50 protein-coding genes (1 of these 50 running past the window's edge) are annotated in these 57671 nt (G+C 58.8%); 23 read left to right on the top strand and 27 right to left on the bottom strand.

What is annotated here, in order from left to right; genetic code table 11:
• The 3 genes in view from U1140_RS05555 to U1140_RS05545 are tightly spaced (at most 10 nt apart) and all read right to left on the bottom strand, a layout consistent with a single transcriptional unit that may run on beyond the window.
• Positions 1-1163, bottom strand: the 5' portion of a protein-coding gene (locus U1140_RS05555; protein ID WP_369846548.1) for a glutamate--cysteine ligase. 13 nt of this gene lie to the left of the window's left edge; only the first 1163 of its 1176 coding nucleotides appear in the window; it begins with the start codon at positions 1161-1163; its stop codon lies beyond the left edge, outside the window.
• Positions 1163-1966: a LytR C-terminal domain-containing protein gene (locus U1140_RS05550; protein WP_369846547.1), complete on the bottom strand. Its 804-nt coding sequence runs from the start codon at positions 1964-1966 to the stop codon at positions 1163-1165. The genes U1140_RS05555 and U1140_RS05550 overlap by 1 nt, the downstream gene beginning before the upstream one ends.
• Before the next feature lie 10 nt (positions 1967-1976).
• A complete protein-coding gene (locus U1140_RS05545) occupies positions 1977-2231 on the bottom strand; it encodes a DUF3263 domain-containing protein (RefSeq protein WP_369846546.1) in 255 nt (84 codons plus the stop codon).
• Positions 2232-2247: 16 nt separating this feature from the next.
• Between U1140_RS05545 and U1140_RS05540 the strand changes: the two genes are divergently transcribed.
• From U1140_RS05540 to U1140_RS05525, 4 genes are all read left to right on the top strand, one after another.
• On the top strand, positions 2248-2865 hold the full coding sequence (locus tag U1140_RS05540; RefSeq protein WP_369846545.1) for a peptide deformylase: 618 nt from the start codon (positions 2248-2250) through the stop codon (positions 2863-2865).
• A gap of 73 nt (positions 2866-2938) precedes the next feature.
• Complete coding sequence (locus U1140_RS05535) at positions 2939-3994, top strand: N-acetylglutamate synthase, CG3035 family (RefSeq protein ID WP_369846544.1); 1056 nt, start codon at positions 2939-2941, stop codon at positions 3992-3994.
• A gap of 60 nt (positions 3995-4054) precedes the next feature.
• A complete protein-coding gene (locus U1140_RS05530) occupies positions 4055-4879 on the top strand; it encodes an exodeoxyribonuclease III (protein ID WP_369846543.1) in 825 nt (274 codons plus the stop codon).
• A 3-nt stretch (positions 4880-4882) separates the two neighbouring features.
• On the top strand, positions 4883-6424 hold the full coding sequence (locus U1140_RS05525) for a phospholipase D-like domain-containing protein (protein WP_369846542.1): 1542 nt from the start codon (positions 4883-4885) through the stop codon (positions 6422-6424).
• Positions 6425-6483: 59 nt separating this feature from the next.
• On the opposite strand, the gene U1140_RS05520 is transcribed toward U1140_RS05525, so the two are convergent.
• Entirely contained in the window at positions 6484-7008 is a 525-nt protein-coding gene (locus U1140_RS05520; protein ID WP_369846541.1) for an NUDIX domain-containing protein, read from the bottom strand.
• 50 nt (positions 7009-7058) lie between these two features.
• On the opposite strand from U1140_RS05520, the gene U1140_RS05515 reads away from it, so the two are divergent.
• The 3 genes from U1140_RS05515 to U1140_RS05505 are packed head-to-tail and all read left to right on the top strand — an operon-like array spanning position 7059 to position 12350.
• Positions 7059-8687: a hypothetical protein gene (locus tag U1140_RS05515; RefSeq protein ID WP_369846540.1), complete on the top strand. Its 1629-nt coding sequence runs from the start codon at positions 7059-7061 to the stop codon at positions 8685-8687.
• A complete protein-coding gene (locus U1140_RS05510) occupies positions 8684-9745 on the top strand; it encodes a glutamate ABC transporter substrate-binding protein (RefSeq protein WP_369846539.1) in 1062 nt (353 codons plus the stop codon). The genes U1140_RS05515 and U1140_RS05510 overlap by 4 nt, the downstream gene beginning before the upstream one ends.
• Entirely contained in the window at positions 9735-12350 is a 2616-nt protein-coding gene (locus U1140_RS05505) for a tetratricopeptide repeat protein (protein ID WP_369846603.1), read from the top strand. Before U1140_RS05510 ends, U1140_RS05505 begins: the two co-directional genes overlap by 11 nt.
• Here U1140_RS05505 and purT read toward each other — a convergent pair.
• Together purT and U1140_RS05495 are read right to left on the bottom strand one after the other, a co-directional pair.
• Positions 12337-13875 carry a formate-dependent phosphoribosylglycinamide formyltransferase gene (gene purT / locus U1140_RS05500; RefSeq protein ID WP_369846538.1) on the bottom strand — a complete coding sequence of 513 codons (1539 nt, stop codon included), beginning with the start codon at positions 13873-13875 and terminating at the stop codon, positions 12337-12339. The genes U1140_RS05505 and purT overlap by 14 nt on opposite strands.
• Positions 13876-13881: 6 nt before the next feature.
• On the bottom strand, positions 13882-15174 hold the full coding sequence (locus U1140_RS05495) for an adenylosuccinate synthase (protein WP_369846537.1): 1293 nt from the start codon (positions 15172-15174) through the stop codon (positions 13882-13884).
• A gap of 116 nt (positions 15175-15290) precedes the next feature.
• On the opposite strand from U1140_RS05495, the gene U1140_RS05490 reads away from it, so the two are divergent.
• Positions 15291-16295: a hypothetical protein gene (locus tag U1140_RS05490; RefSeq protein ID WP_369846536.1), complete on the top strand. Its 1005-nt coding sequence runs from the start codon at positions 15291-15293 to the stop codon at positions 16293-16295.
• Here U1140_RS05490 and U1140_RS05485 read toward each other — a convergent pair.
• The 10 genes from U1140_RS05485 to U1140_RS05440 form a co-directional block, all read right to left on the bottom strand.
• Positions 16275-17519 (bottom strand): FUSC family protein, encoded by a 1245-nt coding sequence (locus tag U1140_RS05485; RefSeq protein WP_369846535.1) that lies wholly within the window; start codon positions 17517-17519, stop codon positions 16275-16277. The two genes, U1140_RS05490 and U1140_RS05485, sit on opposite strands and share 21 nt — an antisense overlap.
• A 5-nt stretch (positions 17520-17524) precedes the next feature.
• A complete protein-coding gene (gene fbaA, locus U1140_RS05480; RefSeq protein ID WP_369846534.1) occupies positions 17525-18559 on the bottom strand; it encodes a class II fructose-bisphosphate aldolase in 1035 nt (344 codons plus the stop codon).
• Positions 18560-18617: 58 nt separating this feature from the next.
• The gene (locus tag U1140_RS05475; RefSeq protein ID WP_369846533.1) at positions 18618-19823 is read right to left on the bottom strand and encodes a glycoside hydrolase family 76 protein; all 1206 of its coding nucleotides are present in this window, start codon (positions 19821-19823) and stop codon (positions 18618-18620) included.
• A gap of 175 nt (positions 19824-19998) precedes the next feature.
• A complete protein-coding gene (locus U1140_RS05470; protein WP_369846532.1) occupies positions 19999-20739 on the bottom strand; it encodes a TrmH family RNA methyltransferase in 741 nt (246 codons plus the stop codon).
• On the bottom strand, positions 20739-21296 hold the full coding sequence (gene pyrE / locus U1140_RS05465; RefSeq protein ID WP_369846531.1) for an orotate phosphoribosyltransferase: 558 nt from the start codon (positions 21294-21296) through the stop codon (positions 20739-20741). The genes U1140_RS05470 and pyrE overlap by 1 nt, the downstream gene beginning before the upstream one ends.
• A gap of 17 nt (positions 21297-21313) precedes the next feature.
• Positions 21314-22936, bottom strand: a complete 1623-nt coding sequence (locus U1140_RS05460; protein WP_369846530.1) for a hypothetical protein — start codon at positions 22934-22936, stop codon at positions 21314-21316.
• A gap of 9 nt (positions 22937-22945) precedes the next feature.
• On the bottom strand, positions 22946-23776 hold the full coding sequence (locus U1140_RS05455) for a sulfurtransferase (protein ID WP_369846529.1): 831 nt from the start codon (positions 23774-23776) through the stop codon (positions 22946-22948).
• Between the two features lie 97 nt (positions 23777-23873).
• Positions 23874-24662, bottom strand: a complete 789-nt coding sequence (locus tag U1140_RS05450) for a putative hydro-lyase (protein WP_369846527.1) — start codon at positions 24660-24662, stop codon at positions 23874-23876.
• A 62-nt stretch (positions 24663-24724) separates the two neighbouring features.
• Complete coding sequence (gene clpB, locus U1140_RS05445; protein ID WP_369846526.1) at positions 24725-27283, bottom strand: ATP-dependent chaperone ClpB; 2559 nt, start codon at positions 27281-27283, stop codon at positions 24725-24727.
• Positions 27284-27510: 227 nt separating this feature from the next.
• Positions 27511-28908, bottom strand: coding sequence for a sodium/glutamate symporter (locus U1140_RS05440; protein ID WP_369846525.1), 1398 nt, complete (start codon positions 28906-28908; stop codon positions 27511-27513).
• A gap of 246 nt (positions 28909-29154) precedes the next feature.
• On the opposite strand from U1140_RS05440, the gene U1140_RS05435 reads away from it, so the two are divergent.
• Entirely contained in the window at positions 29155-30390 is a 1236-nt protein-coding gene (locus U1140_RS05435; protein WP_369846524.1) for a hypothetical protein, read from the top strand.
• On the opposite strand, the gene U1140_RS05430 is transcribed toward U1140_RS05435, so the two are convergent.
• Positions 30387-30653, bottom strand: coding sequence for a hypothetical protein (locus U1140_RS05430; protein ID WP_021351984.1), 267 nt, complete (start codon positions 30651-30653; stop codon positions 30387-30389). The two genes, U1140_RS05435 and U1140_RS05430, sit on opposite strands and share 4 nt — an antisense overlap.
• 297 nt (positions 30654-30950) lie before the next feature.
• Here U1140_RS05430 and U1140_RS05425 point away from each other — a divergent pair, with 297 nt between their 5' ends.
• The 3 genes from U1140_RS05425 (at position 30951) to U1140_RS05415 (ending at position 33700) form a co-directional block, all read left to right on the top strand.
• The gene (locus U1140_RS05425) at positions 30951-32084 is read left to right on the top strand and encodes a hypothetical protein (protein ID WP_369846523.1); all 1134 of its coding nucleotides are present in this window, start codon (positions 30951-30953) and stop codon (positions 32082-32084) included.
• A gap of 153 nt (positions 32085-32237) precedes the next feature.
• On the top strand, positions 32238-32987 hold the full coding sequence (locus U1140_RS05420; protein ID WP_369846522.1) for a hypothetical protein: 750 nt from the start codon (positions 32238-32240) through the stop codon (positions 32985-32987).
• 68 nt (positions 32988-33055) lie between these two features.
• A complete protein-coding gene (locus U1140_RS05415) occupies positions 33056-33700 on the top strand; it encodes an ABC transporter ATP-binding protein (protein WP_369846521.1) in 645 nt (214 codons plus the stop codon).
• Here U1140_RS05415 and U1140_RS05410 read toward each other — a convergent pair.
• Positions 33695-34522, bottom strand: a complete 828-nt coding sequence (locus U1140_RS05410; RefSeq protein ID WP_369846520.1) for a nitrilase-related carbon-nitrogen hydrolase — start codon at positions 34520-34522, stop codon at positions 33695-33697. The genes U1140_RS05415 and U1140_RS05410 overlap by 6 nt on opposite strands.
• A 112-nt stretch (positions 34523-34634) precedes the next feature.
• Between U1140_RS05410 and U1140_RS05405 the strand changes: the two genes are divergently transcribed.
• Both U1140_RS05405 and U1140_RS05400 read left to right on the top strand, forming a co-directional pair.
• Complete coding sequence (locus U1140_RS05405) at positions 34635-34967, top strand: hypothetical protein (protein ID WP_369846519.1); 333 nt, start codon at positions 34635-34637, stop codon at positions 34965-34967.
• A gap of 40 nt (positions 34968-35007) precedes the next feature.
• Positions 35008-36243 carry an alpha/beta hydrolase gene (locus U1140_RS05400; RefSeq protein ID WP_369846518.1) on the top strand — a complete coding sequence of 412 codons (1236 nt, stop codon included), beginning with the start codon at positions 35008-35010 and terminating at the stop codon, positions 36241-36243.
• 20 nt (positions 36244-36263) lie between these two features.
• Here U1140_RS05400 and exaC read toward each other — a convergent pair whose 3' ends face one another.
• From exaC to U1140_RS05370, 6 genes are all read right to left on the bottom strand, one after another.
• On the bottom strand, positions 36264-37778 hold the full coding sequence (gene exaC / locus U1140_RS05395; RefSeq protein ID WP_369846517.1) for an acetaldehyde dehydrogenase ExaC: 1515 nt from the start codon (positions 37776-37778) through the stop codon (positions 36264-36266).
• Between the two features lie 244 nt (positions 37779-38022).
• Positions 38023-38484 (bottom strand): heat shock protein transcriptional repressor HspR, encoded by a 462-nt coding sequence (locus U1140_RS05390; protein ID WP_369846516.1) that lies wholly within the window; start codon positions 38482-38484, stop codon positions 38023-38025.
• Positions 38485-38514: 30 nt separating this feature from the next.
• Positions 38515-39705, bottom strand: coding sequence for a molecular chaperone DnaJ (gene dnaJ / locus U1140_RS05385; RefSeq protein ID WP_369846515.1), 1191 nt, complete (start codon positions 39703-39705; stop codon positions 38515-38517).
• A 25-nt stretch (positions 39706-39730) separates the two neighbouring features.
• Positions 39731-40516, bottom strand: coding sequence for a nucleotide exchange factor GrpE (gene grpE, locus U1140_RS05380; RefSeq protein ID WP_369846514.1), 786 nt, complete (start codon positions 40514-40516; stop codon positions 39731-39733).
• A complete protein-coding gene (gene dnaK, locus U1140_RS05375) occupies positions 40517-42376 on the bottom strand; it encodes a molecular chaperone DnaK (RefSeq protein ID WP_369846513.1) in 1860 nt (619 codons plus the stop codon). It lies immediately after the preceding gene.
• A gap of 353 nt (positions 42377-42729) precedes the next feature.
• Complete coding sequence (locus tag U1140_RS05370; RefSeq protein WP_369846512.1) at positions 42730-42990, bottom strand: hypothetical protein; 261 nt, start codon at positions 42988-42990, stop codon at positions 42730-42732.
• 192 nt (positions 42991-43182) lie between these two features.
• On the opposite strand from U1140_RS05370, the gene U1140_RS05365 reads away from it, so the two are divergent.
• The 9 genes from U1140_RS05365 to U1140_RS05325 all read left to right on the top strand — a co-directional run bounded on the left by U1140_RS05365 (position 43183) and on the right by U1140_RS05325 (position 54799).
• On the top strand, positions 43183-46638 hold the full coding sequence (locus U1140_RS05365) for a proline dehydrogenase family protein (protein ID WP_369846511.1): 3456 nt from the start codon (positions 43183-43185) through the stop codon (positions 46636-46638).
• A gap of 153 nt (positions 46639-46791) precedes the next feature.
• A complete protein-coding gene (locus tag U1140_RS05360) occupies positions 46792-48198 on the top strand; it encodes an AI-2E family transporter (RefSeq protein WP_369846510.1) in 1407 nt (468 codons plus the stop codon).
• A 61-nt stretch (positions 48199-48259) separates the two neighbouring features.
• Positions 48260-49339 carry a nucleoside hydrolase gene (locus tag U1140_RS05355; RefSeq protein WP_369846509.1) on the top strand — a complete coding sequence of 360 codons (1080 nt, stop codon included), beginning with the start codon at positions 48260-48262 and terminating at the stop codon, positions 49337-49339.
• Between the two features lie 10 nt (positions 49340-49349).
• Positions 49350-49853 carry a TM2 domain-containing protein gene (locus U1140_RS05350; protein WP_369846508.1) on the top strand — a complete coding sequence of 168 codons (504 nt, stop codon included), beginning with the start codon at positions 49350-49352 and terminating at the stop codon, positions 49851-49853.
• A 178-nt stretch (positions 49854-50031) separates the two neighbouring features.
• A complete protein-coding gene (locus U1140_RS05345; protein WP_369846507.1) occupies positions 50032-50844 on the top strand; it encodes an ECF transporter S component in 813 nt (270 codons plus the stop codon).
• Positions 50845-50850: 6 nt separating this feature from the next.
• On the top strand, positions 50851-51543 hold the full coding sequence (locus U1140_RS05340) for an energy-coupling factor transporter transmembrane component T (RefSeq protein WP_369846506.1): 693 nt from the start codon (positions 50851-50853) through the stop codon (positions 51541-51543).
• Positions 51534-52808, top strand: coding sequence for an ATP-binding cassette domain-containing protein (locus tag U1140_RS05335; RefSeq protein ID WP_369846505.1), 1275 nt, complete (start codon positions 51534-51536; stop codon positions 52806-52808). The genes U1140_RS05340 and U1140_RS05335 overlap by 10 nt, the downstream gene beginning before the upstream one ends.
• 35 nt (positions 52809-52843) lie before the next feature.
• The gene (locus tag U1140_RS05330; RefSeq protein WP_369846504.1) at positions 52844-53542 is read left to right on the top strand and encodes a DUF1707 SHOCT-like domain-containing protein; all 699 of its coding nucleotides are present in this window, start codon (positions 52844-52846) and stop codon (positions 53540-53542) included.
• 21 nt (positions 53543-53563) lie between these two features.
• Positions 53564-54799, top strand: a complete 1236-nt coding sequence (locus tag U1140_RS05325) for a pyridoxal phosphate-dependent aminotransferase (RefSeq protein WP_369846503.1) — start codon at positions 53564-53566, stop codon at positions 54797-54799.
• On the opposite strand, the gene U1140_RS05320 is transcribed toward U1140_RS05325, so the two are convergent.
• The 3 genes from U1140_RS05320 to U1140_RS05310 form a co-directional block, all read right to left on the bottom strand.
• Positions 54783-55334 carry a hypothetical protein gene (locus U1140_RS05320; RefSeq protein ID WP_369846502.1) on the bottom strand — a complete coding sequence of 184 codons (552 nt, stop codon included), beginning with the start codon at positions 55332-55334 and terminating at the stop codon, positions 54783-54785. The genes U1140_RS05325 and U1140_RS05320 overlap by 17 nt on opposite strands.
• Positions 55335-55440: 106 nt before the next feature.
• A complete protein-coding gene (locus U1140_RS05315; RefSeq protein WP_369846501.1) occupies positions 55441-56055 on the bottom strand; it encodes a hypothetical protein in 615 nt (204 codons plus the stop codon).
• Positions 56056-56363: 308 nt separating this feature from the next.
• Positions 56364-57671 (bottom strand): MFS transporter (locus U1140_RS05310; protein ID WP_369846500.1); only part of this gene is annotated, 1308 nt, incomplete at its 5' end.

Genomic DNA, 57671 nt, shown 5'->3' with positions numbered 1-57671 from the left:
GGCCGCCACGTAGTCATCTCGTTGGCCGTGGCTTCCACAACCTTCTTCCAGTCTCCCCCAGCTTGCGCGAAGCGCTGCCGCTGGCGTTGGTAACCAGCGCCCTTGTCGACGATCTCACTGACCAGCTGCAGCTCGCGGGCACATCCCAATTCTTCCGCGATCGGGGCTAGTTCTTCTACCAAATCCGCGAGTTCGTCTTTGACCCAGCGCTCGTGCGTATCCCGGGAGGTAATCACCAGCGCATCCAACCCGTAGCGGGCAGCGCGCCATTTGTTTTCCGCGATATGCCACGGTTGCAGGCTCGGCAGCTGGTTATTTGTGTCGCCGTCGGCAAGCTGCTCATCCAACATGCGGTCGTAGTAGACCACCAAGCAGTGCGTCAGCGCGGTGATCGCCGAAAGCTCGCGCAGGTTCGACGAGGCATCAGAAACCCGCACCTCAATCGTGCCCCACTTGGAGGCCGGGCGGATATCCAGATGCATCGAGCCGGTGTGGCTGATCACCCCGGAGGCCGCCTGGTCGTGCATATAACCTTGCCATTCTTCCCAGGTGTTAATCGCCGGTGGCAAGCCCGCGGTCGGCAACTGTTGATACAGCATGGTGCGGTTCGACGCGTAGCCGGTATCGATGCCGTCCCATCCCGGCGAGGATGCCGAAAGCGCGAGCAGGTGCGCGAACTTCGTCATCATGGCGTTGATGATCGGCCACACGCGGTCTTCGTGCCGGATGCCGACGTGCACGTGGGTGCCCCAGATCAGCATTTGGCTGCCCCAGTATTGGGTGCGTTCGATGATCTCGGCGTAGGTCATCTTCGCGCTCACCGGGTTGGTGCGGAAATCCGAAAACGGGTGGCCACCGGAAGCCCACAGGATGAGCCCATGCTGCTTCGCGGCTTGGCGGATGACGGCGAGGTCACGGTCGAGTTCAGCCACGGCCTGCGGGATGGTCTCGCAGATGCCGGTGACTAGCTCGATGGTGTTTTGCAGGAATTCTTTTTCCAGGTGAATGCCCGGCTGGATCTGCCGGGCAGTGTCGATGACGGCCTCTGCTTGGTGCGCCAGATCCCAGGTTGTTGGGTCGATGAGCGCGACTTCCCACTCGATGCCGACGGTGGGTTTTTCCGAGCGTTTGAAGACCTCGGGAGATGTTCCCGGCGCCGCCATTACAGGTTGACCTCTCCGACCAGAACCATGGTCAAGCCGTCGTTATCGGTGGCTTCGCGCGGCAAGTAATCCATGTTTTCGCGGGCGATTCCGCCGACGCGGTCGGCAAGTTCGCGGGCGCGCTGTTCAGCAGCGGCGTTACCGGCTGGGAAAAAGACGGTGTTTTCTGGCAAGACTTTATCGCCACCCGGCAAGTTTCCGGATTCACGGGTGTGAAGACCCTCGCGCTCCAGGGTTTGCGTCACGCGGTGTGCCAGGCCGGAGACGGTGGAGTTATTCAGCACCGTCACATCGAAGTTTTGCGGTGCGCCAGCGCCTGCACCGGCTCCAGCACCTGCACGGCCGGCTGGGCGCTCACCGCCCGGCGCGGGTGCACCCTCGGGGCGGGCGCCATCGTGTGCGGCATCGTCGCCTGGTGCACCATGGTGGTGCTCGTCGTGGTGGCCTTCGTGCTCGCCTTCGTGTGGGTGGCCGTCGGCGGGCGCGCCTGCACCTGCGTTGCCGTTGTTATCGCCGTTGGCACCGTGCGCGCCGTCGGCGCCGTGACCGCCGGTCTGGTTCGCGTTCTGGCTATTCTCGGCCGTATTCGTCGCGGTGGTCTCGTCCGAGCTGGTCAGGGCGAAAATCCCCCACAAACCGAGCAGAATAGCAACGGAGATCAGCACCATCGCCAGCCCGCGTAGCGGCAAGCGGCTACCCGCACCGGCTGCTCCAGCGCCTGCTGCAGACCCCGCGCCAGCACCGGCGTCGTACGCGTCAGAATTGTTCATATTCGCCTCATCACCCTGGTTTACATTCGTCACATTAGCCACTCTAATATTCCGCATCATCAGAACTGGTCACGGCACGCCGATTGCGCACCCGCCGCAAGCGCTTTACTAACAACGGATATTCTTGCATCGCCGGCGCATAATCCAACAAAATATTCAGCCGCCGGTAATAGCGCACCGGGCTCATCCCCAATTCTTTGCGGATGGCTTCTTCCTTCGCCCCGGCCGCCCGCGGTGCGCGTTGTGTGAAGTCCAAAAGCTCCCTATCGCGGTCTGTGAGCGATTGGTTTCCAGTCATAGTTAAACTGTAGGGCATGACTGTGCGCCCCATTGTTATCCACGGCGACCCCGTGCTTCATAACCCCACAACCGTGGTCGATACCCCAGTGGATACCCCAGAACTTCAGCAACTGATCAAAGACATGTACGAGACCATGGACGCTGCCCGCGGTGTCGGCTTGGCCGCCAACCAGGTGGGCATCGGCCTGCGGCTTTTCGTTTATGGTTGCCCCGATGTCGACGGCCCCAACGGCACGGACAAGCCCGACGGCGGCATGCGCCGCGGATGTGTGATCAACCCGAAGCTGGAGACCTCAGAGATCCCGAAGACCATGCCTGCCGACGATGGCAGCGACGACGAAGGCTGCCTTTCCGTACCCGGCGAAGGTTTTCCCACCGGCCGCGCGGACTGGGCGCGGGTGACCGGCCTGGATGAAAACGGCGAAGAAATCTCCATCGAAGGCTACGGCTTTTTCGCCCGTTGCCTGCAGCACGAGGTCGGCCACCTCGACGGCTACCTCTACACCGACGTGCTCACCGGCCGCTATAAGCGCGCCGCCAAAAAGGCCATCAAGGCAAACGGATGGACCGAACCAGGCCTGACCTGGATGCCGGGCGAAGACCGCGATCCTTTCGGCCACGACGAGCGCTAACACAACGAGCGCTAAACCGCACCGGCGGCCGCACGCCTCGACCGATCTCCACGAAGGCACCTCAAGGCACCACATGACCCACCCTTTTGCCCCGCGCCACACGAAATCCCGCATTTTCCGCAGCGACGACGTCTCCCCCGGCGACCGTGTGGTGGTGCGCCGCGCGCTGGGCAACCCGAGTGCACCGGTGTATTCCGATGTCACCGGGCATGTTCTGGGCACGAGTCCGCTGGTGGTGCGCCCGCAAGAAATCGGCGGTTTCCCCTCAGACAAAGAGTCGGTGACCATTGCCGACGAGGAGATCTATGTGCTCAAGCGGCTCTCACCGCGCCGGATCCGCAACTCGGATATCCGCGCCGTCGAAGAAGCCACCGCCGCGGCGTTCCCCGGCATTCACCACCAGGTCTCGTCCGACGGGCAGTGGCTGCTGCGTGCCGGTGATGGGATCACGGAACGCTCCAATTCCGCGGTTCCGCTCGGCCGTTCGGCTGGGTTTGTACCGGTTCCAATCAGCGAGATCTTCGAGTTTTACCGCTCGCACAACCTGCCGCCACGCCTGCTGATTCCCGAGCGCATCGGCGCCCCCGCCGAGCGATTACTGCGCAGCGCGCCAGAAGGGCAGTGGGATTTGGGCCCGGAGATTCTGGTGATGACAAAAGCGCTTGACGACGTCGACAAGCAGCCCACACCCAGCCCATCCGACGAGCTGATTTTCCGCGTCGATAGCGCCCCGGACCAAGAATGGTTCGACCTGTATACCTTCCGCGGCACGGCACTTCCGCAACACGCGCTGCAATTATTGGCGAACCGCATCGATGGCGAGATGGGCTTTGCCCGCTTGCTGGAACCAGATACCGGCGCCACCGTAGCGATTACCCGCGCCACGCTGACGGAATCCGAGAATGGCCAGAAGTGGTTGGGCTATTCCGCGGTGCAAGTCGCAGAAGATTGGCGTCGTCGTGGTTTGGCCACCCGACTGGGCGCGGACATGCTGGCCTGGGGCAAGCAACACGGTGCACAGACCGCATATTTGCAGGTGATTTCGACAAACACCCCGGCGTTCGCGTTGTATCACAAGCTCGGTTTCATCGAGCACCACCGCCACCGCTGCGCTACCTGGCAGAGCTAGCACGCACCCGGCATACCCTGGCACTCGGCCCAGTGGAAACCCGGCGTAAGATTGAACGCCATGCGGATCGCTAACTGGAATGTGAACTCTATTCGCACGCGCACCGGCCGTGTGCTGGATTTTTTGCAGCGCCACAAAATCGATGTGCTTGCGGTGCAAGAAACCAAATGCGCCGACGAGAAGTTTCCGTACCAAGAATTTGCAGACGCCGGCTACCACGTCGCCCACTGCGGGTTTCACCAATGGAACGGCGTGGCTTTGATCTCCCGCCACGAACTCCACGATATCCGCCGCGAGTTTCCTGGCCAGCCGGGCTTTCACAAGGACCCCGACGAACCGCAAGACATTGAGGCCCGTGCGATCGGCGCCCGCATCGGCGATACTGGCACCGAGGTCTGGTCCCTGTACGTGCCCAACGGCCGCGAAATTACCGACCGCCACTATGAGTACAAGCTGTTTTGGCTCTACGCGCTGCGCAATTATGTGCGGGACAGTCTTGCCGACGACCCGCAGAAAAAGCTGCTGCTCACCGGCGATTTCAATATCGCCCCGCGCAACGAAGACGTGTGGGATCTCGCCGTGTTCGACGGCAAAACTCACGTGACCGAACCCGAGCGCGCCGCATTCCAGATGTTGGAAGAAGCGGGCACGAAAGAAATCACCCGCGCACTGACTGATGCGCGCTACACCTATTGGGACTACACGGCAATGCGTTTTGCCAAGGGCGAAGGCATGCGGATCGATTTTCAGCTGGCGTCGCCACAACTGGCGAAGCAAGCGCGCTCTGGATTCGTCGATGTCGAAGAACGCAGCGGCAAAGGCGCCTCTGACCACGCACCGGTGGTGGTGGATTTCCAGGCAAGTGATTTTGACGAGGTTCGCTAACTCGTGGAACCGGCGCTGTCTATCGACGTGACGTGGTGGCAGGCCGCGTTTTTTATCCTGGATTACACCATCAAGATCCTGGCGGTCGGCTTCGTGCCGGAAGGCCGTCGCCCGTCGTCGTCCACGGCCTGGCTGTTGGCGATTCTGCTGATCCCGTTTCTGGGCCTGCCGCTGTTTTTCCTGATGGGCTCGCCGTATATCAACCGGCGGCGTCACGAAGTATATAAACGCGCGAATGAGCAGCTTAACGACGCGCAAAGCCACCTGCCGGATATGCCGCCGCACCTGTGCAAATCCCGCGAGGTCGCCTCGATTCTGGCGCTCAACCGCAGGCTCACCGGGTTTCCTGCGGTCACCGGCGATCAGCATGGCCTGCTCGCCGACTACGACAAGGCCATCGAGCGCATGGCAGAAGTCATCGATAGCGCCACCGACTACGTGCACGTGCAGGTGTATATCCAATCCTGGGATGAGACCACCGACGTGTTTTACCAGGCGCTTGCCGACGCAGTCGCCCGCGGCGTGAAAGTGCGGTTGTTGTTTGACCAGATCGGCAGCGTGAAATATCCGGGGTACCGCAAACTGGGCAAACGACTGGATGCGATCGGCGTCGACTGGCATTTGATGATGCCGCTGCAACCGTGGAAGTGGCGTTTTCGTCGGCCGGATCTGCGCAACCACCGCAAGATCGTCGTCGTCGATGGCCGGATCGGTTTCATGGGTTCGCTGAACCTGATTGACCGCAGCTACCGGATCCGAAGAAATCGTCGTGCGGGCAGGCAATGGATCGATTATATGGTCGAGCTGTCGGGCCCGATCGTGACGTCGATGGAATCCGTGTTCGCGATCGACTGGTATTTGGAATCCGATGAGTTGCTCGACCCAGAGTCGAGCGGCGCGGCCCTGCAGCAGCGTGCTCACACGAGCATTCCGACCGGCGCTCGCGCCACCACCCCGGTGGCTGCGACTAACGTCGTACAGATGATCCCGTCTGGGCCCGGCTATAGTTCCGAGCCCAACCTGCGCATGTTTAACCAGCTGGTCCACCACGCGAAAAACCGCCTGGTGCTGTGCTCCCCGTATTTCATTCCCGACGAATCCCTGCTCGAGGCCGTGACCAGCGCGGCGTTTCGTGGCGTGCGCGTGGAGCTGTACGTCTCGGAACGCGCAGACCAGTTCACAGTGCACCACGCGCAATCTTCGTACTACCAGGCACTATTGGAAGCCGGGGTGCACATCTACCAGTTCCCCAGCCCCTATGTGCTGCACTCCAAGTTTGCTTTGGCCGACCCGCAAGATAACCACTGCGACGGTGTCCATGCCGTCGGCATGCTGGGTTCTTCGAACATGGATATGCGCTCGTTTGGTTTGAACTACGAGTCGACGTTATTCGTGGTTTCGGGCTCTCTGATCGATGATCTCAATGATCTCGCTTCCACCTACCGCAACGTCAGCACGCAACTGACCTTAGAAGAATGGGAGCGCCGCGGCTTTGTCCGCCGCTATATCGACAACGTCATGCGCCTGACTTCGGCGCTGCAATAGCTGGCGCTCCAATAGCTGGGCTGGGGCGGCTGCCGGAAAACTCCGCTAGCCCAGCCCGGTTAGCCCAGCTCCGCGAGAGCCGCACGCACCTGCGGCAAGGAAGCTGCAAAAGGTGCCAACAAATCCAGCTGCTCCAGCTGCCCCACCGGCACCCACCGCAGCTCGTCAGATTCGGCATTGGCTACGGTATCTAACTCGCTGCCATCAGCGGTTTTCGCCAACACCGTCGTGTACGTCCACTCACCCGCAAGCTCAGGGCGGGCGGGATCTGCTGGCAATGGACCGGAAGTCACGATCTCCTGCAACACGGTCACATCGGTTTCTGCGATACCGCATTCTTCAAAAGTTTCGCGCACCGCAGCCTGGCTGGCAGACTCATGCCCATCTCGCGCACCACCGGGAATCCCCCACGTACCACCCTGCGAGGTCCACGGTGCACGCAGTTGCATCAACACCGTCGCGTCGTCGGAAAGCAAGAACAGGCCGGCGGCGCCAAAACGGCCCCACAACTTGCTGCCATTCGGGCCGGCAGCCCAACCGTCGCCGCTGCCCCGCTGGATAGTTCCCCGGTGTGTATCTGACATGCTGCCTATTTTAGTAGCCCAGCGCACATCACGTGCGTTAGTCTAGGGTAATGAACGGTCACAGGCCCGCGACGAGCCTCGATCGCCCCGTCGATTCAGAGGATGAGGTCTCGGCACACTTCGCTCGCCCCTCCACGGGGCCATCGCTGCGCGTCGAATCTGTGCCCGCGCATGCCCAGGACCACTGGCTGGACGAAGCAGAAACCACCGACGCACCGGGAATGTCGTTTATTCGGCGGTTTTTCCGTTCCTCGTTTTCTGGTTCCACCCAAGTCATTACCCGCGTTTTCGGTTTTTTCACCACCACGCCCGGCAAAATGGTCGTCGGCATGATCGTTCTCACTGCCGCCCTGCTGGCGGCGGGATTATCCATGGCGAATTCGGTCTCCAACCGGCAATCCGAGCTCAACCATTTGTTGACCTCCACGGAGCCGATGAGTAACTCCGCGCACAAGCTCTACATGTCGCTCTCGCTGGCAGATACCATCGCCACCACCGGTTTTGTCCAGGCGGGGGTGGAGCCTTCGGAGACCCGCGAGCAATACCTACGCGCAATTGATTCCGCTGCCACAGAGGCCACGGCTGCCGTGCTGGATTCTGACGACGACGATGAATATATCCGGCAGCTGGCGGTACAAATCCAGCGCCAATTGCCGGTCTATTCCGGGCTGGTGGAAGCCGCCCGGACCAATAACCGCGCCGGTAACGCCGTCGGTGCTGCCTATATGTCGAATGCTTCGGCGATGATGCGCAATGACATCCTGCCTGCTGCGGCCTCGTTATTCCGCCTTTCCAGCGGGAATGTCTCCGAACAGCAGGATCGCCTGACGCGCCCGCAGTGGGTTCCGCTGTCTGGCCTGGTGGCTGCGCTGCTGTTTTTAGCCTTCGCGCAGTATTGGCTGTGGCGAATTAGCCAGCGTCGTTTCAACCGGGGATTCGTGGCGGCGACGTTGATGATGGCACTGGCGATGCTCTGGGTCTCGGGCACGAACGTCTACACCTGGCATCTAGGCAGCCGCGGTTTCACTGAGGCGTCTACCCCGTGGGATTCGCTGACCCAGGCCCGCATCGATGCCCAGCGCACCCGCACCGAAGAGATCCTAGCTTTGGTGCAGCGGCGGACGAATTACAACCCATCGTTGGAGTTCTCCTCGACGAATGAGCGGATTTCTGCTGCGCTTGATGATTACCGGGATTCTTCGGCACTCAACACCGAGGCGGCGCGCGCCGGGTCGGCTAGCACCGGGTCGGCTAGCACCGGGTCGGCTCAGGCTGGGGCAGAATCTACCGAGCCTGCCGAGGGCTCCATGATCGAGCAGGCCCGGATTGCTCTGCAGGAATGGGATGAAGCCAAAGCGCACCTGTTGCGCGCGTTGGATTCTGGTAACTACGAAAAAGCCCTGGCCTTGGCGACGGATTCCACAGTCGGCACGGATGCTGCCGGTCCTGCGCCAGACGGCTCCGGCGCTAATCAAACCATGAGTTCGGCGGCCGCCTTTGAGAAGCTCGACGCTGCCTTGGCGGATCTGATTGCCAATGCCCGCGATTCCATGCGCTCGTATCTCAGCGAAAGCCTGGCCGCCCTGAACCTGGTGGCGGCCGCCGTCAGCCTGCTTTCGGTGCTGTCGGTTCTGGCGATCTGGTTGGGTATCCGCCCGCGGATGGTGGAATACCTATGATCCGCCACCACGTAGCCACCGCTAGCCGGGGCAAACAGAGACTGCGCACCCTCGGCGTCGCCACGATGGCCGCCCTGGCGTTGGGCTTGAGTGCCTGCACGACCCCAGATTTCGGCACCGGCCACGGCGCGCTATCACTTCCCCGAGACACCGGCACGGGCATCCCGCTTCCCGCCGGAGCGAGCATAGAAAACCCGGGTACTCGTCGCGGCATCGAAGTAGACGAGCAACCTTTGCTGGGTTCACTCAAACCAGATGGGCGCACCGCCGCCGAGCGCGTCCCGTCGATTGTGCAGCGCGGCTACCTGATCGTCGGCATCCAGCAATCGCAAAACTTATTGTCGTTCCGAGACCCCACCACCGGGCAACTGTCCGGATTTGAGGTCGACCTCGCCCACGAGATCGCGCAAGATATATTCGGCGACCGCAATGCCGTGGATTTCCGCTTCGTCGAATCGCAGCATCGTGTGCACACCCTGCAAACCGGCAAGGTCGACTTTTTGCTTTCCACTCTCACGATCACGCCCGAGCGCCAACAGGACGTCGCCTTTTCCACGCCGTACTTGTCGACGAACACCCGTCTGCTGGTCAACCGCAATTCCGAAATTGGCCGCCTGGAAGATCTCGCCGACCGCACCGTGTGCGTCACCGACAACTCCACAGGTATCAACCTCGCCCGCCTGCACTCCCCGAGTGCGAGCATTTTGAAGGTCGTCACCTGGGCCGATTGCCTGTACGCGATGCAGCACAACCAAGCGGATGCGATTTTGGTCGATGATGTCATTTTGTCCGGGCTGGAAATCCAGGATCCGTACACCGAGATCGTGGGGCCGTCCATCGATTTCGATATCTACGGCGTGGGTATGCCCAAACCGGCCCGCAGCGCAGACGCAGATGAAGTCGCCGAGGCCGAGGGGCTGGTGCGGCAGGTCAATTCCACACTGGAACGCATCCGCGACGATGGCACCTGGTGGCGGCTTTTCCATCATTGGTTCGATGGGCGCTTGTGGACGACCGGCCCACCACCGTTGCACTACCGTGACTACGATGCTGCTTGACGACGCTCAAAGTAAAAAAACGGGAAGGTACCGGGAACGTGATGGTGAAAGTGACGGTGACACAGTGACAGCGCAGAATGAGCCCCGCTCTCACGAGCAGGATTCGGGCAAGCCCGACCCAGACCCAGCTGCACAACCCACTGGGCGGGCCAACGCTGAGCCCGACGTCAGCACAGAGACCGGCTCCAGCACAGAGGCGCCTACGCAAGCTAGCTACGTGCCCGAAGCCGAACCAGCCACCTCCGCGGTGCCCTACGACCCGTTCGCTGACGACGATGACGACGATGACGACGAGGATGACTTCGACATCAGCGGCGACGGCGAAGCCACCTCCGCTGTCGAAGTGAATCTCGACGAAGATAATATCGCCTCGCTGCTCGAAGACCTGCAAAAGATCCGCGACGAAAAAGCCCGGCAAGCGCGACAAAAACAACCGCTGGAAGACACCTCGACGCGTGCTCGTCGGCAAGCACTATCCACCTTCCGTAAACGCCGCCGCGCCCAGCGCACGGCTCGCGCGGTGGCAGATCGCATGGTGCGGCTTCCGTTCGTGGTGCCGACGGACCCGGAAGAAGCGCTGATTGACCCGCAAGAGGCGATCGAGAAAAAACAAATCCCCGCGCCGCAGCTGTCGCCGGGTGATATCGTCGCCCAGCAGTACGAGATCCTCGGGGTGATCGCCCACGGCGGCATGGGCTGGATTTATTTGGCCAACGACCACTTTGTCTCCGGGCGCATCGTGGTGCTCAAGGGCATGCAATCGCAAAAATCCGCCGAGGAGACCGCAGCCGCCGAAGCCGAGCGCGAATTCTTGGCGGATATCACCCACCCGGGCATCGTGAAGATTTTCAATTTCATTGACGACGAGCGCGTGCCCGGCGGGTTCATCGTCATGGAATACGTCGGTGGCCCCTCGCTGCGCCACCGGCGCAACTCGCAGCCGAATCACGTCGTCGCCATTGATATCGCGATCGCCTATATCCTGGAAATTCTGCCTGCGCTGGAATATCTGCATGCCCGCGGGGTGGTCTACAACGACCTGAAGCCGGATAACATCATCATCAGCGAAGACCAGGTGAAAATCATCGACCTGGGCGCGGTCTCGGGGATCGGGGCCTATGGCTATATCTACGGCACGAAGGGTTTCCAGGCCCCCGAGGTTGCGACGAAGGGTCCGTCGATCGCCAGCGATATCTACAGCATCGGGCGCACCCTGGCGGCGCTGACGTTGAACCTGCCCTCCGAGGACGGCATCTATCTGCCTGGTCTGCCGGGCCCGTCAGAGGAGCCGACGATGCGGCGCTACCTGTCGTTTTATCGCCTGCTGCAGCGCGCCACGCACGAGGACCCAGACCAGCGTTTTTCTTCCATCGAAGAGTTGCGCACCCAGCTGTACGGGGTGTTGCGTGAGGTCATCGCCATTCGCGATGGCATCCAGCACCCGGCGCAGCACTCGTTGTTTTCCCCGCAGCGTACGACGTTTGGCACCAAGCACGCGGTGTTTCGCACCGATCAGCTCATCGACGGCATCGAGCGTTCCGTGCACATCACCGCCGCAGAGGTGGTCTCTGCCCTGCCGGTGCCGCTGATTGATCGCAGCGATCCGGGCGCGTCGATGCTGTCGGGTTCGTCGTACACCGAGCCACAGGAAGCGCTGGAAACGCTGCGCCAGGCCATGCACACCAACGAGTATGTGGGTTCGAGGGAGATCCCGCTGGGCGTGGTGCGGGCGATGCTGGACTTGGGTCTGACTACCCAGGCCCGCGAGTGGTTGCACACTTTGGAAGATGACATGGCTCGCAACTGGCGTTTCCGCTGGTATTCCGGGGTCACCGCGACGTTGCTGGATGATTACCGCGATGCGCAGGATCATTTTTCTGCGGTGATGTTTTTATTGCCTGGCGAGGGCGCCCCAAAGCTGGCGTTGGCGGCGGTCGATGAATTGCTGCTGGAAGAACAGGGCCACAACCACTTGAGCTTGATCCCGCCGGAGCTATCGCGGGCAACCACGGGCATTCCTACCTCGTTGTCGAATATCCCCAACGAGTTTTTCTTGGAACAGCCCGATATTTGGGAACACCGCACCGAAGACCCGGTTGCGCTGCGTTTTCATTCCTTAAGGTTGTATTCCATCGTGTGGGAAACAAACCCGGCGACGGTGTCATCCGCGTTTGGTTTGGCGCGCCAGCTGATGGCCGAAAACCAGGTCGAATTGGCAGTGCGCGTGTTGGATCGGGTCTCTCCCGCCTCGCGCCATCACCGGATGGCAGTCTTGACGACGATTTTGCAGCTATTATCCAGCCCTTTGAATGAGCCGTATATTCGGCGTGCGGCGCGGCGGTTGGAATCAATCCCGACGAATGAACCACGCTATTTGCAGGTCAAAACGGCGGTGCTGACCTCTGCGTTGAATTTCTTGCGCTCTGCTGACCTGGAGTTTTCGGCATCTCCGCACGAGTTATTCGATCACACGTTCAGCCAGCACGGTCTGCGCCTGGGGTTATATGACACGCTGCGCGCTCAAGCGCGCAACGCACCGTTCCCGCGGCACCGCTACGCGTTGGTGGATCTGGCGAATATGATCCGGCCGGTTAGCTGGTTTTAGGTTCGCCGTGCTCGTCGGCACTGGTGCCACCGTTGCTGGTGCCACCGTTGCCGGCGTCGTCGGCAGCACCCGCGGCGAGCGTGCTGGAATTGCCGCCAGTGTCTGAGGAGGTGTCCCCGGAGCGATCCTCGCCGGCCGTGTCGGCGTCCGCGTCGGCGCCCGCGTCTGCGTTACCGACTGCGTCCGCGTCGGTGTTGCCGTCCACGCCCGCAGGGGCTTGCGATTTCGCAGCATCCGCAGCAGCAGAGGCCGCAATCGAGATCTGCATGCTGGCTTCCCGCGCCGCCAGATGCGCGGCATCGGTGTTATCGGCGGTCGATAACACCACACCCATGCGTCGTCCGGGATAGCTTCCGGCTTTTCCGAACAGCACCACGGTGGTCTCTGGATGCGCTAACGCGCCTTCCAATCCGCTGTAACTCAAAAAATCGCCGTTCACATCAGCCCGCAGCATCCGCGCGGCACCAGGCGAGGTCAGGGTCACATCAATCGGCATGCCCAAAATCGCCCGCGCGTGCAAGTCGAACTGCGAGAAGCGTTGCGTCGCCATAGTGACCATGCCCGTATCTGTCGGTCGCGGCGAGACCGACGAGAAATACACATCGTCGCCAGCCACGAACAGCTCCACGCCGTAAACGCCGCGCCCGCCCAATTCATTCGAAATACGGGCGGCAATCGATCGTGCATTTTCCCAGGCAACCTGGCTTAATTGCAGCGGCTGCCAGGAATCGATCAACCCGCCATTGCGGTGATCGTGCCCAATGGGCTCGGCAAACCAGGTCGCCATCTCGCCGGTGGCTGGGTCAATCGAGCGCACCGCAAGCTGCGTGACTTCAAAATCAAAGTCAACAAAGCGCTCTACAATCACCCGGCCGTCGAAATGCGGTTCCGTAGACGCGGTCTCCCAGGCTTCTTGCACATCATCGCCGTAGCGCACCACCATGTGCCCGCGCCCGTTCGAGGTCACCGCAGGTTTCACGATGCTGGGATAGCCCATGTCTTCCAGGATCGTCGCCAGCTCTTCCGGGCTGGACGCAAAATCATAGGCCGTCGTCGGCAAGCCCAGCTGTTCCGAGGCGGTACGACGAATGGCCTCGCGTTCCATGGTCAGCTCGCACGCACGCGCACCCGGCACAACGATCGCAGAGCTGCCTTCTTCAATTTCGCGCAGAGCTTCGACCGCAACAATCTCGATTTCTGGCACCACGTAATGCGGCTCAATGCGCCGCGCCAGCTCCAGCACGGCCTGCGCATCGGTGACATCCGCGACGTAGGAATACTGCGCGACCTGGTGCCCCGGCGCGCCATTACGCTTGTCGACGGCGTGTACTTCCAGGCCCAGCCGCTGGAAACTAATAGCTAGTTCGCGGCCAATCTCACCAGCGCCGAGTAGCAGCACGCGCGTCGCGTTAGGGCTCAACGGGGTGCCGATGACCTCGCCGCTGCCGTTGAGCTCGGTAATACCAAAGCTGCCAGCCCCGCCAGCGTTGCCGGCATTCCCGGTGGTGGTTGCGTCGTCAGTCATGACTGCCTATTTTCCCGCCAACACGTCGTGGCGCACGATGGTTTGCTCCCGTGACGGGCCGACTCCGATATACGACATGCGCGTGCCGGACAGCTCCTCTAGCCGCAGGACGTAATCCTGCGCACGCTGCGGCAACTCGTCGAAGGTGGAGCAGCCGCTGATGTCTTCGTCCCAGGCAGGCATCTTTTCAAAGATCGGCTTGGCGTGGTGCACCTCGGATTGCGAGATCGGCATCTCGTCGTGCCGCACGCCGTCGACGTCGTAGGCAACGCAGATCGGAATCTCGCCGATGCCGGTGAGCACGTCCAGTTTGGTGAGGAAGTAATCGGTAAAACCGTTAACGCGGCTGGCGTAGCGCGCGATCACCGAGTCATACCAACCGCAACGGCGGCGACGCCCGGTATTCACGCCCACTTCACCACCAGTTTCTTGCAGGTAGTCGCCCCATTCGTCGAAAAGCTCCGTCGGAAACGGGCCCGCACCCACGCGGGTGGTATACGCCTTGATGATGCCCAGGGAGGTATCGATGCGGGTCGGGCCAATACCGGAGCCCACGCACGCGCCGCCGGCCGTCGGGTTCGACGAGGTCACGAACGGGTAGGTGCCGTGGTCGACGTCCAGCATGGTGGCCTGGCCGCCTTCCATCAGGATGTGCTTGCCGGCCGACAGCGCCTCGTTGAGCTCGCGTTCGGAATCAATGACCATCGGGCGTAGGCGCTCGGCGTAGGACAAGAAGTAGTCCACCACCTCGTCGGCCGGGATGGCTTTGCGGTTATACATCTTCACCAGCATCTGGTTTTTCACATCCAGCGCCGATTCCACCTTCTGCCGCAGAATGGATTCGTCGAAAATGTCCTGCACGCGGATGCCCACGCGGGCAACTTTGTCCTGGTAGGTCGGGCCGATACCGCGACCAGTGGTGCCGATGGCGCGCTTGCCCAAAAAGCGTTCCTGCACCCGGTCCAGCGTCTGGTGGTACGGCGCAACCAAGTGCGCGTTGGCGGAAATCTTCAACCGCGAGGCATTCGCGCCGCGCGCCTCCAGGGCGTCGACCTCCTCGAACAACGCCTCCAGGTTGATAACAACGCCGTTCCCCAGCACGGGCACCGCGTTTTCAGACAAAATGCCCGCCGGCAACAGCTTGAGCTCGTATTTTTCGCCGCCAACGACGACGGTATGGCCAGCGTTGTTGCCGCCATTAGGCTTGACGACGTAATCCACCTGGCTTCCCAGGATGTCTGTGGCTTTACCTTTGCCTTCATCGCCCCATTGGGCGCCGACGATGACGATCGCTGCCATACCTACCTCATCACTTCCCTGCGGTCAGTAGTTTGATCAGCCTCATAGCCTACTAGGTATTACGCCACCTGGATAATTTTTAGGCAGTGCCACGATGCTTGGTTACGATGCATATCATGCGCGTGCTGATTCTGCGCTGTGGCGAGACCGCGGCGAAGCTGGATTTACCTGCCACCTTGCACCATTCTGCGGGCGTGGAGATTTATGATCTGCCTGCGGTCCCTGGCCGCGGCGATCTGAAATTTTTATCGGCCCAGGCCCAGCAATTGTTGCCGGAAGATCCCACTCCGTCGTTGGATGAGATTCAAGCGCAGCCTCGCGTTGAGCACCAGGCAGCCCCGCAGTTGGCACCACAAAAGCCGGCGATGCCGTTGCGCATCATCGTCATCGGCTCGGATGCTGCATTGTCTGCGGTGCTCACACGGATGATGCGCGCAGATATCATGTGGCCGCAGGTCGGCTTTGTCCCTGTGCTTGACGACGCTTTTCCAGCCGGGGCTTCCTCAGCCGCACAGAATTGGTCTATCCCCACCGAGCCCGCCGCTGCGTTGAAATTAGCGCTGACCGGTGAGGTGCAGCCAGTCCCGCTAATCCGCAACGATGCTGGGCAGGTCGTGGCTGGTTCTGCCACGATCAGCCACTGGGACGCTACACCGATCACCGGCGAAATCATCGTCGACGATGCAACCTTAGTGCAGCAAGATGCACGTGCAGCAACAAACGCTACCGATGGGGCAGGCGAAAAATCCCCACGACAACCACTAGAATACGGCGCCCGTCTAGTACCGATGCTGGATGCTCCGGGCATCGCAGCCGTGCGTGCGATTTCGCCGGTAGAGCCACTAAACTCCGCGGGATCTGCAGAAACAGGGGCAAAAGCACAAGCACCCTCCGAAACATCTACACCCCGCCGCCGCGGCTGGCTGGCTCGCTGGCGCAAGAACAAAGCTTCCACCCCACCCGTCGGCAAGCTCGATCCTGCCTCGCTGGTGACCGGTCGCGCGGTGCAAGCAGGTGGGCCGGAACTCGCGGTACACGTCGACGGGGTGCGGAACGCGCGCCCGCAAAAACGCGTGACGTTTTATCGCCATTTGCGGGATCTACAGATCATCCGGCCGTGATTCTCGAGGCTTTCTCTGTTTGTCATATTTTTCGACCACGCCGCGGACGTTTTCTTGAATGTCTACAACCTCCCACACCTCCGGCGGATACGCCGGGGTCGACGAGGTCGGAGCCAGCACCGAGACCGCAGATTCATGCGACATGCCTGCCACCATCAATAGGTCAACGGTAAGAAACCGCACCTGCGACAAAATGGCGTATTCGGAAAGCACGGGATCATCGCTAATGACAGAAAGATCCGCGCGTGCACCAATAATCCGCAAACGGTTCACGATGCCGGGGATTTCGTGGGCCTGGCTAACCCGCGCGCTGGTTTCATAAATTTGCGAAAGCTCGACGGTGATCTCAGACAGCTCATCGATAATGTTGATCAGCCGCGGGGTGATCTTATCGCCGTCAACACTCAGTACCACGCAACGCCGGGCCAACACCCGCACGTTTCGTGTGGCATTGTCGACGGGCGTGAGGATGCGCTCGATGGAGCGCAGGTGCTTGCGCGAACCCCAGCGAAACGGCGAGAGCCCAGCGATTTCCCGGCCGGAAGCGGTTGCTTCCAGCATGTGATCGATATTCGACTGCGTACCACGCACCTGCTGTAGGGCATCTTCAATGCGCTCCGAGTCTCCCTTTTCTGCGCCCTCGGCAACGTCGTGCAGCACGGAGGACGAAACCGAGAGCACTTTCGCGATTTCATGCCGGGCATCGCGCAAAGCAGAATTCGGGATGAGTGCAATCGAAAGCACGCCAATGACCGAACCGATTGCAGCGTCAATGATGCGTTCGGTACCGCCACCGTGTGGCATGATGGTCGCGATCAGGATGGCACCGATCGCAACCTGGTTGCTCACCAACTGTGATTTCGAGAGCAACGCCGCAACTGTCAGCGAAATCGCTACCCCGGCAGCAATCTGCCAATCACCAGTGCCCAGAGTATGCACCAGCAACTGGCCCACGCCGACGCCGACCACACCAGCGATCGACATTTCCAGGGCCTTGTTCAGGCGATTACCCCCAGAAATGCCGAGGGTGACCACTACCGCGATGGGAGCGAAAAATGGAATCTCGTGGCCGAAAAACGTCTGCGCCACCCAAAAAGCCAGACCCGCACCAACGGCCGCCTGCACGATAAAGATAAAGCGTTTGCGCACACGCCGCAGCCGCGACAGCAGCGAGTGGTCAATTTGCCGCAGACGCTCGCGGGTCGAGATCCTCTTTTCGGCCATGGGGCTTAACGCGCGGTGGTCTGCCCCGCCGAGCGCAGCACCTGGCAGGACTCAATCACGCGATCTGCCATGGAGCGCTCGGCCTTCTTCAGGTACGAGCGTGGGTCATAAACCTTTTTGTTGCCAACTTCTCCGTCGATCTTGAACACGCCGTCGTAGTTGCTGAACATGTGGCGGGCGACCGGGTTGGTGAACGCATACTGCGTATCGGTGTCGATGTTCATCTTGATCACGCCATAGCGCAGTGATTCTTCGATCTTGGAAGGCTCCGAACCGGAACCGCCGTGGAAGACGTAGTCGAACGGCTGGGAGCCGTCGGCAAGCCCGAGCTTCTGCACCGCTACCTTTTGGCCTTCGTCGAGCACCTCTGGGCGCAGCTTCACATTGCCTGGCTTGTAGACACCATGCACGTTGCCGAACGTCGCTGCCAGCAGGTAGCGGCCGTTTTCGCCGGTACCCAGGGCGTCGATGGTCTTTTCGAAATCTTCTGCGGTGGTGTACAAGTTTGCACCGGCCTTGGCTTCCACGCCGTCTTCTTCACCACCGACGACGCCGATTTCCACCTCCAGGATGATGTTCGCCGCGCGGGCCTGCGCCAGCAAATCCTGGGCGATCTCCAGGTTCTCGTCGATCGGGATCGCCGAACCATCCCACATGTGGGACTGGAACAATGGCTGCTGCCCGGCAGCGACGCGCTCTTGGGAGATCTTCAGCAATGGACGCACGAAGTCGTCGAGACGTTCTTTCTGGCAGTGGTCCGTGTGCAGCGCGATGTTCACGCCGTAGTGCGAAGCCGCCTCGTGGGCGAATGCCGCCAGTGCCTTCGCACCCGCAACCTTGTTCTTTACCGCCTGGCCGGAACCGAATTCCGCACCGCCGATGGAAAACTGAATGATGCCATCAGATTCGGCTTCTGCAAACCCCTGCAATGCAGCGTTGATGGTCTCGGAAGAAGTGCAGTTGATCGCGGGGAAGGCGAATTGCTCCTTCTTCGCGCGATCAAGCATCTCGTTATAAACCTCAGGGGTGGCAATAGGCATAAAACATCCTCCAACGTTGGATCTGCGTTCTCGAATTCCAATTATGCCTGAGCTTGCGCTAACCCGCAGCCGACGGCTCTTCGGCAAGCGCTAGCCGCGCCATCGCCTCCAGTGCCATCCAGCCAGAAAGCTGCACCGACAAATCCCGCTCAGCGATGCGCAGAACTCCGACTTTTTCGCGGATCGACATCGGCCCCAAACCAAAGTTGTGCGGCAACAACGCATCGCTAGTCCAGTCGGTAGCGAAGACCGGCAGGCCATCGACTTCCAGACGGTGGGTCCAGACTGATTCCGCCGAAGCGCGCACCAGGCGGGCGGCGAGTTTGCGGGTGGCGCGGCTAGCTGGAGAATCATTGGGTAAGCGCACGGCGACGTCGGCAAGATAGCGCACCAAAATGCCTTTGAACAGGCCACCGTCGCCATCGCCGGTATCCCAATCGATTACGCCCGCGGGCGTGGCCATGTGCTGGGAAATCGCGTGCACCAAACTACGGATGCGGCTGATATAGGTCATGGCAGCATCGGCGTGCTCGGCTTCATGCACCGATTGGATGTCTTCCAAACTGTGAATGCCGTGTTCTTTGCGCAGCTGCAGCGCGATCTCCAGGCACGCACCCAACATGACGCCTTGGCAATACGGGTGAATATCGCGCACGATCTCCGGGCCGTGCATGCGCATGCGCATGCCATCCATGATCAGGCCATCGTCGTTGTGCAGATTATCGAAAACCCAATCAACGATGTGGATGGCTTCATCCCAGTGACCGGTGCGCGCAAGCATGATCGCCACCGGACCGTTGGCGGGCACGTTATAAAACGTCGAACGCGCGTCGCGCCACGGCACAACCCCCATCGTCTCATCCAGCCCGGCGCGCAGATTCGAGCGCAGAGCTGCCAGTTGCGGCGGGGTTCCCAGTTTTTCTGCGGCATCCACGCGCCCGAAAGCGAGCGCCAACCAGGCTTTATCGTCGTAATATTTATTGCGATCCAGCCCCCGGATCTGCCGCAGACTGATACCGCGCATGGTTGCCGCGATCCGTGCCTTGCGGGTTTTCGTCGGCTGTCGCAGCGCCGCATCCACCTGGCAGTCCAAGTAGTGCGCCTGCCACCAGTAATGCCAGTGAATGAACAAGCGTTCTTTGAATAAGGCCGGCCAGCTCACCCGGGCGAGATTCGTGCGCGGCAGTGACCACAGCGGACCAGCATGCCGGTCGTTGATTGCGGTCTCGGCGAGATCCGCCCGGTGGGACCATTTTTCTTGCACTCTTATCCCATCACTAACGGGGGTTTACAGGTGATCAGGCAGCCGCGCGCCAGCAGCCACACCAGGCCACCGCACGCATAAGTATTTTTATACAATACCGCGTCGTGATGTGTTCTGCAGCATAATGCGCTGCAGGGGTGGCCGGAACCGCTTGGCTGTTTCTACTTGGGTGTTTCTACCAGGACTGCCCCAAATCGGCGTGTTGCCTAATCCAGGCGTGCATGGCAATCCCCGCAGCCACCCCCGCGTTAATCGAACGCGTCGAACCAAACTGCGCGATCGAACACGTCATCACCGACGCCTGGCTGGTCTCTGCGCTCACACCGGGGCCTTCTTGCCCGAATACCAGCAAGCAACGGCGCGGCAACTCGGCGGTTTCCAACGGCACACAGCCTGGCGTGTTGTCGATCGCTACCACGGTCAGGTCATTCTCAGCAGCCCAGGCCACCAGCTTGTCGACGTCTGCATGGTGCTGCAGATGCTGGTAGCGGTCAGTGACCATCGCGCCGCGCCGGTTCCACCGACGCCGACCGACGATGTGCACCGTGTCGACGGCAAAAGCATTCGCGGTACGCACCACGGTGCCGATATTCGCGTCGTTTTCGAAGTTCTCGATCGCGATGTGCAGCTCGTGCCGCCGGGAATCAATATCCGCGATGATCGCCTCGCGCTTCCAGTAGCGGTAAGCGTCGACGACGTTGCGGCGGTCGCCGTCGGCAAGCAACTCCGGGTCCAGACGCGGATCATCCGGCAGCGGGCCTTCCCACGGGCCGACGCCATGCCGGCCTTCCGCCCATTCCGTCGGGCCCTTGTGCTCTTCAGCGGTAGCGCGTTCAGGTTTTCCGGTATCTGGCGCCCCGATATCCGGTTTTCCGGTACCAGGCTTTCCGGTGCCTGGCTGGCTGGTCTCCCCCATTACAGACCCAGGTCCTCCAGGCCCAGCAGACTGCGGTATTCCAGACCTTCAGCGCGAATGGCATCGGCTGCGCCGGTAGCGCGATCGACGACGGTGGCAACACCAACGACCTCCGCCCCGGCTTCACGCAAAGCTGCCACGGCGGTGAGCGGGGAGTTTCCGGTGGTAGTGGTATCTTCCACGACCAGCACCTTCTGGCCTTCGACGTTGACGCCTTCAATACGGCGCTGCATGCCGTGCTTTTTCGCCTCTTTGCGTACGACGAAAGAATCAATCGCTCGGCCGTCGGCATGCATGATGGAGGTGGCAACCGGATCTGCACCCAAGGTCAGGCCACCGGCGGCGACGTAATCCCAGTCGGCGGTTTTCTCGCGCAGCAGCGAACCAATCAAGCGGGATGCCTCATGGTGCAACGTCGCGCGGCGCAGGTCAACGTAGTAGTCGGCTTCCTTGCCCGACGACAGTGTCACCCGGCCATGGACGACGGCGAGCTCGCGCACGAGTTCTGCCAGGCGGGAAAGATCTTTTTGCGATGGTGCATTCTGCTGCTCAGTCATGGCTTCTACCTTAGTCGTCATTCATCACCGAAAATCGACGGGCCGGAGGACAAATCCCGCCGCATATGCGGGCGTTTACCGCGACTGCGTTCTGCGGAGTTATCGGTGCCATCGGCAATCGCATCGACCTCGTCGGCTCCGAGTGCATACGGTTCCAGGTAGCCGCGAGCATCCGCCTTACTGCGGGTTGGCAGCTCGACGGGTTCGCTGGGGCGCTGTACCGGCGGATGATCCTGCGGGTCAGGAACGACATGCAGCGGCTGGTTATTCTCGAAGACTGGGGGCTGTTTCGGACCCATCATCCGGGTGGGATCCGCCCCGTCGAATTTTAAAATTTGCTTCGCCATTGATCGCGGGGGCAGCACGCGAGCAGCGTCGGCAAGCAAGCCCAGCGGCGCCAGCATCTCATCCCAATCTGCAGCATGGGAGCCTTTATCGGTTTGTGCCAGCACCCAATCGGATTCGATCCACACCGCGGTAACGATCTCCGGCAAGTTATCGCAGGCAGTGACCACGCGCGCATCAATCATACGACTGGCGACGGCAGCATCAGTGGCATAGGCCGTGAAATCCCCAATGTGGCCGACCTCCAGCAGGTCATCAAAATCTGCCTCACCGGTGGTGCGATCAGTACGCTGGTCGCGGTCTGCCCGGCGGAAATCCACGACGATTTCAGTCGCCGCCCCGGTGCGCATGGCCATGACGTTCACACCACCGAGATCCATCAACACCATCTCGTGGCCGAAGGCGGAACCTTGCACGATATCTTTCGGTGCTGCACCCCCGGCTGCGGCACCGCGGGTCCACTCATCAACGAGGTATTCGTCGTGCTTGGCAAAGCTGAAGCCGTTCTTTTCTGCCCACTGCCGACGCTCGCGGCGCAGCGCCCCCGGAATGATGGAATCGCGGCGCGGGCCAGCTGGCTTGGCGACGGGCGCTGGCTCTGGTTCGGCGGTTGGCTCAGGTTCGGGCTCTTGCTGTTGCTGTTGCTCGAGCTCCAGTTCTAGCTCGGGCTGTTGTTCTAGCTCGGGCTGTTGTTCTAGCTCTGATTCTGGTTCTGGTTCTCGTCCTGGTTCTAGCTCTGGTTTTTGCCGTGGCTCGGCCTGTTGTTCTAGATCAGGTTGTTGTTCTAGCTCTGATTGTTCTAAGTCTGGCTCGCGCGCATATTCAAACTCACTCTCAGATTGATAGTCGCGTTCGAAATCTTGCGCAGTATCGTGCGCAGTTTCGTGTTCAATTTCGTGCTCAGTTTCGTGCGCAGGTAGCCCGGAATCGTCGGCAAGCACGTCATCGGTGACCGGTTCGCCGTCCAGCACATCATCATGTTGTGGCAGTTGTTCCGCAGTAGCGAGTTCTTCATCATCCAAGACTCGACCCCGGGACGGCGCATCGCCATAACTGGCCTGGGAGGACCATTCAGCGTGTTCTTCCGTAGTGCCTGGCTCGTCGGAATTAAGCTCGTCGGAAAACGTATCGTCGACAAGCGCAGCACCAGTAGTGGTGTGCTCTGGCCGGTCCGCTGGCTGAACAGCAGCAGGCGATTCCTGTTGCTGGGCGCGGCGTTGCTTCGAATCCAGGTACCACAAAAACACAGCTGCGGCCCCGGCGATAACGGCCAGGATTAGTAGAACATACGGCATGCAGTCAGTTTAACGTGAAGTTTCCACAGGATTGGCAGCATTCGCCGACCACTGCGACCAGCCGCCCACGTAATGTGACGCACCGGTCAGCCCAGCGTGTTCCGCCAGGGCCAGCGCCAGGCCCGAATGGTTTCCAGAACCGGAATAAAACATGGTGCCCTCGCCCTTGGTCACGCCTGCTTGGGCAAAAACCTCGCGGATTTCTTCTTTTGGCTTTGCCAGACGATTCGGTGTCAGCAGATCCCGCATGGACGCATTCACCGCGCCCGGAATATGGCCGGCTTTCAAATCCAAATTCTCTTGTTTGCCGGAGTAACGCCAATAAGAGCGAGTGTCGACGAGCATGCCATCGAAATTGCGCACCTGATCAATAGTGGCCGAAGGCATAGACCCCGGCTGGATCGTCAGCGCAGAGCCCATCGCGATATTGCCAGGACCGCACATGGTGTCGAAGCCTTCGCGATACCACTGCGCCAATCCGCCATCCAAGATGGAGACGTTTTTAATACCTGCCCAGCGCAGCACCCACCAGGCACGGCCCGCGAAAAAACCCTGGCCATCGTCATAAACCACCACTGGGCGATCACCACGCAGCCCCCAGCGATTGACGTTGGCTTGCAAACGCGCCGGATCCGGCAGCGGGTTGCGCCCAGCCTTGGACCCCGGCAAACCGGCAAGGGTGGTGGCGGGGTTGACGTGCTGGGCAGTGGGAATATGCCCGGCGCGGAATTGTCGGAAGCTGTTTCCTTGCCCCGGAACCCAGGTGGTAGCAAGCAGGGTGAGTTTGTCTCCGCGGTGGATTTTGTCGTGTAATTCTTCGGCACTGACCAGGACGCTCATGGCACCCAGTGTAGGTGCAATCGCGTGTGCGTGTAGGTGGTGTTGCTTGTCGACGTGGGCAGCGTCGCTTGTCGACGCAAAGCTCGCCGCCAGCGCTTTAAGGCACCTGGTAGCTGCGGTCCTGCTGATCAGTAATCAACATGTGCCCCGGCGCGTGCGTAATCGCGAGCTCTGGGCGGGACTGCATCACCATCGCCTGCGGGGTCACCCCACATGCCCAAAACACCGGCACGTCACCGTCTTCACTAACCGGCGGATCGCCAAAGTCTGGGTTCTGCAGATCACTAATTCCCAGCGCTGCCGGATCTCCAATGTGGACCGGCGCCCCGTGCACCGCCGGGTAGCGTGAACTAATGCGCACCGCATCAGCTACTTGCGCAGCCGGAATCATCCGCAACGAGACGACGAGGTTACCCGACAGACGCCCGGCTGGCCGGCACGCGATAGTGGTCGTATACATGGGCACGTTGCGCCCGGCAGTGATGTGACGAACCGGCACGCCATTATCCACCAGTGGGTGTTCGAAACTAAACGAGCATCCTAATAAAAACGCCACCAGATCATCGCGCCATGCGGCACGAGCATCCGCGATTTCGTCGACAAGCTCGCCGCCCCGAAACACCCGATATGCCGGGGCATCGGTGCGCACGTCGGCATCGTCTGCGGCGAAGATCCCGCCGCGTACCTGACCAGGTTCCAAGACCTCCAACACTGGGCATGGCTTGGGGTTGCGTTGGGCAAACAGCAAGAAATCAAACGCCAACTCGCGCGGCAACGCAATCAAGTTGGCCTGCGTATAGCCTGCAGACCAACCACTGGTAGGGGTCACCAATCCGTCGCGAAACCGTCGGCGAGCAGCCGCTGGGGTCACAGTGCGCGTATCCATGACCATCAGACTAGTCGGGAATCACACCAACCCGAAGCATGCTGCCGCACGCTGCACCCCAGCTAACTGGAGATCTCCAGCTCCTCGCCGCCGTCGGCAAGCGAAACCTGCACGGCATCGCCTTCCACGACCTCACCGGCCAGTACCAGCCGCGCCAGCTTGTCGCCGATGGCCTGCTGGATCAACCGGCGTAGCGGACGCGCACCGTAGGCGGGGTCGTAACCGCGCTCAGCCAACCAGGCCTTCGCCGCCGCATCCACACTCAGGCTCAGACGCTTACCAGCCAGGCGTTCGCGCAGCGTATCCAACTGAATATCCACAATGCCTTCCAACAGCTCACTGGACAGCGGCTCGAAGGTCACCACATCATCCAGGCGGTTAATGAACTCCGGCTTGAACGCGGCCTTCACCGCATCCATGATCTGCTCGCGGTCGCCGCCTGCGCCCAAGTTCGAGGTCAGGATGATCACCGTGTTGCGGAAGTCCACGGTCCGCCCCTGTCCGTCGGTCAGCCGACCTTCGTCGAGTACTTGCAACAGCACATCGAAGACATCCGAGTGTGCTTTTTCCACCTCGTCGAAAAGCACCAGCGTGTACGGGCGACGTCGTACGGCCTCAGTCAACTGGCCGCCCGCATCGTGGCCGACGTATCCCGGAGGCGCACCGACCAGCCGCGAAACCGAGTGTTTCTCACCGTATTCCGACATATCGATGCGCACCATCGCGGATTCATCATCGAACATGAACTCCGCCAGCGCTTTCGCTAGCTCGGTCTTGCCGACGCCCGTTGGCCCCAGGAACAGGAAGGAGCCGGTCGGCCGGTTCGGGTCGGCGATGCCCGCGCGGGAGCGACGCACCGCGTCCGAGACCGCCACCACGGCGTCTTTTTGTCCGACGACGCGACGCGCCAAGATATTTTCCATATCCAGCAGCTTCTCGGTCTCCCCTTGCAGCATCTTGCCAGCTGGAATGCCGGTCCAGGCAGAAACTACCTCGGCGATGGTATCCGGGGTGACTTCCTCGCTGAGCATGGTGTTGTTGCGTGCCTGCTCAGCAGCCTTTTCTTCGGCTGCAGCAATTTCGCGTTCCAGCTCGTTGATGCGGCCGTAGCGCAGCGTGGAGACTTTCTCGTAGTCGCCTTCGCGCTCGGCGATTTCTGCTTGCCGACGCAGGTCGTCGAGTTCTTCTTTCAGCGCCTGGACATCGTCGATGGCCTTTTTCTCGTTCGCCCAGCGGGCTTTGAGTTCACCGAGGGTTTCGCGCTGATCCGCCAGCTCTTGTTGCAGACGCACCAACCGATCTTTGGAAGCAGCGTCGGATTCTTTCTTCAGCGCCAGTTCTTCGATTTCCATGCGTCGGACGATGCGCTCGAGCTCGTCGATCTCTTGCGGCGAGGAATCAATCTCCATGCGCAACCGGGAGCCGGCTTCGTCGACAAGATCGATGGCCTTATCCGGCAAGAAGCGGTTGGTGATGTACCGGTTGGAGAGCTCGGCGGCCTGCACCAGCGCGGAATCCTGGATGCGCACGCCGTGGTGGACTTCGTAGCGCTCTTTCAGCCCACGCAGGATGCCGATGGTGTCTTCCACCGAGGGCTCGCCGACGTAGGTTTGCTGGAAACGACGCTCCAGCGCGGCATCTTTTTCGATGTACTTGCGGTATTCATCCAGTGTGGTCGCACCCACCAGGCGCAGTTCACCGCGGGCGAGCATCGGTTTGATCATATTGCCGGCATCCATCGAGCCTTCACCGGTAGCACCGGCACCCACCAGGGTGTGCAGCTCGTCGATAAACGTGATGATCTCGCCTTCGGAAGACTTGATCTCGTCCAACACGGCCTTGAGCCGCTCTTCGAATTCACCGCGGTATTTCGCACCGGCGACCATCGAGCCGAGATCCAGCGATATTAGCCGCTTGCCTTTCAGCGATTCTGGCACGTCACCACCGACGATGCGGCGCGCCAGGCCTTCTACGATGGAGGTCTTGCCGACGCCCGGCTCACCGATAAGCACCGGGTTGTTCTTCGTGCGGCGTGAAAGCACCTGCACGACGCGGCGAATTTCTGAATCGCGCCCGATGACGGGGTCGATCTTGCCTTCGCGGGCCTGCGCGGTCAGATCCGTGGAGTATTTCTCCAGTGCTTGGAAGGAATCCTCCGGGTTTTCCGTGGTCACCTTGGCCGCGCCGCGCACGGCGGGAAACGCGCCTTTGATCGCATCATAGGTGGCTCCGCGCGAGGTCAGCAGCTGCGCGGCATCAGTTTTGGAGGCCGCAATCGCTGCCAGCAGTACTTCGGTGGAGACGTATTCGTCGCCAAGCTCACCGGCCAACTCTTGGGCCTTGGTGAGAACGTTCAGCCCATCGCGGTTGAAGTTCGGCTTTGCCACACCCGCGCCTTCGGCTTTGGGGTAGCCCTCTACTAATTCGGTGGCTTCTTTGCGCACCGTATCGGGGTCTACTCCGGTGGCCTTCAACACCGGGGTGGCGATGCCTTCTTCTTGGCTGAGGATCGCCTGCAGCAGGTGGGCCGGGCGAATGTCCGGGTTGCCTGCCGCCGAGGCGGTTTGCAGCGCGAATTGCAGCGCTTCTTGGGTTTTTGTCGTGGGGTTAAAAGAACTCATGGTGTGTCATATCCTCCCTGTTCTTCCCTGCTTTCGTCACCGTTATTGTGACACCGTTTCAGGGGTTTCATTGGGTATAACACACCATGAGTTGAGTCTATTCCACTCAAGTTAGTATTTTGTGGAATTTTTTGCCAGACACTTGAGTGACGATCGCTAAAGTTTTAGGGCAACGCCCGCGCGGTGCAGTCGTCCGACCGGGGCAACCATATACGGCTAGCCCTCGCCTAGACCTTCCCAGACATCGCAGGATCCGGCCCATTGCCGTTGACGTCGACCACGCCCTTAGCCATGATCGCACCGCGCACCGGCATCCAGCCACCGAATTTGGCGGTCAGGTACACCGCGATAGCAATCGCCAACGCCAACCAACCCAGCCCGGCAGTCATTCCGTAAATCACGGCGAGCGGAGCCAGCACCGTCATACCAATCTCGAATGGGCCAAAACCTACATAAGCCACACCGTATTCCGACAAGGTGCCCGATTTCAGCTTCGGGTCGACAATCTTCAGAATGGCGATACCGGTTGCCACCGTCGCCGTTGCCCAGCCCCAGCCGAAGATGCCGCGTTCCAGCCAGGCAGCGCCAAAGAATTCCGCAGGGAACCACAGCAAGAAGAAAGTACAGAAGATGCTACCCAGCACGAACAGCAGCAACAGTGCCTGCCAATAAGAGGCCACGGCAGCCGGGACAATCGCAGCGATACCGAAGGCGATCAGGTAGTCGGTCGAGGCACCAGATACAGAAGAAACGGTGTCTTTATCCAGGTACTCGCCAGCGCCAATCGCGTTCATGATCGCGCGGAAGAGCAGGCCCACCACCAGGGACATGGCGAATAACGGAATGGAAACGTTTTCCCACAGGCTCTTGATTCCGGCGTTGATGCCGTAGGCGGTCAGCACCGTCAACATGATAAAGCCCAGGTGCAGCGCGAGCGGCTCGATGGCCGATGGGTTGGTCGATGCGCGGCCGATCGACGGGCGTTCGCTCAGGTTCTTGATGTAGCCGCGGCGCAGTTCTTCTGGCAGCTCACCAGGAAGCTGGGAGACTTTATTCCGACGGATACCCCAGTTACCAGCGATCACACCGCCGATAATCGCGGCCAAGGTGCCCACGGTTGCAGAGGTAAAGCCCAGCGAGGATGCCTCTGCTGCACCCACGCCTTCCAGCGCACCACCGACGGCAGCTGCGGTGCCGAACCCACCGGTGAAACCAACCGGAAGCATCATGCCGAACCAGTCCGGAGTATCAAATACCGGAGCGAACAGGTAAACACCCAGCACGACGAACAAGCCCCACTGCGCGGTGAACATGAACGTCGAATAGGCCCACATATTGCGCGCACCCTTGCGCACGGAGCCACCTAGTTCCATGGAATACGCCATGGAGGCAAACACCACGGCGATCAGAATGGAGGTATAGCTGCCGAGGTTCTCGGAAAAACCGACGACGTTGAGCACATTCGGGCCCAGCAGCAAACCAAGCAGACCAGCGGTAACCGGTGCTGGCAGGAGCAAGTCCTGGAAGAAGAATTTGATGCGGTGACGCAATACGTTGCCGACGATCATCAACAAGGAAATAAAGCCAACGTCGAGCATCAGATCGTACGCGGTGAAATCTGCCATGGAACACCTGCCTTTTGTGACATAGACGAAGCTGGGCTTGATTGTTCGACCAAAACACAGCTATAGAACGAGATGATCATAGTACCCATGCCGTAATTGTGCTACCCGCCGCTATCCGCTATTCGCTCAACGCTGGCCAACCATCACTGCCGAACCATCACAGTCCAACCATCACAGTCCAGCCAGCCCGGCCCGACCAGCGCCGCGCAGCCTGCCCGGCCTGGTCCGCACGATAGTGTGGAGAACATGACTATCCGGGATCTTGCCGCACTCGCCACGCACCTGCGCGCCCACCCAGCGACGTTCCGGGATGCGGTGCACCGGCATTTTTTCGCCGCGCTTCCCGACGCCCGCCAGTCCTTTCCCATGGATGCCGCCCAAGGCCACCGCGGGCTTGCGGAGTCTTTCGCCGCCGCATTCGACGCCCCGGACCTCGAAGAATATTTCGCTGACCTGGGCCGCTCGCATCGTCGTCATGGTTTCCCGCCGGATACGTACCCGATTTTCGCCAAGGCGACCCGCCAGGCTTTGGCCGAGATAGATCTTGCCGACGACGTCCTACAGCAGGCAGGAGTGCTTGTCGACGACATCATCGAGTTCATGTCTGCCGCCGCGCACGAGGCCGATGTGGCAGGGATTCCGCCTGCACACATGGGGCAGGTAGTCGATGTGGAACGCGTCGATACCCACACCCGCATCGTGCGCCTGGAATGCGGGCTGCCCGTCGATTACCAGGCTGGACAGTATTTTTCTGTGGCCACCACGCTGATGCCGGGGGTATGGCGTACTTTGGCAGCTGCCCGCCCGTCGGATGGCTGCGGCACACTGGAGTTTCACGTTCGTGATGTCTCGCAGGTTCCCGGCGCGTCCGGGTATTCGCGAAGGTTTATGATGACCCGCCCCGGAGATCAGTGGACACTGGGCAACCCGGCTGGCCAGCTGGAGCTGGATCCGCATCGTGAAAGCCTCGTCATTGCTTTTGGGACCGCGGTGGCTACCCTGTGCTGTTTATTATTCGCTGCTTTTGATGCCCACGGCGAGCAGCATGCCCCGGTGCAAGCGCTGGTGATTAATGATTTTCCCGGCCAGCATTATGAGACGGCCACGCTTAACAGCCTGGATAATCTCACGCCGTGGTTGGATGTGCATGCTTTTACCCGTCATGATGCTGACCCGCATTGGTTGAAACCGCAGCGCGAGCGTCAACGTGAGTTGCGGCAAGCCCTTGCCGACGGCACCGGCCCCGAGGCATCACACGCATCTGCCAGCTTGTCGGTGGACAAGGACCCGGAGGCTACGATCGCTCATTACCGTGACTGGTCCAACCACGATGTGCTGGTCTTAGGGCCAGAAGCAGAGGTTGACGGCATGTTGGCAGCTTTCGCTGCTGCTGGGTTGGATCCAGCTACCGTGCAGACCCAAAGCTGGGGCCGCACGGGTGTGGATACCTCATCGGTTCCGGGTGCACAAAGCAAAGGTTAGTCACCGTGTTTGCGCTGCCATCGACGCAGACGCCATATCTGTATAGGCAGATAAATGAAATAATAGACAACAACCGAAGCCGTGAAATAAAAAGGAAATTCAGACCAATCAATTTCCTCCCAGGGCACAGGCTCTACATTCTCCGCACGATGCCGATAACCAGTCAGACTCGTATAAATAAAATAAAATAACAAAGACGATGGAACCAGCACCACAGAAACCCATTTGGGTGGCACACGCGGTTTCGGATGCGACCACTTCATTACTCACCATCCAGTATCGTCTCATCGATAACAAAGCAGGTTAAAGATGCTCAGCTACTGCACACGAACCAGCGTATAGCGCAAGCCGAGCAGCCGAAAAGCATTGATTAGATCAACACACATTTAGCCTAGACTAACCTTAAATAATCTAGTATCATCAACCGTGCCGACATTCGACACCATCGGACCACAAAAGGGAATTCGCATGGGATCCTTTAGGCGCATTCTGAAAACCCTATTCACAGCGATGCGAACAGCAATAGCTCACAAGTTCCCTTACTCACCAAAGATGATTACATGAAACCACAATTCAATTTGTTGTCGTTAAGCTTAAGCTTCGCTTTGCTGCTTAGTCCGATCGCCGCATTTTCCGCAGCGAGCTTTCTGGACGACAGACTGCTGCCATTCAACGAAGCCGCTGTGGTCATCGACGGTGCCTCCGGGCTTCCCATCGCCGCTGACTTTCGCAATGACCTACACAACTTCGTCGACGAGCATGACGCAACAATCGCCTTTGATGTCGTCGATGGTGATCTCGCTGCAGAACACACTCATTTAGCTATTGCCACAGGTAGTGATGCACCCGACAACCAGGTTGCACAATGGTTAGCGGGAACGAGAAATCCGCAGCCCTTTGATCCACAAAAAACCAGAACCATTACCAGTTTTTCTCGCCTGAATAGCGATGACATTCGCGGAATTTATTACCTCAATGGGCCACCAGATATCAAAGAGAAATTTGCAGATCTAGCACACGAACATGGATACACTACCGTGCCAACAGATGATGGTTCATTGTTGGCAACAATTCCAACCCCGGTGAAACTGACAGCCGTAATCATTGGCTTATTGACTTTTATCCTTGCTGGACTGCATGCCATTCTCGGCAGTCGCCGTTATGCAATCCACAATGTGCACGGGTTACCGCACAGCTTCAGCATTTTCGGTGATTGGCGCTCCAGCGTCCCCGCGATAGCTGGCACCGCCGTGGTGGTTAGTGCTGGCACCACCTTCTTCCTTCACGGCTACAATGGCTTCGCACAATGGCAGCTCTATTCCGCAAACGTGTTTATCTTCGCAGGCATGGGAGTTTTCTGTGCTGCAACAGGTTATGTTGCAGCATTTGTCGTCATCACACGCACCAACGTTCTTGGTGCGCTCAAGGGCCACCTTGTTTCCCGCCCACTGTCTTTTTCCGCCCATGGCATTCGCATCGTCGCACTGTTTTTTGGCTTAGCGTCAATCGCATCACTTGTCATGTTTATCCAGGAAGCCAACCGTCATGCGGAATATTCTGAGGAATGGGCCAAGCGTAGCGATGTATTCAGCACTTTAGTATCCGGCGGAATTGGCGATGATATGAAGCAATTGGGGCCCGAATTACGCAGGCTCGATCACAAGCAAAAACTACTATTTATCAATAGCTTCTGACAGTCTTCGTTAGAATTTTCCACAAACGGTCGGATACTGGCCAACCAGGAATTCGCGCGACAAGAAACCCCGATTTCTGAGGAAGTACTCTCGGATGCTGCCAAGAAAAATGAAATTATTATTTATCTTCCCGCAGCAGCTGATGCAGCAGTAGTGGCAGAAATTCGCGAAGGTCTCGCCGGGGAAGCAGAATTCGCAGAAAGCACCGACTACGATCCTGCACAACGCACCAGGGTCGAATATCATAGCCAACCATTTACGGTTTTTGATTATTTCAATCCTCGTGGTTCGTTGACTAAGTCTCCATTGGTGCATTCTCCAGAACTCGTAATTTTGCCTCCAGGTTTGGAGCCGCTCAGCGACCACAACATCAGTGCAACTCTCACCCGAACCGAAATTCTATTCACTGACCAAGGTGCCGTAGAACAATTACGCGATGAATCTCCTGCCGGAAAGTATGTCTTAGCCAGCCGCCCCATGATTGATTATTGGGGGAAGTCCAACAAGTCGCTATATTCTGATCTGCGCAACACGACTTTTTCCACACTGGTGGCGATATTCATTATCATCATCGCCGCAATTTCTAGCACCGTGTTGTTTTTCAACCGCCACCACCACAGACTCCGGGTTTACGAGATTCTGGGCTATCCCGCACGACGAAAATTCCGCGGGTTAATTATCACAGAACTTCTCTATGTGTTCGCCATTGCCATCTGGCTAGTTCACAGGTATTTCTCGTACCAAGATTTAGCCATCAATACCCCGATGAGCTGGATGTTACGTTTGGAATCACCGTCGATTTTTACTGCCCTATCCGTTTTCGCCATTCCTGTTTGCACCACACTTACTGTATTTTTCACCATCATTGCGCGGGAACGTGCCCAAATCCGCCACCGCACGTAATGCCTAGCTAATGCCGCGCTGATGCCGAGCTACCACCTCAAAGCCTGCTACCAGAAAAGAAATCGCTCATGCTTGAAATCAAAAATGCGAATAAAAGTTTCGGCCCGAAAGATCTATTCCGTGATTTCACTGCCACAGCTGCTACTGGACGTATCACCGCTCTAACAGGAATTTCCGGGTCTGGAAAATCCACTCTGCTTAATTGCATAGGTGGACTCGATACTCTGGACTCTGGCTCTATCGAATTTGCAGGCACCGCCATCACCGGAGTGTCGAAAAGCAAGCTTCGAGCCTTGCGACGGAATACCATCGGTTATTTATTCCAGGATTACGCCCTCATCCCAGAACAAACCGTACGCAGCAATCTTATTCTCGCACTTCCGCGCGACCAGCGAACTCTGCTGGGCAGTGCTAGAAAGCCGGGGCTGGACGCTATCGACACAACCTTAACCGCGGTAGGCCTCGAAGGTTATGCATCCCGGGAAGTATACGCATTATCCGGTGGTGAACAGCAGCGCGTCGCTGTTGCCAGGCTGCTGTTGCGTACTCCCTCGCTCATTCTTGCCGACGAACCCACCGGCGCTTTAGACGCTGCCAACCGCGATGTCGTCCTCGAGCATCTTCGCACTCTTGCCGACGACGGCGCGACCATAATCATCTCCACGCATGATCCCGCCGTCACCGAATTCAGTGACGCAGAAATACGGCTATAGCTCACGCGTGCCACGCAGCACCGGTAGTGCTTTCCGGGCTTTCGCTATTTCGCCAGCAATATCGTCGAGCTCCACATACATGATTTCGTCGTCGTAACCAGCTTCGGCTAACAACTCGCCAGTAGGGCTCAGTACCCGCGAATGCCCCAGCCCGGTCGGGCCGGATTTTTCCCCGCCCTTATCTACGCCACCAGGGCGGGCTTGCCCAGCCGCCAGTAGATACACCGTGGCATCAAGTGCCCGGGCGCTCGTCAACACCCGCCATTGCTCCAGCTTGCCCGGACCATCCGCCCAGCTAGTAGGCAGCACAACAAGCTGTGCACCATCATCGGCCATCTTTTTAAATTGCTCCGGGAATCGCACATCGTAGCAGGTCGCTACACCAACCTTGTGCCCGGCAACATCAACCACCACGGTGCTCTCCCCCGGGTGCACGGTATCGGATTCGCGGTAGGCGAAAGCATCGAAGGTGTGGATCTTGTCATAAAACTCGCTGCTCCCACCGCCTGTAATAAGGGCGGAGTTATACACGCGGTTGATGGTTTTCCCGTCGACTTCCACCGTATCGGCGGGGCGGAACATGCCGACGACGACGGTCACGCCGCGTTCGTCGGCAAGCGTGGTGATTTCTTCTGCGAAATGCTCGGCGTATTCGTTGGCATTGCCGTCCAGACGCCCGGAGTCGAAGGCTTGAAACGTCGCTTCTGGCAGAACAATTAGCTGCGCGTCACTGTCTGCGGCCTCGGTAATTTTATCTTTGGCCAGCGCCAAATTCGCTTGCACGTCGGGGCCAGAGGTCAGCTGTACTAGTGCGATCTTCATGATGCCAGTCTAATCGCGCACCACCGCGCTGTGTTGTGGATAACTCAAGTTATCCACAGGGCGGATTGGGCAACGCTAGCCGACAGCGACGCCGACGAGCACACTGAGCCACATGGATTTCTTGCGATTAACCGATACCGCTCTCGATCTGCTCGCCGACCATGCCCGCCACCGCTTCGCCCCGCACCTTGCTGCGGGTTTGGGCTCTGCACGATCCACCCCGACGCTTACCGCACTGCGCAACGCCGAAGGCAGTTGGCATGACGCGGCCATCGAAATTGATGAACAGCTCAAAGCCCACCTGCTAGAGGTACGGAATACCTTCTGCGAGGTGGCCGACAACGATGATGCGATGGCACACCACCTGCAGCGCATGCTGTCTGCCGACGATGCTGGCGTCGGCACCAGTACAGCACCAGTACAGCACGCCGATAGCTCGCGATAACAGCGCGCAGCCAACACTTCAGGAATGAAAGGAAATAGCGATGGTGTACTCACAAAATACAACCACCTCGCAAGAAATGTTCGCAGCTGCCGACGGCATCCGCAGCCGCGCGAGTGCGCTCGAAGCTGATCAGCAGCAATTTTCTGGTTCGCTCGCCAGCATGGTGGAGCTGGATTTCGATGGTGCTGCCGCCCAGTCAGGCATTTCCCGCGCGCATGAGATCATCGAATCCATCACCACGGCCACACGGGCGATGCGCATAGTCGCAGGCATCGTGGAATCCTTCGCGGGCCAAATGGAATGGGCGGAACGACTAGAACGAATCGCCACGGCTGCGGTCAATGCGACACCCGCGGGTCCAGTGCTCTCGCACGCGTTACGGGCTATCCAGCTGATCGGAAAAAGCATTGATGCCGCGTGTGCCCTATCCATCGAGGCTGCTTGCTTTGGTTCACAGCATCTGCCGCATCGTTTCGGCGATTTTATGCCTTCGGCTCTCGGCGGCCTGCACCCCGACGGCGCGATAGATCTCAGCATCGACGATATCCATACCGTCCAGGCGTGCCGCGCACCAGATCCCCTGCTGGCGCAGACGGTCGATCACCCAGATTTACGCCTACTGGAAGTCACGGACAAACACTGGGCGGGTATGGTCGGCCCGCCTCCGGAAGATACCGATAACCTGGTGGTTTTCGTTCCCGGCGTGGGATCAGATGGCAACGACAGCATCGGTGGACAGATCGATCGCGCCCGCACCCAGGCCGCGGCGATGGGCGGAACCGGGCTGATTTATGGCTATGATGCTCCGGACCGGCTACTCAGCGGCACGTCCTCGGGTGCAGCACACACCGCTGGGCCGCAATTGCGGGAGTTTCTTGCCGACATCGACCAGCGCTATCCCAACCATCACGTCACGGTCATCGGCTATTCCTATGGTTCGGTGGTCGTCGGCAATGCTGCCAGTGGCGGAACACCAATGCGTGCCGACGATGTGTTGTTCGTGGGATCGCCGGGCACGGGTCTGGCTAGCACAGACGAAATGAACCTGCGGGGTGATAATCCGCAGGTTCATGCTGCCCGGCGCGCCCTGGATCCGGTCAGCGGGATGGCGTATTCCAACGGCGGGCTATTCGGGGTAAACCCGGCCGCACCCACCTTTGGTGCCCAGCCCTGGCCGGGAGACGGGATGCGCGATCACAGCGGGTTCTTCGACGACGAGGCTTACCTCAATGGGTTTGCAGAGCTTGCCCGCCGCAGGGGCTTGGCAGGGCCTTAACCAAGCCGCAGTAGCCAGGTTTAGAACAGACCGACTGGGTTTTCAGCATAAGAAACGAGCACGTTTTTGGTTTCTTGGTAGTGCCCGAGCATCATCAGGTGATTTTCCCGGCCCAAACCAGACTGCTTATAGCCGCCAAATGCCGAGTGCGCTGGGTAGTTATGATACTGGTTCACCCACACACGGCCGGCTTGGATATCACGTCCGGCACGGTAGGCGATATTGCCGTTGCGCGTCCACACACCACTGCCCAGACCGAAGTCAGTGTCGTTGGAGATCCTGATGGCTTCGTCGTAGTCCTTGAACGTGGCCACGGACAGCACCGGACCGAAGATTTCTTCGCGGAAAATCTTCATATCGTTCGTACCTTTGAACACGGTTGGCTCGATATAGAAGCCGCCGCCGATGACCTCGTTGACGTTGCCACCGATCAGGGTTTCTGCGCCTTCTTCTGGTCCGGACTGCAGATAAGAAACAATCTTGTCCATCTGTTCCTGGGATGCCTGGGCGCCCATCATCGTCTCGGTATCCAACGGGTTGCCGATCTTGATCTGCTTGACCCGCTCAAGTGCACGTTCCAGGAACGCATCGGCAATGTCTTCGTGGATCAATGCGCGCGATGGACAGGTACACACCTCGCCTTGGTTGAGCGCGAACATGGTAAACCCTTCGAGGCATTTGTCCAGGAATTCGTCGTCTTTGTCCATGATGTCTGGGAAGAACACCGACGGAGACTTTCCGCCGAGTTCCAGGGTGACTGGGATGATTTTTTCTGCCGAAGCCTTGTTGATCATCTTGCCGACGGGTGTGGAACCCGTAAACGCGATCTTCGCGATGCGATCCGACGACGTCAACGCCACACCGGCTTCGTCGCCGAGTCCGTTGACGATGTTGAGCACACCAGGTGGCAGCAGATCCGCGATCTTTTCCACCAAGTACAGGATAGAAACTGGGGTTTGTTCTGCGGGTTTCAAGACGATGGTGTTACCGCTGGCCAACGCCGGGGCAAGCTTCCAGGCTGCCATCAGGATTGGGAAGTTCCACGGAATGATCTGGCCGACGACGCCGAGTGGCTCGTGGAAGTGATACGCGACGGTATCATCGTCGATCTGTGAAAGTCGGCCTTCTTGGGTGCGGATAGCAGAGGCAAAGTAACGGAAGTGATCTACGGCCAGCGGGAGATCCGCTGCCAGGGTTTCGCGTACAGCCTTACCGTTTTCCCAGGTCTCTGCTACCGCGAGTTCTTCCAGGTTGTCCTCAATACGCTGGGCAATCTGCAGCAAAATATTGGAGCGCTCTGCCGCTGAAGTTTTCCCCCAGGCTGGTGCTGCCTCGTGCGCGGCATCCAATGCACGTTCGATGTCTGCTTTGGTACCGCGGCCGAATTCACAAAAAACTTTGCCGTTGACCGGTGAGATATTTTCCAGATATTGGCCCTCTGCGGGCGCCACCCATTCGCCACCAATGAAGTGGTCATAGCGCTTTTTGAAGTCGACGATGGAGCCTTCTTCGCCTGGGTTTGCGTACACGGTCATGAGGTTGACACCTTTCTTCCAGATGGTGCAGCCGTTGCAGCTAATGAGCGGTGTATTGCACATTCACCCCACGCATTATGAACGCGGTCACAACGGCGTGCCGATATACTACGACATCATAGCGTGATCTAGAGCATAAATAAAGGTTTTACAGAATAAAATATCCCCACAGAAACCAATGGGATTCATCAGCTTCTGCGGGGATATCAGCGACAACCGATTTTACGGGACGACGCTAGTCGGATTAATTCCGGCGTCCACGTCCACGGCGCGACGAGCGCGGCTCCCACATCACCACGGCCGAAGACCGCGGGACGTGCACCAACTCGCCTTTGCTCGAGGTCGCCCGCGCCGGCGCCGAACTCGATGCAGAGCGCAGTTTGCCGCGTAGCTCTTCAACCTCGGCGGCCAACTGGTCACGTTCTTCTTCCAGCGCATCACGCTGTTCCGTCAGCTCAATGATGGCCTTGATTCCAGCGAGATTAACGCCTTCATCTTGGGAAAGCCGCTGGATTTTCCGCAGCATCGCGATATCGCGCTGCGAATAACGACGCCCACCACCGCGGGTGCGTGCCGGTGTCACCAGCCCGAGCCGGTCATAGGTTCGCAGGGTCTGCGCGTGCATTCCAGATAGTTCAGCAGCAACGGAGATGACGAAGACCTCGCGGTATTCTTCACGAAATTCCTCTTGCGAATCGTTCGCCATGGTGTTGTCACCTCCTGTGGTTGCTTGTCGTTATTTATGTGGATTTCCGGCCCAACCTGCGCGGGCATCAAAACCGGAATCTTTTTCTGCCTGGGCGTAGGTGCGCAAACTAGATTTCGCGGCATCATCCAACGACGTTGGCACCGTTACCTGCACTTTCACGTGCAGATCACCATGCTTGCCGGAAGATTTCTTGATGCCTCGGCCACGCACCCGCAGGGTGCGACCGTCGGCCGTTCCCGCCGGGATTTTCACCCGCACCGGCGCGTCTAGTGTCGGCACGGTGATCGTATCGCCGAGCGCGAGCTCCGCGAACGATACCGGGACCGTCAACACCAGGTCATCGCCGTCACGGGAGAAGACTTCGTCGTCACGAACCTTAACCGAAACGAACAAATCCCCGGATGGCTTGCCCTGCGGGCCAGCCTCACCTTGGCCTGCCAGGCGGACTTTTTGCCCATCGACGACACCGGCCGGGATCCGCACGGTAATCGAACGAGTCCGGTTCACGGTTCCGCTTCCCGAGCACGTCTCACAGGGGTCCGGGATCTTCGAACCAGTGCCGTCGCAGTTCGAGCACGGCTGAGAAAAGCCGAATGCTCCACGGTTCTCGCTGGTATAGCCACTGCCATTACATCGGCCACAGGTGGCCTGCTTCCCAGATTTCGATCCGGAGCCGTGGCAGGTGGTGCACGGCGCATTGCCGCGCAGCTCTAGCGGGATCGTCGTGCCTTTCGCAGCTTCTCGAAAGTCGAGCGTAATGGAGGTTTCGACGTCGGCGCCTCGCGTCGGCCGAGCTTGGTGCCCACCAGCACCGCCGCGGTTAAAGAGGCCGCCGAAGATGTCACCCAGACCGCCGTCTTCAAATGCTCCTCCAAATCCGCCAGCCCCGGGCGCCCCGCCCGAGAAGAAGCCGTCTTGGCTTTGCGACGAGCGGCGAAACCCGCCGGGAAAGCCGGCGCCTCCAAACCTGCCGCCCCCAGAACGCAGCATCGCTTTGAACTCGTCGTATTCCTTGCGCTTCTTGTCGTCGCCAAGCACGTCGTAGGCCGAAGCGGCAGCCTTGAACTTGGCGAGTTTTTTCTCATCGTCCGGGTTCGTATCTGGGTGATTTTCCCGGGCGATTTTGCGGTAGGCCCGGCGGATCTCAGCTTTTGAGGCATCGGAGGAAACGCCTAGGTCCCCGTAATAATCCTTATCGGCCCATTCACTTTGGGACATGGTTCGTCCCCTCCTTCCTCATTGTTTACTGATTGTCGCCTTCTGGATCAGAGATGATCACCATGGCATTGCGCACCAGGCGGTCTCCGACCTTGTAGCCCTTGCGCAGGACAGTGCCGACGACTTGCTCATCGCCGCTGGACAGATCCTGCACGGCTTCGTGGATTTCTGGATCAAAAGCCTCGCCGGGTTCACCGAACGTGACCAGGTTTTGGCCTTTCAGCGTCTCCCGGAATTTGGATCCGAACTTCTCCAGTGCGGAGCCTTCTTCCAAGTCGCCGTGCTGTTTCGCTAATTCCAGATCATCCAAGATCGGGAGCAGGGAGCTCAGCACTGAGGCTTTGGCAGATTCAGAAACGCTCTGGCGTTCCCGATCGCTGCGGCGGCGGTAGTTGGTGTACTCCGCGTTCAAGCGCTTCAGGTCATCGGTGCGCTCATCGAGCTGTCGCTGCAGAGACTGTTCTGGGGTTTCTGCCTCTTGCGCAGCTTGCTCGGCGTCAGCTTCGCCAGCTGTCTCTTCCGCATCAGCTGCAGCTTCTTCTGCTTCATCAGCGACCGCATCGCGAGCAGCCGCGCCCGCAGCCTCTCCTTCGGGAGTGCTGACTGGCTGTTCTACTTCATCAACCTCGGGTTCCACAGCGACGTCGTCGGCAAGCCCTTCGGCACCGGCACCACCGGATGGCTGGCCGGTTTCTTGCTGGGTCGCCTCAGCGGCTTCCGCAGCGGCCTCGGCTTGTGCGGCAGAGGTAGCCTCTGGGTCCGTCACGTCCGGGGAACCGGGGTTATCCGGCATCTCGTCCCGGTTGGTCATTTACTTCTCACCCTTTGCTGCATCGTCAGAGTTGTCGGCGTCGTCTTCGTCAACAACTTCCGCATCCACAACATCGTCGTTGCCAGCCTGGCCGGCATCGCCGTCAGCCTGTGCCTGTGCGGCCTCAGCTTCGTACATTGCCTGGCCCATGGCCTGGGATTCAGAAGACAGCTTCTCGACGGCGGACTTGATGGCCTCGATGTCGTCGCCCTTCAACGCCTCGTCGACAGCATCGGCGGCTTCGGTGACCTTGTTCTTGGTCTCTTCGTCGATCTTCTCGCCGTTGTCCTCGAGGAACTTGCGGGTCTGGTAAGCAGTGTTTTCCGCGTTGTTGCGGGTCTCCTGCTCTTCACGACGCTTCTTGTCTTCTTCAGCGTGCGCTTCGGCGTCTTTCACCATCCGATCGATTTCTTCATCGGACAGGCCGGAGCCTTCCTGGATCTTGATGGTGTTTTCTTTGCCAGTGCCCTTGTCCTTTGCGGAAACGGACACGATGCCGTTGGCGTCGATATCGAAGGTGACCTCGACCTGTGGAACACCGCGTGGCGCTGGGGCGATGCCACCGAGCTCGAAGGAGCCCAGCAACTTGTTGTGCTGCGCCATCTCGCGCTCACCCTGGAAGACCTGGATCTGTACGGATGGCTGGTTGTCTTCCGCGGTGGTGAAGGTCTCGGACTTCTTGGTTGGGATGGTGGTGTTGCGCTCAATGAGCTTGGTCATCACACCACCCTTGGTTTCGATACCCAGCGACAGCGGGGTGACATCCAGCAGTAGAACGTCCTTGACGTCACCGCGCAGAACACCTGCCTGCAGGGCAGCACCGGAAGCAACGACCTCATCTGGGTTAACGCCCTTGTTTGGCTCCTTGCCGGTCATTTCCTTAACCAGCTCAGCGACTGCTGGCATACGGGTGGAACCACCGACCAGAACGACGTGGTTGATGTCGCCGATGCCCAGGTCTGCGTCCTTGATGACCTGGTTGAATGGCTTCTTGGTGCGATCCAGCAAGTCTTGGGTGATGCGCTGGAATTCGGTGCGGGTCAGAGTCTCATCCAAGAACAGTGGGTTCTTGTCGCCATCGACAGTGATGTATGGCAGGTTGATCGAGGCCTGCTGTGCCGAGGACAACTCGATCTTGGCCTTTTCTGCAGCCTCACGCAGACGCTGCAGGGCCATCTTGTCCTTGGTCAGGTCAATGCCGTTGGCCTGCTGGAATTTCTCTGCCAGCCAGTCGACGATGCGCTGATCCCAGTCATCGCCACCAAGGCTGTTGTCACCAGCGGTTGCAACAACTTCCACGACGCCGTCGCCAATTTCCAGCAGCGAAACGTCGAAAGTACCGCCACCAAGGTCGAAGACCAGGATGGTTTGTTCTTGCTCGCCCTTTTCCAGGCCATAAGCCAGCGCCGCTGCGGTTGGCTCGTTGACGATACGCAGGACGTTCAGGCCAGCGATCTGGCCAGCTTCCTTGGTTGCCTGACGCTGTGCGTCCTCGAAGTATGCCGGCACCGTGATCACGGCGTCGGTGACATCTTCACCCAGGTAGGATTCCGCGTCGCGCTTCAGTTTCATCAGCGTGCGAGCCGAAATTTCCTGTGGGGTGTACTTCTTATCGTCAATATCGGTGGTCCAGTCAGTACCAATGTGGCGCTTGACCGAACGGATAGTGCGGTCGACGTTGGTGACCGCCTGGTTCTTTGCAGACTGACCAACCAGGATTTCGCCGTTCTTCGCGAAAGCAACGACGGATGGGGTGGTGCGAGCACCCTCCGAGTTAGCGATAACCTTCGCTTCGCCGCCCTCCAGGACGGAAACGACAGAGTTCGTGGTTCCGAGGTCAATACCTACTGCGCGTCCCATTCTTGATTCTCCTTCGTGCAACTTGTGTGAACTTGATTGTCAGTGACTCAACTACAAACGAGACTGTAGCAGACAGCTTTTCAGTGTGCCAACTTTCTTGAGTCTAGGTCACTCAACTTATGTAACCAAGATACCCTCAGAGTTATTCCCGAGGCACTCAAGTTTGAGGAATTCGCTGTTCATCGACCATTTTTCACGCTGATGACATCACGTCTACAGCACAGAACACAGCGCAGAACGAGCACAACAGTGGGCTAGTGGGCGTTGCTGCCTCCCGAAAACCAACCACAAGATGACCGTTGCGGCCCTAGGGGCATGGATCAATACGCTGAGGCGATGGAGGCGAGGTGACATCAAGACTTTTGCGCCACAACATAGCCCAGACTGCATGCAATCAGCCCGATAATGCCAAATATTATTGCAAGAATTTCTTGTTCTCGGACAAGAAAAACCCCTGCAATAGGGTAAGCAACGGTTGCTAATAAAAATGAGCCCACACCGAGTTTTGATGGGTGCCCTACTAAAGGGTGGTTAGGTTTTTGTTTTCCAGCGGCTCTAGCAGCAGTAGCAGACAATATCGCTGCAACCACCATGATCAGCAGGGGATACCACATACCACCCAAAATACCTCAACTCAATTACCGCAGCCCATACCGCTCCTGCAAATTTTACTCTCCCAAACTGGGAAGGTTAGTGCCCCCACGTGAATCTTCCCTCATTTCCCATGCCAGGCACATAGCGCACCGCCCAATAGGTAGAGTGGCCAGCAGTGAAGACTCAATCTAGACCAAAGGATGTTGACTCCTATGACAGCTAACAAGACTGCTTATACTCCCCCGCAAAACAGCCAAGATATCGAGGCTTGCGTCGAAGGTGCAGTAGAGCGCGCAAACGAGTGGCTGAAGGCCACCAAAGGTGAATCTTCGCGTTCCACCGAGCAGCTCGCCGATATGGTGCGCGACCCGGATGGCGTCAGCTTCACCATGGACTTCGTCGACCGCGTCATGCGCCCAGAAGACAACAAGGTAGCTGCAGACGCACTGTCGGACCTCGCGGAATCGCCAGAATTCCTGAGCAAGGTCGACGCCCTGATGGTCGGCGCCGGCGGCTTTTTCGGCCCGATCCTGCCGAACCTGGTGATGCCAGTCGCGCGTCGTCGTATGCGGCAGATGGTCGGCCACTTGGTGCTCGACGCTGAATCCGACGCACTGAACAAGATGCTGGACAACGCCGCCGAGCAGGGCCAAGAGCTGAATCTGAACCTGTTGGGTGAGGCCGTGCTGGGCGACGAAGAAGCGAAATCCCGCTTCGATCGCACCATGGAACTGGTGCGAAACCCACGCGTTACCTACGTTTCGGTGAAGGCGTCCTCGCTGTGTGCCCAGCTGAACCACTGGGACCACGACGGCTCCGTCGAGCGCCTGAAAGACCGCCTGCGTCCGATGTACGAAGAGGCCATCAGCCGCAAGCCGCAGGTCTTTATCAACCTGGACATGGAGGAATACCACGACCTCCACTTGACCATCCGCCTGTTCAAGGAGTTGCTCTCCGAGGATAAGTTCAAAAACCTCGAAGCCGGTATCGTCGTCCAGGCTTATTTGCCAGACGCTTTCGAGGCTATGCAGGAACTCGCAGACTTCGCCGTTGAGCGCGTGAAAAACGGTGGTGCACCGATCAAGGTCCGCATCGTCAAGGGTGCCAACCTTTCTCTCGAGCGCGTGGAATCCGAGGTCCACGGCTGGCCACTGGCCCCTTACCTATCCAAGGCAGAAGTCGACGCCAACTACATCCGTTTGCTGGACTACTTCCTGCGCGAAGAATACGCCGATGCCGTCCGTATCGGTGTTGCTTCCCACAACCTGTTCACCATGGGCTTGGCCGTTGAGCTGGCCGAAAAGCGTGGCGTTTCCCGCCAGATCGACGCCGAAATGCTCGCCGGCATGTCGCCAGCACAGGCCAAGGCCGTCCGCGATGTCGTCGGCCGCCAAATCCTGTACACCCCAGTTGTGCACATGAAGGACTTCGACGTTGCCGTTTCCTACCTGGTGCGTCGTCTGGAAGAAAACGCCGAGTCGCAGAACTTCCTCTACGCCCTGTTCGCTCCAGACGAGGCCAGCGACAAGGGCAAGACCCCAATGCAGGACCAGAAGGAGCGTTTCTACGCTTCGGTTCGCGATCGTTGGAAGACTTTCGCTGGCCAGCGTCGTCAGCAAGACCGCAACAACGAGACTGGCCGCCAAACCCCGAACACCGGCCGTTTCATCAACGAGCCAGACACCGACCCATCCCTGCGCGCTAACCGCGAGTGGGCGCTGGAAGCACTGGCTTCCGATCCAGGCGAGCACGGCGTCAAGTCCGTCACCGAAATCTCCGAGGTCGACGACGCTATTTCCACCGCCGTAGGCCTTGCCGACGACTGGGCAGCCCTATCCGGCGCTGAGCGCTGCGAGGTCCTGAACTCCGTCGGCGATGAGCTGGCGAAAGCCCGCGGCAAGCTGATCTCCGTCGCTGCTTGGGAAGCTGGCAAGGCCGTCGATCAGACGGACCCGGAAATTTCCGAAGCCATCGACTTCGCCACCTACTACGGCCAGCAGGCCATCGCGCTGGATCGCACCCAGTCGGTCTTCACGCCAAACAAGCTGACCGTCGTCGTTCCGCCATGGAACTTCCCAATCGCCATCCCAGTCGGCGGCATCACCGCTGCTCTGGCGGCTGGTTCCGCTGTCATCATTAAGCCAGCTCCACAGGTTGTGCACTGCGCCAAGGTTGCCGTCGACGCCATCCGCGCCGGCCTGGAAGCAGCAGGTCAAAACCCAGACCTCGTCCAGCTCGTCAACGCCGACGAGGGCGAAGCTGGTAAGCACCTGATCTCCCACGAAAAGACCGACGCCGTCGTTTTGACCGGTGCATCCGATACCGGTGCACTGTTCCGTTCCTGGAAGCCGGACATGAACATCTACGCCGAGACTTCCGGCAAGAACGCGATGATCATCACCCCGGCCTGCGACCCAGACCTGGCTGTTGAAGACCTCTACAAGTCCGCCTTCGGCCACTCCGGCCAGAAGTGTTCGGCATCCTCGCTGGCTATCCTGGTCGGTTCCCTGAAGGATTCCGAGCGCGTCAAGAACCAGCTGGTCGACGCCGTCAAGACCCTGAAGCCAGGCTTCGGTACCGACATCTCCGTCACCATGAACGGCCTGGTCGAAAAGCCAACCGAGAAGCTCTACCGTGGCCTGACCTACTTGGAGCCAGGCGAGAAGTGGCTGCTGAAGCCAGAGAAGCTCAACGAAGAAGGCACCCTGTGGTCGCCTGGTATTCGTGACAACGTCCAGCCTGGTTCCTGGTACCACCAGAACGAGTGCTTCGGCCCAGTCTTGGGCATCATGTACGCCGAGACCCTGGAAGAAGCCATCGAGTGGCAAAACTCCACTGGCTATGGCCTGACCGGCGGCATCCACTCGCTGAACGACGACGAAGTCGAGTACTGGATGGACAACGTTGAGGTAGGTAACGCCTACGTCAACCGCGGTATCACCGGCGCTATCGTGCAGCGTCAGTCCTTCGGTGGTTGGAAGAACTCCGTGCTGGGACCTGGCGCGAAGGCTGGTGGACCAAACTACGTCCGTCAGTTCGGTACCTGGTCCGAGGGCAAGCTGGAACACCACAAGGTGGAAATCTCCCCACGGATCACCCGTTTGCTCAAGGATCTGTCCGAGCGCTTGGACTCCCAGCTGTCTGACGACGACATCAACTGGCTGTGGCGCGCTGCCGAGCTGGATGCCAAGAACTGGCACAACGAGTTCGGCCGCTCCAACGACTACACCGGCCTGGTATCGGAGGCCAATATCTTCCGCTACCGCCCATTCTGGGAGCGCCTGCGCGTGCGCGTCGGCAAGGGCTACAAGCCACGCGAGGTTGCACGCCAGATCTTGGCATCCAAGATCACCGGTGTGGAGCTGAACATGTCCGCTACTCGCGAGATCGCTGAAGAGCTGCAGGCCATGGGCTTTGATTGCCAGGTTGCCAACACCAACGAGTTCGCTGCTGAACTCGGCGGTGTGCCATCGACCCGTGTTCGTGCGATCGGTGAGGTGGAGCCGGAAGCCTACCGTGCTGCGGTGAAGTCCGAGTCGGTCATCATCGACTGGGAGGTGCTTGCCGACGGCCGTCGCGAGCTGCTGCCTTACCTGCTGGAGCAGGCACTGTCTGTGACCATGCACCGCTTCGGTATCATCCGCCCAACCGGCCACATCCACCGCTAAATTTCTTTAGCACCACGTTGGCCGGCTAGTCGCCCTGGCCCGGTAACCGCCCTGGCGGCTGCCAACAGCCCCGGTAGTCACCAACCGCAAGTTTTTCTTGCTCGGTGATTACCGGGGTTCGTTCTGTTTTCCCTGGTAGGCTATAGTCATTTTGTGACTAACCACGATGATGCAACCGAGTCCGACAAGCAGAATGCGCAACAGCAAGCAGGGCACGATAGCGGGCAGAATTCCGAACCTGGCTCTACCCGTAACACCCATGACGCCGCCGGCCCGGCCAACCAGATCACGGGCAACGTCGGAGGTGCACCGGCACCAGGGCTGAGTAATATCACCCCTGACCGCAAAACCCCGGTCATCGTCGAGGATGTAGACCGCGCCGTGATTTGGGCCCGCGATGGCAAGACGATGGCGGCCTGGGCCTGGCGCATGATCATCACCATCGCAGCAGTGGCTCTGGCCTTGGTCATCGTGTATTTTGCCTGGCGAGCAATCCTGCCAGCGATTTTGGCGATTCTGGTCACTACCCTGCTGGCACCCGTCGCGAAGCTATTGCGGAGGATCAAGTTCCCAGCCGCGCTGGCATCGTTGACCACCCTGCTGGGTTCGCTCGGCATCGTCGTCGGAATTTTCGCCGCGATGGGCCCGACGATTCGATCTCAAGGCACCGAGCTGGTCAATGAAGCAGATCGTGGCCTGCGCGAACTGATGAAGATGACGGATCGGTTGCCGTTTGAACTGGACGTCAACCAGATTTCAGAATTCTCAGATAGCATCGTAAAATTCCTGCGCAACCAGTCCGGCACGATTGCCTCCGGCTTGCTCTCCGGCGTCTCGGTGGCCAGCACGTTAGTGATCACCATCGTCATTATGTTCGTGCTGACGTTTTTCTTCCTGAAAGATGGTGCAAAATTCTTGCCGTGGCTGCGCCAGTACACCGGGCATGATATCGGCTGGCATGCCACCGAGTTGCTCACCCGCATCTGGAACACCGTGGGTGGTTTCCTGCGCACCCAGGCGGCGGTCTCGTTCGTCGACGCCGTTTTCATCGGCCTCGGGCTGTGGATTTTGAACGTTCCACTGGCGTTTGTGCTGGCGACGATCACGTTCTTCGCTGGTTTCATTCCGATCGTCGGTGCAATCACTGCCGGAACCCTCGCGGTAGCGATCGCATTGATTTCCAATGGTCTGACCAACGCTTTGCTGGTATTGGGTCTGATCATTCTGGTGCAACAGCTGGAAAGCAACGTGTTGCAGCCGGTGCTGCAGTCCCGTTCGATGGGCATGCACGCTGCCGTCGTTCTGCTATCCATCACGCTCGGTTCCGCACTGGCTGGCATTGTCGGTACATTTCTGGCAGTGCCGATCGCCGCAACCGTCTCGGTTATCATGCGCTATCACTCGGAGATGGTGGGACTGCGTGCCGGTGACCTGACCATTGACGACATAGAAATTGCATCAAGCGAAAACGACTCCGACGCGAATTCGTCGTTATCCGCCTTTGAAAAAGTAAAACAATCGCTGACAGAATTGGCATCGCGGGCTGGCAAAGACAACTAACTGCAGCCAACTGAGCTCTAACTACAGTCAACTGAGCTGGAACCGACTAAGCTCCAGCACCATGGTCCACGCTGCATCTCAGTCATCTACCGCCAAGAACAACCGCTCCCGCTTGCCGACGTTCATCTTGGACTGCGATCCCGGCATCGATGATACTTTCGCGCTGTTTTACCTCTCTGCGCTGCATCACGCCGGCGAGATCAACCTGGTGGCAGTGACCACCACCGCGGGCAACACCACGGTAGAAAACACAGCCCGCAATGCCGCCTGGGTGCTCGCGCAATGCGCGCCACAGAACGCTCCGCACAACTACAATTCCGCGCCCACAATCCCCGTCGCCATGGGGCACCCGCGTCCGCTGCAGGTGCCGCTAGAAACCACCCCGGAAACCCACGGCCCGACTGGTTTGGGCTACGCCACCAGCACTTGGCCAGGCAGCGCCAATGAAGCCGACAACGACGACGCTCCCGCCGTGAAATTACACACCCCGTGGCAACAAACGTGGTCTGCTGCCCTGCACGCCCATGACGACGTCCACCTGATCGTCACCGGACCGGCCACGAATGCCGCGATCTTCGCGCAAGAAAACCCCGAGTTGTTCGCGCGTTTCAGTGCAATCACCGTCATGGGAGGTTCGGTCAATTACCCCGGCAATACGACACCGACCGCCGAGTGGAATTTTTGGGTCGACCCGCACGCCGCGCAGTACTTATTCGAAGCGACCACCGTGCCGATCACACTGTGTTCGCTAGAAGTCACCGAGCAAATGTTGCTGGCCCCGGCGCGTCTGCGCGAGCTACAACGCGTAATTTCGGATGCTGCGTGGGCAACGCAGCTAGAAGAGATCAGCCGGTTTTATTTTGAGTTTCACGATAGCGTCGACGAGGGCTACCAGGCACAAATCCATGATCTGCTCACCGCCATGATTGCCGTGGGCACCGTCGATACGATTTCCCAGGCAACACGAGTCACCGTCGAAGCAGATTCTGCGCTATTGCGCGGCACCAGCATCGCTGATCTGAAAAACCATTGGAAGAAACCACCCAACGCGCGGCTGATTCAGCACGCCGATATTCGCGGTGCTTTCGCGGAGCTTGATCGCGCGGCACGACTCTATCGCGCACCAGGGGGTTTAGGGTAATCTTAGCGCCATGAGTCAGCAGAATTACGATTTCAATAAATACTCCCATTACGACGAGGACGGCCTACCTAAGCAGGGATTTTCAGGTAAATTTCAAAAATCTGGTTATTCTTTCGATAACACCGGACAAGACTTCAACCAGTCGAACTACTCCAATTTCTCTGCACAGCACAACTACCCGCAGCAGCAAAACTACGGCTACCAAGGGATGCAACAACATATCCAATACGGCGATCCACAGTTGCCCCCGGGCTATAAGCAAAAATCCATGGTGGCAGCTGCCCTTTTTGCGTTTTTCTTGGGCAGCCTCGGCGCACACAATTTCTACCTGGGCAATACCAAGAAAGCCATCGCGCAGCTTTTAATGTGCATCTTCGGCTACATCACGGCAATCATTTTGGTTGGCTTCTTGATTCTAGGTGCGCTGTATATCTGGGTCATCGTCGAATTCGTGCTCATTCTGGCCCGCAGCGGCGATTACGCCAGCGATAACAATGGCGTACCGCTGAACTAGCTCCACACCGTCGTCAGTTACACTGTTGCAGCAACCAGCCGCTCGTCGGCAAGCATTTTCCGCCACACCCGAGGTGACATAGGGCAAAGGGCGGAAAATATTTATCTCGGTACCTGGTTTATTTATCTCGGTACTGGTTTTCCGCACCTTTACACGTCGTTTTCTAAGGAACTACCCCATGTCACCTGCGAAATCTTCTTCTCAACCGGCACAGCCGACTCAACCGGCTCAGCCTACGCAAACCGCGATTGCACTGCGCTGGCTGGGCGTGGCCGCTATTGCCGCAACCTGGCTGGTCCTGGTCTTTGCCCGCCCGACGGAATGGGAATCCGCCGGGTCTACACCCGCTATGTTCACGATGGCGGGTTATCTGCTGGGCACCGTCTTGCTGCTGATTTCCACGGTGCCGTATATCCCGGCGCGCACCTTGGCGATCATCCCGGTCGCTTTGGTGCTCAACATCGTGGTCGGCCAAGTCATCGGCGCTTCCGGCATCCCGCTGTACTTGGATGCTGTCGGTACGGTGCTCATCGCCGCACTGGCTGGCCCCTATGCGGGCTTGGCGACGGGCGCGCTCACCAACGTCGTCTGGGGTTTGATCGCCCCAGCGGCTCTGCCTTTCGCTGCAGGTTCGGCGGCCGTGGGCTGGCTCAGCGGTGTGGCGATCCACAAGTTTGGTGTGTTCCAGAAGCTGTGGCGCCTGATCGTCTCCGGTGCGCTCATCGGTATCATCTCTGGCGCACTCGCTGCACCGGTCGCTGCGTTCGTTTACGGCGGCACCGCCGGTGTGGGTACTGGTGCGGTGGTCTCGCTATTCCGTGAAATGGGCCAATCCCTGCTGGCATCGGTCACGCTGCAGTCGTTCATCTCCGATCCCCTGGATAAGATTCTGGTCATGCTTATCGTCTGGGCTGCGTGGAAGGCGTTGCCGAAACGCACGCTGCGTCAGTTGTTGCCGCCGCAGCACCGCGCCGAAGCCGAACACAGCTAATATCCAGTGCGCTTCCTGCATCCCCTCACGGTTATCGTTATCGGGGTTTCGGCGTGGGTTGCCGCATTATCGATTTCCTGGCCGTGGCTACATCTCGCAATCATTGTTGTGGGCTGGGCCGCCGGCATCGCGGGATCACGCACCGTAGCAGTCCCGGCAACCTCGATTGCGTTGTCGATCCCCGCGGGCCTATCGATGTTGCTGGTCCACGCCCCGCACGGCGAACACCAGATCGCGCCTTTGCTCACGTCCGACGGTCTGGTCACCGCTGGCGAACTTGCGCTCCGTTTCTGCGCGTTGATGACGTCTCTGCTCGCGGTCATGGCTAACGTGCACATCCCGGATCTACTCAAAGCGCTCCAGCACGCTGGCCTGCACCATTCCGTTGTTTATGTTCTCGGCTCTTCCCTGCAATTGCTCCCGCAAGCCAGTGTGCTGATCCGCGAAGTTTCCACCGCCAATCGGCTAGCCGGACGCAAAGTTGGGTTCACCAACGTCGTCCCACACATGGTCATCCCCCTGATCACTCGCCTGCTCACCCATGGCGCCGACCGCGGCATGATGCTGCAAGGCATGGGCTATGACTCCCCTGGTCGTCGCACCGTGCTCTACCCCGTCCGCGCGCGTCGCTGGGAGATTCTGTTGCGCATCGGTTTTCCCGTACTCACCGTCTGGTTGGTGGTGCTCGCATGGAGCTAGCTACGTTGCACCAGCAAGTAGAGGCCGAAAAGTTCTGTCATTACCTGCTTGCCGACGACCACGACGCCTGGCAAATCGCCCAAGACTACTGCGATTTTTTGCGTGAAACCCCTGGGCTTGCCGACGCCGATACGCCCCGCGTGTTGCTGTTGGGCTATGAGATCGGCTCGGCCGTTTCACACCTGCGCGATACCGTCATCGAAGAGATCGCCCAGCCGCTCGAACAGCAGGGCGTGCCTGCTGAAAAGATGGAACGGCTGTGCCTGGAAATCCTGGAGCAGCTGGGGTTACGCGAGCTCGCCTTCGCCCACCCTGCGCAGTTGTCCGGTGGGCAGACCCGGCGCATGCAGGTTGCGAGTTTCTTGGCTGCTGCCCCGGAGGTGATCGTGGCATGCGAGCCCGGCGCGGGCTTGGACCCGGCTTCGGAGTCTGCGGTACTGAAAGCATTGCGCGATTATGCAGCAAGCGGCAATGGGGTGGTGTTGTGCTTGGATTACGGCGAGACGAGTCCACACGAGTCTGCACCGCCGGGTACGGAGCGTACGGCCGTAGCGCCCGGAGCAATCGTTACCGAATGGAACGACATTCAAGCCGAACGCCGCGCCCCACAGCGTCGCTGGTGGCAATTCGCGAAAAACACCGGTGATGCCCGTGAGTTTTCCAGCCAACCACTCAGTATCACCGCCCGCGCCGGTGCGGTGTGCTGGTTGCGCGGGGAAAACGGTGCCGGAAAAACCACGCTGCTGCGGCAACTCGCTGGCATCACCCCGAAGACCGGCAAGGATATCGACGTGGATACCGGCACGAATGCCCAAGCCGCGTCCAATCCCAAAGCAACGGTCTCGTTGACGCTGCAGGATCCAACCGCACAGGTGCTGGATGCGTCGGCAAGCGAGATGCTGGACGACGAGGGCCTCTGGGAAATCATTAGCCCCGCCCCGGATACCACCGCGAGCGCAGCCCATGGCCACGGCTCTGGCCCGGAAACCCTGAACCCGGATGCGCACCCGCTGGATCTCAGCCCTTCCCAACTGCGCCTGCTGCAAGTGGCGTCGGTCGTTGCGCAGCGTCGGCAAGTAGTTTTGCTTGACGAACCAGATGTGGGTCTCACCCCGGCTGATCGCAGGCGCCTGCACCAGCTGCTACACAATTGTTTGGCAGCCGGTGGCGCGGTGATCATGAACTGCCACGATCCCTCATTGTTGCAGGATGTGGCAACGTACGCGGAGGTTACCGAAGCAAAAATCGCGCGGGCATCCGCCTAAGGCATAGGGTTAGGGCATCCGGCTAAGATATTGGCATGAGCACCCCGTTTAATCAGAATGATGATTCGATCCGGCTATCCGATGCCGACCGCGACCACGCCATGAATGCGTTGGGCCACGCGCTGGCGGAAGGCCGTTTGCAGATCGATGAATTCGACGAACGGTGCACCGCCATCGCCCAGGCGCAGTACCAGCGCGATCTGGATCAGGTATTCGTGGATCTTCCTTTCACCCAAAATCCCGTCGACCCGGTCAGTGCCACTGGCAACATTGGCGCTGGCGTCGAAAAGTATTATTCCGAATCGCAAGTGGCCCGTGCCCGCGAAGCCGGGAAGAAACCACGCCTGGGCACCGCGCTGCTGACCTCACTGGCGGGCATGATCGCGTTTCCGGGGTTTCTAACGCTTGCTCTCGAAGCGGGAAGCACAAGCAACGCGGTGGTGTTCGGCGGGCTGGCGATGCTGACGGTTTTCGTGGTGCCGGCGGTGTGGATCGCGCTGTATATTCTGAAAATCGGGCCAGACTCGTGGCACCGCCCCTCGCCTGCGCAACTGGAGCGGCAGCGTCGCAAAGAATTGCGCGCGGCCGAGGCTGATCGCCGCGCCGAGGAAAAAGAGCTGACTCGCCAGCAATGGGCGGAGCGCCGAGCGCAGGCTGCAGAATTGGGCGGCGATGCTTTCAATGTGGCGCAAAAAGCAGCGCGTGAACAGTTGAACAAATGGAAAAAGCGTTAGCGTTTTTGGCAAGATGGAAGAATGAGTCATCCACGTCACCCTGCCCGCATTTTTGATCAATCCGACAAGATCAAGAATATGGCCTACGCGATCCGTGGCCCCGTCGCGGATCTGGCCGAGCGCATGGAGGCGGACGGCCACCGCATCCTGAAGCTCAACACCGGCAACCCGGCGACCTTTGGTTTTGATGCCCCGGATGTGATCATGCGGGATATGATTTCGGCATTGCCGACCGCCCAGGGTTATTCCACTTCCAAGGGCATTATTCCGGCGCGCCGGGCGATCGTCACCCGCTATGAGCTGGAGGATTTCCCAGCGTTCGATATTGACGATGTCTTTTTGGGCAACGGCGTTTCCGAACTGATCACCATGACCACCCAGGCGCTGCTGAACGACGGCGACGAGGTACTGATCCCGGCCCCGGATTATCCGTTGTGGTCGGCGGCGACCTCCCTGGCTGGTGGCGTTCCGGTGCACTATCTGGGCAATGAGGACGACGGCTGGAACCCGGATATTGAGGATCTGAAGTCCAAGATCACCCCGAAGACCAAAGCGCTGGTGATCATCAACCCGAATAACCCCACCGGTGCGGTCTATTCGCGTGAGGTGTTGCAACAGCTAGTGGATATCGCCCGCGAGCACCAGTTGCTTTTGCTTTCCGACGAGATCTATGACCGGATTCTTTACGACGACGCCACACACATTTCCACCGCGTCCTTGGCACCGGATTTGGTGTGCATTACTTTCAACGGTTTGTCGAAGGCTTACCGTGTGGCCGGTTACCGTGCCGGCTGGATGGTGATCACGGGCCCGAAGCGGAATGCTGCTGGTTTGATCGAAGGCTTGGAGATGCTGGCTGGTACCCGTTTGTGCCCGAATGTGCCAGCGCAACACGCGATCCAGGTGGCACTGGGTGGGCAGCAGTCGATTTACCAGTTGACCGGCCAGGGCGGGCGGTTGTTGAAGCAACGGGATATCGCTTACGAAAAGCTCAGTGAAATCCCGGGGGTATCCGTCGTCAAGCCAAAGGGTGCATTGTATTGCTTCCCGAAGCTGGACCCGAATGTGCACGAAATTCATGACGACGCGAAGCTGATGCTGGATATTTTGAAACAAGAAAAGATTCTGATGGTGCAGGGCACAGGCTTTAACTGGCCGCACCCGGATCACTTCCGCGTGGTCACGCTGCCGTGGGCGTCACAGCTCGAGAATGCGATTGAGCGCTTGGGTAATTTCTTGGCTAGTTATCGGCAGTAGCATGGTTCTTTCGCTTGTCCCGCCAGATCGCTACCGGGAAATTGAGGGCCAGCAAACCGATAAATGAGCCAGCAAAAGCCATCACGGTACCGATACCTTGTTGGCTTGCCGCTCCGAATGATTCCAAATACGCTTCACCGAAAGCAATTCCCGATGACATCGCGAGCGGTGAGAGGAAACCACCCAACAAGGGGATCGCGCACCACATGTTAATCATGATGGAAACTCCCCCTACGCTAAGAATGCACAGCGCAATCTGCCAGTACGGATAGGTTCCCGGAAAAGATCCCGCTCCTTCTAAACCTGGGCTAGCCGACCAGCTTAACCAGGCTGCAGCAAGCACAGGCCCCAAAATGAAACCAGCGAACCAACGGCTCAATAAAAATACGGAAAACGGCCATTTCAGTTGGTCTATGTTATTTCGGTTTTCTACAGAGAAACGGAAAGCAAGATATAACGCCAACAGAGCAACTGCAGTAGGCAAAACAACCGCAAATCCTGCGATATTGATAAATCGTTCTACGTGAAAGTCCATTTTGTCCTCAATCTTTGCTAAAGGTTATCACGCTGAGCAAGATTAACCACCGCGAAATATGACTCACGTGTGTAAATTGGCGTTGCCCGCAAATAGCATAGTAGTTTCACTGGGCGTTACCCTCTATTCTTGGCTTGTTTTTGCGAAACTTCCATATCGAAAGAGGGAGATTGACCACTATTAAAATTAGAGTGCCAACAACAGAAGTGTAAGCCGTTGCTAAACCGCTAATATTGTCGGGCACAGTAGATTCAATAACAACGAACACTGTAGCCATTCCCATCGTAATTCCCAATGGCACAGTTATCCCAGGTACGAGCAAAAGACGGTTCTTAAGATTAAGTATTACCGAGATAATTATTGCAGTCCCAACTAGCCCGAATGCTTGCCAATACGAATATTCACCCGGGGGGCCGATACGGGGCATATTATTTTCTACATACCCAGACCAACTTAACCAAGCAAAAGGTAAAATAAGTCCCACACAATAACCTGGCACCCCAGATTTTAAGACTTTTACAAAGCCTTCCCAATATGAATAGTTTTTCAATTCATCTGAAGGCAACTCTTGAAAGAGTGCATATCCTACAGCGACTCCTACGGACATAGGTAGCAAAAGAAATATACCCGACCAAATCAAGAAAAACTGTAAATTAAAGTTCTCAATATGATCTAGTATAATCGATACCCATCCCAACTTACATGAACTGGACATGCCCATAAACCACACCATCTTCACTCGATAACCCCTGCCCCACCGCAGCGGGAGAAACCACACCACCGAAACACAATACCCCGACAACCACAGCCGAAACCATTCTGCGTCGAAAAACGTTTAACATGGCTCAAACAACTTTCTTCTATTCTAATGATTAAGATCACAGTAAAGCTTTCTATTCAGATAGCAATACCTTTCAACAAAAACAATCAATAAAACCAAAAACAACACCCCCTGACTACCCCCATTATTCACAAGTAGTCTCGCAATTAGGGATGGTTAACAGTGAAAATCCATCTCCCGCGTACCTCTTATACAACCCGTGCGTGTTCACGTGGGTTATCCACCTTATACAGCAGCGCCAGGCCGACGGCCAGGATCGTCGCGATCGCCAGAATGATCGCGATATTGTTGCCGAGCAGTGCCAAGAAAATGCTGATCATCACCGGTGCTAAAAACGACACGCTGCGCCCGGCTGTGGCATACAGGCCAAATAATTCCCCTGCTTTTTCTGGTGGGGCAATTCGCCCAATAAAACCACGCGACGACGCCTGGGCAGGCCCAACGAACAAACAAAGTCCAAGACCAAAAATCCAGAATGCGAGCGTCGGAGTGATCGGTCCACGCTCTTCACTAAAAATGAGCAGCACCACGGCCGTCGCCAAGAGCGCCCAAAGACTCGCACTGATCACGAATTTAGGCCCCAGCCGGTCGTCCAACCAGCCACCCAAAAACGCCCCGAGCGCAGAGATCACGTTTCCCGCGATGCCGAAAATGATGACATTGGCCGAGGAAATGCCGTACAGCGTTGTGCCCAGGATCGCGCCGTAGGCAAAGACTGCAGAAAGGCCATCGCGGTAGATCGCCGAGGACACCAGGAACCAGAAAGTGTTGCGGTCGTCGCGCCACAGTCGAACGATGACTGCGAGCAGGCGTCGGTAAGATTGCGCAATACTGACGTGCTCGATGGTGTTTTTATCTGCAGTTTTTTCTTTGTGGAGCAGCAGCGGGAGCGCGAAAATTAAAAACCAGGCAGCAGAAACCACGGCGACGGCGCGAATATTCAGCGCTTCGTCTTCCCCAATGCCAAAAATGTGCGGCGGCTCGCCCGCGATCAAGCTCAGGTACACCAACATCAACAGCCCAATACCACCCAGGTAACCAAAGCCCCAGCCGATGCCAGAGATCCGCCCCATGTTCCCCTCGCGGGCGATGTCGACGATCATCGCGTTGTAGTTCAGGTTGGCGAATTCGTCGAAAAGCGTCAGGGCAGCCAACAAGCTCACCCCGAGCAGCAGAAATCCTGGTTCTGGCTGCACGAAGAAACACGCCGCCATCAGCCCCACCACCAGCAAGGTGTGCACGATCAGCCACAGCTTGCGCCTGCCGGTTTTATCCGCGCGCTGCCCAATCACCGGGGCGGTCACCGCAATAATGATACCGGCGATAGCGTTAGCGCTGGTCAGCCACTGGGTGCCGCGTTCGTCGGCGCCGAAGACGTCGGAGGCCAGGTAAGTACCGAAGACGAAGGTGACCATCACCGCCGACACCGAGACGTTGCCCCAACTCCAGAGGAACCAGCTGGCAATCATGGATTTGCTGGAGGCGGGGGAGGGGGA

It is taken from the genome of Corynebacterium drakensteinense, from assembly GCF_041224285.1.
Classification (GTDB): domain Bacteria; phylum Actinomycetota; class Actinomycetes; order Mycobacteriales; family Mycobacteriaceae; genus Corynebacterium.
Note: the sequence above shows the minus strand (reverse complement) of the source record. Positions and strands in the feature narration are given on the sequence as shown.

Excerpts from the sequence above, each read along its gene's own strand:
- U1140_RS05545 (WP_369846546.1), bottom strand. The coding sequence starts at position 2,231 with ATGACTGGAAACCAATCGCTCACAGACCGCGATAGGGAGCTTTTGGAC.
- U1140_RS05540 (WP_369846545.1), top strand. The coding sequence starts at position 2,248 with ATGACTGTGCGCCCCATTGTTATCCACGGCGACCCCGTGCTTCATAAC.
- U1140_RS05535 (WP_369846544.1), top strand. The coding sequence starts at position 2,939 with ATGACCCACCCTTTTGCCCCGCGCCACACGAAATCCCGCATTTTCCGC.
- U1140_RS05530 (WP_369846543.1), top strand. The coding sequence starts at position 4,055 with ATGCGGATCGCTAACTGGAATGTGAACTCTATTCGCACGCGCACCGGC.
- U1140_RS05520 (WP_369846541.1), bottom strand. The coding sequence starts at position 7,008 with ATGTCAGATACACACCGGGGAACTATCCAGCGGGGCAGCGGCGACGGT.
- U1140_RS05515 (WP_369846540.1), top strand. The coding sequence starts at position 7,059 with ATGAACGGTCACAGGCCCGCGACGAGCCTCGATCGCCCCGTCGATTCA.
- U1140_RS05510 (WP_369846539.1), top strand. The coding sequence starts at position 8,684 with ATGATCCGCCACCACGTAGCCACCGCTAGCCGGGGCAAACAGAGACTG.
- U1140_RS05505 (WP_369846603.1), top strand. The coding sequence starts at position 9,735 with ATGCTGCTTGACGACGCTCAAAGTAAAAAAACGGGAAGGTACCGGGAA.
- purT (WP_369846538.1), bottom strand. The coding sequence starts at position 13,875 with ATGACTGACGACGCAACCACCACCGGGAATGCCGGCAACGCTGGCGGG.
- U1140_RS05495 (WP_369846537.1), bottom strand. The coding sequence starts at position 15,174 with ATGGCAGCGATCGTCATCGTCGGCGCCCAATGGGGCGATGAAGGCAAA.
- U1140_RS05490 (WP_369846536.1), top strand. The coding sequence starts at position 15,291 with ATGCGCGTGCTGATTCTGCGCTGTGGCGAGACCGCGGCGAAGCTGGAT.
- U1140_RS05485 (WP_369846535.1), bottom strand. The coding sequence starts at position 17,519 with ATGGCCGAAAAGAGGATCTCGACCCGCGAGCGTCTGCGGCAAATTGAC.
- fbaA (WP_369846534.1), bottom strand. The coding sequence starts at position 18,559 with ATGCCTATTGCCACCCCTGAGGTTTATAACGAGATGCTTGATCGCGCG.
- U1140_RS05470 (WP_369846532.1), bottom strand. The coding sequence starts at position 20,739 with ATGGGGGAGACCAGCCAGCCAGGCACCGGAAAGCCTGGTACCGGAAAA.
- pyrE (WP_369846531.1), bottom strand. The coding sequence starts at position 21,296 with ATGACTGAGCAGCAGAATGCACCATCGCAAAAAGATCTTTCCCGCCTG.
- U1140_RS05460 (WP_369846530.1), bottom strand. The coding sequence starts at position 22,936 with ATGCCGTATGTTCTACTAATCCTGGCCGTTATCGCCGGGGCCGCAGCT.
- U1140_RS05455 (WP_369846529.1), bottom strand. The coding sequence starts at position 23,776 with ATGAGCGTCCTGGTCAGTGCCGAAGAATTACACGACAAAATCCACCGC.
- U1140_RS05450 (WP_369846527.1), bottom strand. The coding sequence starts at position 24,662 with ATGGATACGCGCACTGTGACCCCAGCGGCTGCTCGCCGACGGTTTCGC.
- clpB (WP_369846526.1), bottom strand. The coding sequence starts at position 27,283 with ATGAGTTCTTTTAACCCCACGACAAAAACCCAAGAAGCGCTGCAATTC.
- U1140_RS05440 (WP_369846525.1), bottom strand. The coding sequence starts at position 28,908 with ATGGCAGATTTCACCGCGTACGATCTGATGCTCGACGTTGGCTTTATT.
- U1140_RS05435 (WP_369846524.1), top strand. The coding sequence starts at position 29,155 with ATGACTATCCGGGATCTTGCCGCACTCGCCACGCACCTGCGCGCCCAC.
- U1140_RS05430 (WP_021351984.1), bottom strand. The coding sequence starts at position 30,653 with ATGAAGTGGTCGCATCCGAAACCGCGTGTGCCACCCAAATGGGTTTCT.
- U1140_RS05425 (WP_369846523.1), top strand. The coding sequence starts at position 30,951 with ATGAAACCACAATTCAATTTGTTGTCGTTAAGCTTAAGCTTCGCTTTG.
- U1140_RS05415 (WP_369846521.1), top strand. The coding sequence starts at position 33,056 with ATGCTTGAAATCAAAAATGCGAATAAAAGTTTCGGCCCGAAAGATCTA.
- U1140_RS05410 (WP_369846520.1), bottom strand. The coding sequence starts at position 34,522 with ATGAAGATCGCACTAGTACAGCTGACCTCTGGCCCCGACGTGCAAGCG.
- U1140_RS05405 (WP_369846519.1), top strand. The coding sequence starts at position 34,635 with ATGGATTTCTTGCGATTAACCGATACCGCTCTCGATCTGCTCGCCGAC.
- U1140_RS05400 (WP_369846518.1), top strand. The coding sequence starts at position 35,008 with ATGGTGTACTCACAAAATACAACCACCTCGCAAGAAATGTTCGCAGCT.
- exaC (WP_369846517.1), bottom strand. The coding sequence starts at position 37,778 with ATGACCGTGTACGCAAACCCAGGCGAAGAAGGCTCCATCGTCGACTTC.
- U1140_RS05390 (WP_369846516.1), bottom strand. The coding sequence starts at position 38,484 with ATGGCGAACGATTCGCAAGAGGAATTTCGTGAAGAATACCGCGAGGTC.
- dnaJ (WP_369846515.1), bottom strand. The coding sequence starts at position 39,705 with ATGTCCCAAAGTGAATGGGCCGATAAGGATTATTACGGGGACCTAGGC.
- grpE (WP_369846514.1), bottom strand. The coding sequence starts at position 40,516 with ATGACCAACCGGGACGAGATGCCGGATAACCCCGGTTCCCCGGACGTG.
- dnaK (WP_369846513.1), bottom strand. The coding sequence starts at position 42,376 with ATGGGACGCGCAGTAGGTATTGACCTCGGAACCACGAACTCTGTCGTT.
- U1140_RS05370 (WP_369846512.1), bottom strand. The coding sequence starts at position 42,990 with ATGTGGTATCCCCTGCTGATCATGGTGGTTGCAGCGATATTGTCTGCT.
- U1140_RS05365 (WP_369846511.1), top strand. The coding sequence starts at position 43,183 with ATGACAGCTAACAAGACTGCTTATACTCCCCCGCAAAACAGCCAAGAT.
- U1140_RS05355 (WP_369846509.1), top strand. The coding sequence starts at position 48,260 with ATGGTCCACGCTGCATCTCAGTCATCTACCGCCAAGAACAACCGCTCC.
- U1140_RS05350 (WP_369846508.1), top strand. The coding sequence starts at position 49,350 with ATGAGTCAGCAGAATTACGATTTCAATAAATACTCCCATTACGACGAG.
- U1140_RS05345 (WP_369846507.1), top strand. The coding sequence starts at position 50,032 with ATGTCACCTGCGAAATCTTCTTCTCAACCGGCACAGCCGACTCAACCG.
- U1140_RS05335 (WP_369846505.1), top strand. The coding sequence starts at position 51,534 with ATGGAGCTAGCTACGTTGCACCAGCAAGTAGAGGCCGAAAAGTTCTGT.
- U1140_RS05330 (WP_369846504.1), top strand. The coding sequence starts at position 52,844 with ATGAGCACCCCGTTTAATCAGAATGATGATTCGATCCGGCTATCCGAT.
- U1140_RS05325 (WP_369846503.1), top strand. The coding sequence starts at position 53,564 with ATGAGTCATCCACGTCACCCTGCCCGCATTTTTGATCAATCCGACAAG.
- U1140_RS05320 (WP_369846502.1), bottom strand. The coding sequence starts at position 55,334 with ATGGACTTTCACGTAGAACGATTTATCAATATCGCAGGATTTGCGGTT.
- U1140_RS05315 (WP_369846501.1), bottom strand. The coding sequence starts at position 56,055 with ATGGGCATGTCCAGTTCATGTAAGTTGGGATGGGTATCGATTATACTA.